Here is a 54,760-nt window from a genome sequence, read left to right as displayed (position 1 = left end):
GTGGTCGTGACCCCGGAGTACAACCACAGCTACCCGGCGCCGCTCAAGACAGCCATCGACTGGTACGTGGACGAGTGGAAGGCCAAGCCGGTCGGCTTCGTCTCCTACGGCGGCGCGTCCGGCGGCCTGCGCGCGGTCGAGCACCTCCGCCCGGTCTTCGCCGAGCTCCAGGCCGTCACGATCCGCGAGACGGTCAGCTTCCACTCGTGCCGGGACAGGTTCGACGACCGGGGCCGTCCCGTCGACGGCGCCGGCTGCTCGGCCGCCGCCGACGGCCTCCTCGACCAGCTCACCTGGTGGGCCCGGGCCCTCCGCGCCGCCCGCGCCCAGTCCCCCCACGCCGCCTGACCATCACCCCGGAACGTCATCCTCGAAGGAGCCTCAGATGTCCTCCCTCACCTCATCGGCCGGTGGCAGGCCGCGGCTGCGCCTCGCCCTGCTCGCCTTCTCCGGCCTGATCACCGCGCTGGACTTCACGATCGTGTACGTGGCGTTGCCCGACATCGCCCGCGACGTGGGGTTGTCCGCGCACTCCACGCAGTGGATCGTGAGCGCGTACGCCGTCTTCTTCGGCGGGTTCCTGCTGCTGGGCGGGCGGTCGGCCGACCTGCTCGGGCGCCGCCGGATGTTCGTCCTCGGCATGATCCTCTTCGGTGGCGCCTCGTTGCTCGGCGGGTTGGCCACCTCGCCCGCCACGCTGATCGCCGCGCGGGTGATCCAGGGGATCGGCGGCGCGGTGTTGTTCCCGGCGACGCTCTCCCTGGTGACCACGGGCTTCGCCGAGGGCAGGGAACGGGTCCGGGCCCTGGCCGTCTGGGCGATGGCCGGGGCGGGCGGGCTGAGCCTGGGCGCGCTGCTCGGCGGCGTCCTGACCTACACGTTCGGCTGGGAGGCGGTCTTCCTGGTGAACGTGCCGCTGGTGATCGTCGCCGCGGCGGCCGCGTTCGTCCTGCTGGACGCCGACGGGCCGCGCGAGCGGGGCCGCGGTTTCGACCTGCCGGGCGCCCTCACCGGCACGGTCGGCGTGACCCTGCTCGTCTTCGCCATCGCCCAGGGGCCCGAGACCGGCTGGGGCGACCCGGTGGTGCTCGGCGCGCTCGTCCTGTCGGCCGTCCTGCTCGCGGTGTTCCTCGGCATCGAGGCCCGCAGCGAGAGCCCGCTGATGCCGCTGCGGCTCTTCCGCAACCGCAGCGTGAGCTCCGCCCTGCTGGTCATCCTCGTCTTCGGCGCCAGCATGCAGAACATCGTCTACTTCCTGACCCTCTATTTCCAGGGCGTGCTGGGCTACTCGGCGCTCCGGGGCGGCCTGGCGTTCCTCGGCCTCTCGGTCGTGATCGGCGTCGGCAACTTCATCGCCGGCCGCCTGATCGTCCGCCATGGCGACCGGCCGACGATGGTCGTCGCGCTGCTGCTCGGCGCGGGCGGCGGCGCCCTGCTGGCCGCCGGGATGGCCGCGGACGGGTCGTACTGGACCGTGCTGGCCGGGCTCGTGGTCTACGGCCTGGGCATGGGCACCATCTTCCCGACGATGTTCGGCGCCGCCGGCACCGGCGTGCCCGCCGAGCAGCAGGGCACGGCGGGCGGGATGGCCAACACGGCCGTCCAGGTCGGGACGAGCGCCGGGCTGGCCGTCCTCGTCGGGGTGGCGAACGCGGGCGCCGGCGACCTCACCGGCGAGGCGCTGCGGGTGGCGACCGCCGACGGCCTGCGGGAGACGGTCCTGATCGCCGCCGGCCTCACCCTTGTCGGTCTCGTGGGCGCTCTGCGCCTCCCCCGGGGTCACGCCGCGGCGGCACAGGACGGGCCCGGCCCCGGGCCTTCCGGCCCCGCCGCCGACCCCGGCCCGGAAGCCGTCGCCGCCAACGGCGCGCCCGTGTGAGGACGCGCGACGCCCGCCCCCACCGCCCGGTCACCGGGCGGTGGGGGCGTGCCTTTCCAACGCGACGATGCTGGGCGACTCGGCGCCCTCGCGAGCGATGTGCGCGACCCAGAACGACCCCTTGCGCAGGCTGGGATCTTCGGGCGCCTTCTCGCCGAGCCGTTTGCACAACCCGCTGACCAGATCGGAGACGATCTCGCCGTGCGTGCACACGATCACCGGCTCGCCGTCGGCGACCAGCCGGAACAGCAGGTCGCAGGCCTGCTCGGCGTCGGTCGAGCCGATCGTGACGGCGTGGTGGGTGACCAGGTCGACGCGTTCCCGCCGCGCGTACGGCAGCAACGTCTCCAGGCACCGGGCGGTCGCCGAGCTGATCGGCCGCGCCGGCCCGAACGATCGCAGCAGCCCCGCCAGCAGGGTCGCCTCGCTCCGGCCGCGCTCGTCCAGCGGGCGGAGCTCGTCGGGGCCCTCCCAGCCGCGCTTCTCCCCCGCCGAGCCGTGCCGCAGGATGATCAGCGGCCAGGTGCGCGCCGGGCCCGCCTCGAACTCCCGCAGCAGGTCGACGTCGTGCGAATAGCTCAGCCGGTCGTAGGCCTCGGTGACGGGCACCCACTCCAGCCGGTCGACCTCGTCGTTGGGCTCGAACGGTATCGCCGCCTCGGCCTCGGCGACCCAGTAGTCGACCCGCTTGGTGCGGCCGTCCTTGGGATAGGAGCTGGTCGGCAGGCGGCGTCCGAGCCGGGGCACGACGCCCGTCTCCTCCTCCACCTCCCGGGCGGCGGCCCGCAGCACGTGCTCGCCCGGCTTGAGCTTGCCCTTCGGGAAGGACCAGTCGTCGTACTTGGGACGGTGGATCAGCGCGACCTCGGGGCCGTCGGGTCCTTCCCGCCACAGAACGGCGCCCGCCGCCCGGATCACGTCGTCACCGCCCGCGGCGGCGACGTCGTCGAGGTCATGACGTCGCATCCACCGTCCTCCAGCGCCGGCTCTTGATCAGGTGGCTCTGGATGTCGAGAAGCTTCTCGCCGGTCGCCGCCGCGCGCCGCGTCCACGTGCCGTCACCGTCCAGCCACCAGGACTGGGTGTCGTCGTCCATCGCCAGGTCGAGCAGCCGGACCAGGTCGGTGACCTGCGTGCGCTCGGCCACCCGGACCAGGGCCTCGACCCGCCGGTCGAGGTTGCGGTGCATCAGGTCGGCGCTGCCGAACCACACCTCGGGCTCACCCTCGCCCTCGAACGCGAACACCCGGGAGTGCTCGAGGAACCGGCCGAGGACGCTGCGCACCCGGATGGTCTCCGAGAGCCCCGGGACGCCCGGCCGCAGCGCGCAGATGCCCCGCACCCAGATGTCGACCGGGACCCCCGCCCGCGAGGCGTGGTAGAGCGCGTCGATGACCACCTCGTCGACCAGCGAGTTGCACTTGATCCGGACCCGCGCGGGCTGCCCGGCCCGGTGGTTGTCGATCTCGCGCTCGATGCGTTGCACCAGGCCGGAGCGCAGGCTGTGCGGCGCGACGAGCAGGCGCTTGTAGGAGTCCTGCCGCGAGTAGCCGGTCAGGTGGTTGAACAGGACGCTGACGTCCTCGCCGATCTCGGGCTTCGCGGTGAGCAGGCCGAAGTCCTCGTAGAGGCGCGCGGTCTTGGGGTGGTAGTTGCCGGTGCCGATGTGGCAGTAGCGGCGCAGCGTGCCGTCGCGTTCCTGCCGGACGACCAGGGCGAGCTTGCAGTGCGTCTTGAGCCCGACGAACCCGTAGACGACGTGGCAGCCGGCCTTCTCCAGCTCGCGCGCCCAGGCGATGTTGGCGCGCTCGTCGAACCTGGCCTTGAGCTCGACGACGACCACGACCTGCTTGCCCGCCTCGGCGGCGTTGATGAGCGCGTTGACGATCGGCGAGTCGCCGCTGGTGCGGTAGAGCGTCTGCTTGATCGCCAGGACGCGCGAGTCGGCCGCGGCGTCCTCGATGAAGCGCTGGACGGTCGTCGTGAACGAGTCGTAGGGGTGGTGGAGCAGGATGTCGCGTTCACGGATGGCCGCGAAGATCCCGGCGTCTTCCGGGATGGCCTCCTTGGACGGCACGAAAGGGGGGTACTTGAGCTCCGGCCGGTCCAGGTCGGCGATGGCGGCGAGCCCGGCCAGGTCGAGGGGGCCGCCGACCTTGTAGATCTGGCCCTCGTCGATGGTGAGCTCCTCGCTGAGCAGCTCGAGGACGGCCTCGGAGATGGACTCCTCGACCTCCAGCCGCACGACCGGCCCGAAGCGGCGGCGCAGCAGCTCGCGTTCGAGCGCCTGGAGCAGCCCCTCGCTGATGTCGTCGTCTATCTCCAGGTCCTGGTTGCGGGTCACCCGGAACGCGTGGTGCTCGACGACCTCCATGCCGACGAACAGCTGCCCCAGGTGCGCCGCGATCACGTCCTCCAGCGGCGTGAACCGGTCGGGCGAGGCCTCGATGAAGCGGGGCAGCACCGGCGGCACCTTGACCCGGGCGAACATCGTGGCGTCGGTCTCGGGATCGCGGACTATCACCGCGAGGTTGAGCGAGAGCCCGGAGATGTAGGGGAAAGGGTGGGCGGAGTCGACCACGAGCGGCGTGAGCACCGGGTAGATGCGGTCGCGGAACAGCCGGCGCAGGCGTTCCTGCTCGGTCTCGGCGAGGTCGACCCAGCGGAGGATCTCGACGCCCTCCTTGGCGAGCGCCGGGCACAGGTCGTCCCGGAAGCACTCGGCGTGCCGGAGCATCAGCTCGTGCGCCACCGTGGCGGTGCGTTCGAGCACCTCGCGGGGCTGACGCCCGCTGGCGGACTGGACGGCGAGGCCGGTGGCCATCCGGCGGGCCAGCCCGGCGACCCGCACCATGAAGAACTCGTCCAGGTTGCTGGCGAAGATCGACAGGAAGCGCACCCGCTCCAGCAGAGGCAGTCCCGGGTCCTCGGCGAGCTCCAGGACACGTTGGTTGAAACGGAGCCAGCTCTCCTCCCGGTCCAAGAACCGGTCGTCGGGCAGCGACTCCGCGTTGAGGGGGAAATGTCCTGGATTGACGCTCATGGTCTCAATGTTCCCTGGCCAAGATGAACAGCAGTCGAACGGACGTGTTTCGGCTATTGGTCAGATACGTCGATCATGCCCACGGTTCCCACTGATCACTCGGCGATCTGAGCGACCGGTGCCCACGCCCCGTACCTCAGGGCACCTCACCCTGACATTCTCCCTTATCAGGCCATAGAACGCACCATGCGCCGGCGATGGCGGCGCCAAGAGTGAAGCGCGCACCGCCGGCGGGTGCGGAAAGCACCAAAAAAGAACGCCCGGGACGGCACTGCCCGTTAGGGGCGCCGGGCAGCGGGTATCGGCCGTGCGTTCGAGAAGAAGGCCGGCGAGGAGGAGGCCGATGAGCGATCTGACGGGAACCCCGACGACCGAGCTCGTCAAGCAGCTGAGCGAGCAGAGCGCCCAGCTGGTTCGCGAGGAACTGCGGCTGGCCCAGCTCGAACTGCGGCAGAAGGGCGGCCGGGCCGCCAAGGGCGCGTCGCTCCTCGGCGGCGCAGGCGTCACCGCGCTCTACGGGCTGGGCGCCCTCATCGCCGGGTTCGTCGCGCTGCTGGCCCTCGCGCTGCCCGCCTGGGCCGCCGCGATGATCGTGGCCGCCGTGTTGTTCCTGGTGGCGGGCGTGCTCGCGCTGCGAGGCAAGAAGCAGCTCGAGCTGGCCACGCCACCGAAGCCCGAGGAGGCGGCGGAGAGCGTCAAGGCCGACGTCCAGGAGATCAAGAACAGGGGTCACCGATGACCGAGCAGGACCAGGAACTCGAGGCTCAGCGCAAACGCGCCGAGGAGGCGCGGACCGAGCTGGGCGAGACGATGGGCGAGCTCGCCGCCCGGGCCGACGTCAAGCACCGGGCCCAGGAGAAGGCGCACGAGAAGGCCGAAGAGATCAAGGAGAAGGCGGGCGAGCTGAAGGAGAAGGCCGGCGAGCTCAAGGGCCGGGCCGTCGAGGTGACGCCCGACCCCGCCCTCAAGGCGGCCGAGCAGGTGCGCAAGCGCCCTGGCCCGGTCGCCGGCGGCGCGGCCGCCCTGGCCGCGGCGATCCTCGTCGGGCGCCAGGTGCTGCGCAGGCGCCGCGCCGCGAAGGCCCCGAAGGGAGTCGGCCGCCTCTTCCGCAAGCGCTGACCCGGCGGCCACCCAAGCCGGGCAGTGACGGCATGGCTGACCGTGGTCGCGGCGGCGCGTACCCTGCGAGGGCATGAGCGCCGGTCTGTTCGTCTACGGGACGTTGCGGTTCCCCGCCGTGCTCGCGGTCCTGCTCGGCCGCGTCCCCGCCCTCGCCCCGGCGACCGCGGCGGGCTGGCGGGTCCGCGCGCTGCCCGGCGTCGTCTACCCGGGCCTGGTCGCCGACCCGGGCGGGGTCGCCGAGGGCCTGCTCGTCACCGGCCTGGACGACGCCGAACGCCGCCTCCTGGACGCCTACGAGGACGACCTGTACGAGCCGACCCTCCTCGCGCTCGACGACGGGCGCGAGGCCTGGGCGTACGTCTGGCGCGACGCCACCGAGCCGTACGACTGGGACGCGGCCCACTTCGCCGAGCACGAACTGGACTCCTACACCGAAGGTTGCCGGTTGTGGCGGAGCGAGATGTCGTTCTTGTGAACGGGGTGACAATTCCGGCGTGAGAAACTCGTCCATAAGCCACTTCTGACACGAGTTCAGTCGGTAAATCCTGGAGGGCCAGGCATCCGGCTCACCCCGCCCCGGGAGGTCCGCATGGGCGAACCGCCCCCCTCAGCCGCGTCCGCCGACTCCGCCCCGTCCCCCGCCCCCGCCAAGAAGCGCAGATCCGTCCGCGCCGTCAGGGGCAACGACGCCGCCGACACCGCCGCGTCCCGCCCGCTCGCCGAGATCCCCGCGGACGTCGTGGAACCCCTGCTCCCCCACCTCGAGATGGTGGCCGAGGAGATGGTCCGCGAGATCAAGGTCCTCGTCCCCGAGTACGCGCGCCCGGTCGAGAGCGCGTACGGCCAGCGCATGCAGTGGGCCGTCACGCAGACCGTCAGGGAGTTCGTCGAGGCGTTCGGCCACGACGAGCTGACCTGGAGCAGCGTCACCGACATCTTCGCCGGCATCGGCGCCTACGAGGCCCGCAAGGGCCACAGCCTCGACAACCTGCAGACCGCGATCAGGGTGAGCGGCCAGGTCGCGTGCCGCCGGTTCATCGAGGAGACCCAGCGGCTCGACTGGTCGCTGCAGACGCTCGGCCAGATCACCGAGTCGCTGTTCGTGTTCCTGGAGAAGATCGCCGGTGCCGCCGCCCGCGGCTTCGCCGAGGCGCAGGAGGTGCTGGCGACCGAACGGGAACGGTTCCGGTGGCGGCTGCGCGACCTGCTCGTCGTCGAACCGCCGGCCAGCCGCGAGGCCATCGTCGAGCTGGCCCGTTCGGCCCGCTGGGAGACGCCGCGCACGCTGGCCGTCATCGCGGTGCGCCCGCCCACCGGGCACACCCCGCCGGTGCTGCCGCCCGCCGTCCTCGCCGACTGGCACGGTCCCGTGCCGTTCCTGATCGTGCCCGACCCGGACGGTCCCGGGCAGGACCGGCTGATCTCGTCGCTGGTCCGCGACTGCTCGGCGGCGGTGGGCCCGACCGTGCCGATCACGCGCGGGGCGTTGTCGCTGCGCTGGGCCACCCACGCGCTGAAGCTCATCGAACGCGGCGTGCTCCCCGCCAAGGAGCCGGCCCGCTGCCTGGACCACCTGCCGACCCTGGTCGCGGCGATGAGTTCGGAGCTCATCGACGTGGCGATCCGCACCCGGCTCGCCCCGCTGATGGAGCTCCCCCGGCACCGGCGCGAACCGCTCGCCCGCACCCTGCTCACCTACATGGAGTGCCACGACAACGCGGTCGCGGCGGCCGAACGGCTGCTGGTGCACGAGCAGACGGTCCGCTACCGGATCAGGCGGCTGGAGGAGATGTTCGGCGACGCCCTGGACGACCCGGACCGCAGGGTGGAGCTCCTGCTCCTGCTGCACACCTGGATCCGCGTCCGGTCACCCGAGGAGACCGCGGCCGACACCGCCGAGTCCGCCTGACCGCGGCGTCACCCGCGACGGCCGCCCGGCCGCCGCGGTCGCCGCGGCCGTTCAGCGGAAGGCGTTCAGCGGAAGGCGTTCAGCGGAAGGCGCGGGCGTGCTCGGCGGCCCACTGCCGGAACGTTCGCGGCTCCTCGCCGGTGACCTCGCGCACGGTCGGCAGGACGTGCGACTCGTCGAGCCTGCCGTCGGCGTAGAAGGAGAAGAACGCGTCGACGTACTCGACCGGCATCGCGCCGATCATCTCCTCGCGGGCCTCGGCGTTCGTCAGGCCCTCGAACCGCAGGTCGCGGCCGAGGACCTCGCCGAGCACCCGGACGCGGTCGGCGGGCCGCAGCACCTCCGGCCCGGTAGGGTTGTAGACGTTGCCCTCGTGCCCGTCGTCCAGCAGCGCCGTGGCCGCCACCGCCGCGATGTCGAACGGGTCGACCATCGCGATCGGCACGTCCGGGAACGCGGCCCGCACCACGTCGCCCGCCCGGATCTGCGGGACCCACTCCAGGGTGTTGGACATGAAGCCGCTGGGCCGCAGGAACGTCCAGGGCACCCCGGACTCGCGCACCGCGCGCTCCGACTCGATCATGTAGCGGGAGACGGCGTTCTTGGTGTCGGCGGCCAGCACCGCACCGCCGGACAGGAGGACGACGCGGCCGGTCCCGGCCCGGTCCATCTCGGCGAGCAGTCCCGGCATGTCCGCGTACCCGCTCATGAGGAAGACTCCCGTGACTCCCTTGAGCGCCGCCGCGACCGACGCCGGGTCGTTCAGGTCGCCGATCACCGGCTCGGCGCCGGCGGGCAGAGCCGCGGCGCGTCCCGGGTCCCGGAGCAGGGCCCGCACCGGCCGTCCCGCCGCCGCCAGCCGCCTGACCAGCTCCCGACCGACGTTGCCCGTCGCACCCGACACCAAGATCACGCGAACGTCCCTCCATTGGAACCAGGATCACCCCGAAGGTTCCACAGACGCCGGGCCCGGTCGACCCTTTTGATCATCTTTCCGATACCGGAGACTCTTCCGGCAGTTAAGGTCCCGTTCAGGGGGCATCGGGACTCAAATGTCAGACCTTCGGGTAATGATCCGTGGTATGAGCAGAGACTCCCAGCAGGGGTTGCGGTGCCCGCACTGCCACACGGCTCTCACGCTCGTCCCGGCGGCAGGCGGCCACGCGACGTCCGTCCCCGCCATGCCGCCGCTCGCGCTCGTCCGTGAGGAGGCCTCGCCGCCTCCCGTCGGCGAGGTGCTGGCGGTCTACGCGGGACGGGTCAAGGACTCCTCCACGGCGTCGCGCGGCGCGGCCAGGGTGCGCGCCAGCCTCGCTCGGGCCCGCCAGTCCGAGACGCAGCGCCGCACCGCCCAGCAGGCGGCCCGGCGCCCCTTCCGCACCACGGCCTGACGCCCGTTCACCGGGTCGACCCGGGCACCTGGCCGACCCGTTCACCGGTCGGGCGCGGTCACCCGTCGACCCGGCGGACCTCGTACGGGCCCAGGTCGATCGAACGGCCGTTGACGGCCGAGGTGCTCCGGGAACGCGCTAAAGCGGCGGGAACCCGTCCGGGACGGTGGTGGCGCGGCCACCGGGCGCGGGCGCCCGGCGGTCCGGGATGGTCACGCGGACGGTGGTGCCGGCGCCCGGCTCGGAGAGCAGGTCCGCCCGCCCTCCGTGGGCGGCGGCGATCGCGGCCACGATCGGCAGCCCGAGACCGGCGCCGCCGGAGCCGCGCTCGGCCCGGTGGAACCGTTCGAACGCGCGGGCCGCGTCCTCCGGGCTCATGCCGGGCCCGCGGTCGGCGACCTCCAGCACCAGCCCGTGCGGCGTGCGCGCCGCCCGCACCGTCACGGGGGTGTCGTCCGGCGTGTGCACGCGGACGTTGGCCAGCAGGTTGGCGAGCACCTGGCGGAGCCGCGCCTCGTCCACCACCGCGACGAGCGTGTCCGGCACGTCCACCTCGTGCGCGCGGTCCGGCGCGACCGCCGAGGCGTCGGCGACCGCGTCGCGGACGAGGGCCGACAGGTCGGTCTCGGCCGGTTCCAGCGTCTGCCCGCGGTCGAGCCGGGCCAGCTCCAGCAGGTCGGAGACGATGCGGCTCATCCGCTGCGCCTCGTCCTCGATGCGGCGCATGACGTCCGGCAGCTGGTCGGGGCCGAGCGCGCCGTGCCGGTAGAGCTCGGCGTACCCCTGGATCGTGGTGAGGGGCGTGCGCAGCTCGTGCGAGGCGTCCGCGGCGAACTCCCGGACCCTCGCCTCGGACCGGCCGCGCGCCCAGAACGCCTGCTCGATGCGTTCGAGCATCACGTTGATCGCCGCGGCCAGCCGGCCGGCCTCGGTGCGCGCGTTCGCGTCGGGCATCCGGGCCCGCAGGTCGCCGCCGGTCGCGATGCCGTGCGCGGTCTCGGCCATCCGGCCGAGCGGCCGGAGCCCGCTCCCGATCAGCTGGCGGCCCGCGACCGCCAGCAGCAGGAGCAGCGCGGCGGCCGTCGCCACCTCGGCGATGACCAGGTTGCGCACCTCCGCGTCGATCTCGTCCATCGGCGTCGCGACGACGATCAGGTTGCCGTTGCGGGCGGGCCGGGCGACGGCGCGCATGTGGCCCAGCGAGAACGGGTCGAGGCCGGCAGCCCGCTCCTGCACCTTCGCGTACCCGAGCCGCCGGATCCGGGCGACGGCGGGCGAGGGGTCGGGCTCCTCGTCGCTCAGGACCCGGACGTCGTCGTCCGGCGTCACCGACATCACGATGAACGGGGCGGGCGCGATGCCCTCGGCCGGGAGGCCCGGCCGGACCAGCCGCGTCGTCGCCCGGTCACGCGCGGACCTGAGCTGGTCGTCCACCCGGTCCATGAGGTAGCGGTGCAGGAAGAAAGAGCTGACGAAGCCGGTGACCGTCAGCCCCGCCAGGGTCACCACGAGCAGCCCGGCCGTGAGCCGGGCGTTGAGCGTCATGGCCGCAGCGCGTAGCCGACGCCGCGCCGGGTGTGGATCAGTGGCGGGCCGAGCGGGTCGAGCTTGCGCCGCAGGTAGCTGATGTAGGTCTCGACGACCTGCCCGTTGCCGTGGTGCTCCCAGCCCCAGACGGCCTCCAGGAGCTGGGCCCGGGTGAGCACCCGGCCCACGTTCTGCATCAGGTGGGCGAGCAGCCGGAACTCGGTGGGCGACAGGTCGACCTCGACCCCGCCGCGCCGGACCGTCCAGCGCACCTCGTCGAGCTCCAGGTCGGCCACCCGCAGCACGCCCTCGCCGGCCGCCGCCCGCCCGCCGGGCGGCTTGGGGGCCGTCCGGCGGAGCACGGCGCGGACACGGGCGACCAGGGCGTCGATGGAGAACGGCTTGGTGACGTAGTCGTCGCCGCCCAGGGTGAGGCCGGTGACGGTGTCGGACGGGGTGTCCCGGGCGGTCAGGAAGATCACCGGGACCTGGTCGCCGCCCGCCCGGAGCCGCCGGCACACCTCGAAGCCGTCGAGGTCGGGCAACATCACGTCCAGCAGGATGAGGTCGGGCGGCCGGGCCTTCGCCTCGCGCAACGCCTCGGCGCCGGTGCCCGCGGTGGCGGGCTCGAAGCCGTGGAAGCGCAGCGCCACCTCGATGAGGTCGCGGATGTTGGCCTCGTCGTCCACGACGAGAACGCGCTCGCTCATCGACTCCTCGCCGGGTCCGTCCGCTTCGTCGACCTCGACGTTACTGCAGCCCGCCGGCCGGATCAGGCGCGCACCCGGACGATCTTGGCCGTACGGGTCGCGCCGTCCTGGCGGCCCCACACCATCACCTGGTCGCCGTTGGCGATCTCGACCTTGGCGCCGCCGGCCTTGGTGCCCTTCTTGCGCACCTTGGTGTCGCCGTCCGTGGTCCACGTCCAGCTCGCCCCGTCGGCGCTGCGCACCGTCACGCTCGTGCCGCTGCGCGCGGTGACCTGGCCGTTCTGCCATGTGACCTGGACGAACCTGCCGTCGCGCCGGACCGTCGCGGTGCCGTGGACCCCATGGCCGCCGCGCATCCCGTGCCGGGCGCGGAACCCGCCGTGCCGTTCCTTCGCCTTGGGCGACGCGCTCGTCGAGGGGGAGGGCGAGGACGCGGGCTTGGCGGCAGCGGGCACGGCCACGTACAACCCCAGGCCCAGCAGGCCCGCCACACCGATCGCCGCGGCGCCGGTCTTCCTGTCGATTCGCATGAGACCCAGCCAAGCGCCCATCGCTGTCGAACGCCCCAAAGTTGCCTGGGAAATCCCTGGGAGAACGGTGAACGATCAGTCCGACCGCCGGTCCGCCTGGAGTGCCGCCCGGAGCGCCGCCGGTCCCGGGTTGGTGATCGGCCCCGCGGGCAGCCCGGCCACCCGGTGCGTGTTGTACGGCGACGCCACGCGCGTGTCCGCCTTGGTGACGCGCGCGCCGGTGCGCCCCTGCGCGTACAGCACGGTGCTGTCGAGCTTGAGCCGCCGGTGCTCGCGCAGCCGCTGGTAGATCTTCCGCGCGATCCCGCGCCGGTCGTCGCGCCGCGCGCTCTCGGCCTCGACGAGGCTGGCCACCACCAGCACGTCGCGCGGCTTCTTCGCCCGGTCGAGCCCGATCCCGGCGGCCACCTCGCCGAACGACTGCACCATCGACGACAGCAGCGACTGGGCGGTCTCGCCGGGCTCCAGCACGTACGGGCCCGGATGCAGGAAACCCTCCGCGTTGCCCTTGGCGTAGGCCGGCAACCGCAACCGGCCGGGCCGCTCGGCGGCGTCCCGGAAGTCGGACAGCGGGATCTTGGTCTCGCGGGACAGGTACTCCAGCGTCTCGCTCAGCCGCAGCCCCGGCGGCACGGTGACCCGCGGCTTGACGCGGTTGCCGGGGTCCAGCAGCAGCCCGACGGCGGCCTCGGCGGGAAGTCCCTGCCGGACGCGGTAGAACCCGGGCTTCAGCGCGCGCGGCCCGAGCGCCGCGAGGAAGGCGTCGGCGCTGGCCACCACGCCCCGCCGCGTCAGCGCCTGGCCGATCCGCGGCGACGACGCGTCCGCCACGATCTGCACGACCGTGCCCCGCCCGCCGGGCCCGCCGTAGTCGGCCGGCGTCATCATGATCTTGACTCCGGTGGCGGCCATGGCCACCCACGCGAGTGCCGCGCCCCCGACCAGCACCTTGCGCGGCGCCCGCCGTGCCAGCCGGGCTCCCAGCCTCCTGGACGGCGCCGCCTCGGTGGCCCAGGTGACCCCGAGCCCGCCCAGCGCGGTCCCGTCGTCCACGGGCCGTGTCGGCGGGGTCTCCGGGACCCGTGCCCGCGACGCCTCGCCCGCGTCCGCGGCCGCCTGATCCCCGCCGAGTTTCCAGGCCATGAGCGCCACCGCCGCCAGCGCGACGGCGAGGCTCCCGCCGAACACGACCGCGTGCCCGCTCTCCGGCCGCATCAGCACGAGCGCCGCCGCCAGCGCCGCCGCGACGGCCGCGAATCCGAGCCTCCGCCAGATCTTCCGCCGCGGTCGCCTCGCCGCGACCGCCTCGCCTTCGGGCTCGGGAAGGGCCGGCTCGCCCTCGAGTTCGATCGTGGGAAGTGCCACGTCCGGCTCGATGGCGGGTCGATCGGACGTGGCGTACAGGCCTGCCATGGCGGACTCTCCAGTGGTGACGGACGTGGCGGTGACGGCGGACGCGACAGGCTCGGAGGACGCGACAGGCTCGGAGGACGCGACAGGCTCGGAGGACGCGACAGGCTCGGAGGACGCGACAGGCTCGGAGGACGTGGCGGACGTGGCGGACACGGGGGACGCGGCTGTGGGCCAGATCGTGCGGGCCAGGTCGCCGAGACGGTCGGCGGGGTCCGCGGTGACGGTCTCGACGCCGGTGAGGCCGCGGGCTTCCAGGGAGCGGAGGAGGGTCTCGTGATCGCCGGTGGTGGCGCCCAGGATCCGGTGATCGCCCTCTCCGGTCGTCCCCTCGACGAGGAGGATCGGCTCGGGGCCGGGTGAGAGGCGGAGGGAGACGTCCGGCACCTGGCCGAGGGGGCGGACGTGGAAGTCTTCGGCGGCGGCGGCCATGACCTCGGCGATGGCGGTGAGGTGGGCTTCGAGCCTGATGTGCGAGCCGAGCCGGCCGACGAGGCCACGGATGTCGGGGACGGTGAGGAGGGACTCGGCGGCGGTGGCGGCCAGCAGCCCGCCGTGCTCCTCACCGGTGTGCAGCCACTCCGGGTCGTAGGCGGCCTTGCGGAGCTTGGGGACGCGGACGTCGACGGTGCCGAGCCCGGTGTTCCAGGCGAACGGGCGGCGGCCGTTGCGGTGGTCCTTGCGGTCCGGGCTGCGGCGGCCGAACGAGGCGCCGCACAGCTCGTCGGCCTCGGCGGACATGATCGCCTCGGCCAGGGCCCGGAGGCGGGAACGCAGAAGCTGGGGCTCGCCCGCGTCGATCTCCCGCGCGAGCCACGACCATCGCGTCCCGTTCACAAGGGATGAGGTACCCGGCGGCCTCCCCAAGATCGGAAAAGGCCGGGTCAAGACCGTGCCGCGTACGCCGCCGGGCGAACGGCCGGCCCCGGGTCAGCCGTCCAGCGCCGCCAGCCCGGTGAGGAGGCGCGCGACGTCGAGCCCGTGGGTCAGGTAGTCGACGAAGAGCGGGTTGTTGAGGGCCCATCGGGACCGCCGGTGGCGGACGAGGAAGATCGCGTCGTCGGTGCGGTGGCCGAGGTTGATCAGGGTCTGGACGACGACCAGGCCGGAACGGTTGTAGCCCGAATGGCAGCGCACCAGGACGCGGCGGCGGTCGTGCACGGCGGCGGTCACGACGTCGGCCAGGGCGCAGACCGTCGCGATCTGTTCGGGCGTCAGCGGCCCGTCGGGCATCTCGGCGCAGTGGTGGTCGACGCCGGGCGCGGGACCGTGCCCGTCCCGCCGGTAGAGGCTCACCACCAGGTCGAACTCGCGCGCGACGACCGCCGCCGTCCGGACGCCCGCGGCGTCGCGGAACAGGTGGCCGCCCATCCACAGGCCGGGGACGACCTCGTTCCAGGGCGCGTCGGCGTCCGGGGCGCCCTTGCCCTTGATCCGCATGCGTTTCGTCCCCTGCGGCGAGTACCAATGAGATCAACTTCGGTCCACCGTATACGGCAAAGCCCCGGACTCAACGGACATTTCACCGTCGAGTCCGGGGCCTCGTCAGATCTGGCGCGTCCGCCAGACCGCCACCGTCGTCAGGAGCGCGAGCGCCGCGCCGACCCACAGGACGCCCTGGAGGGCCACCTGGTCGACCACCAGCCCGCCGAACAGCGCTCCCAGCGCGATGGCCAGGTTGAACATCGAGGTGTTGAGCGCGGTCGCGGCCTCCATCTGCTCCTTCGGCGCGGCCTTGAGGATCCACGTCTGCACCGCCATCGGGGCGCCGCCGAACGCCAGCCCCCAGACGATCAGCACCGCGGCTCCGCTCACCGCGTTCCCCCCGAGGATCGGGAACAGCGCCAGCATCGTGCCCAGCAGGACGCTGATGGCGATGAGCGCCCGGCGCACGTCGCGTCCCGCCGCGGTGCCCGCGACGACGTTGCCGACGATGCCCGCGACGCCGAACGCCAGCAGCAGCGGGCCGATCAGACCCTCGTCGATGCCGGAGACCTCCTGGAGGATCGGGCTGACGAACGTGAACGCGGCCATGTGCCCGCCGACCAGCAGGCCTGTGGCCAGGACGCCGGACCGGATGACCGGGTCGCGGAACTGGCGCGGCAGCGCGCGCAGCCGGACCGGCTCGGTCGCGGGCATCGCGGGCAGCAACGTCACCAGGCCGGCCACCACGATCAGGCCCAGCCCGGCCAGCGCGGCGAACGCGACGCGCCAGTCGGTGAGGCCGCCGATGAGCGTTCCGGCCGGGACGCCGAGGACGTTCGCCGCGGTGGCGCCGCCGAACGCGATCGCGGTGGCCCTCGGGACGTACCGGTCGGGCACCATCCGCACCGCGATCCCGGCGGCCAGCGCCCAGAACCCGCCGATGCTGATCCCGACCAGGAAACGCGAGGCGAGGAGGATCGCGAAGTTGGGGGCCAGCACCGACAGCAGGTTGGCCACGACCATCAGGGAGATCAGCCCGAGCAGCACGATCCGGCGGTCCATCCGGCCGATCGCGACCGGCAGGATCGGCGCGGTGGCCGAGGCGACCAGGCCCGGCACCGTGACCATCAGCCCGGCCATGCCCTCCGAGACCCCCATCGCCGACCCCATCGAGGTCAGCAGGCCGACGGGCAGCTGTTCCGCGGTCACCACCGCGAAGGTGCCGACCGCCACCGCGGCGACGGCCAGCCACCTCCTGAAGGGCACTCGTTCCTCCGCGGTCACCGCGGCGGGGGTGGTCGTCGTCTCGGTCATGATCACTTCTCCTTCCGGCTCTGCTGCGCGCCGGCCTGGCCGGCGACGAGGGCGCCGAGCGCGACGGCCAGCCCGAGGGTCTGCCATCCGGTCAGGGTCTGGCTGAGGAACGCGATCCCGGCGAGGGTGGCCACCAGCGGGTTGACCAGGCCGAGCAGGGAGACCGACGTGGGGGTGAGGTTGCCGATGCCGCGGTTCCAGAGGGCGTAGGCGATGGCGGTCCCGATGACCCCGAGGTAGACGAACCCGGCCACGTTCTCCGCCGTGACGGTGTCCGGCAGCCCCTCGTTCAGGACCATGAACGGGGCGATCATCAGCCCGCCGATGGTGAGCTGCCAGCCGGTCACCGCCAGCAGCGGCGCGTCCGGCCTCCCCCAGCGTTTGGCCAGCACGACCGCGAGCCCCATCAGCGAGGTGGCGACGAGCATCGCCGCGACGCCGAGCGGGTCGATCCGCGCCGCCGACGTGAGCGTCATCAGCGCGACCCCGCCCGTTCCCGCGAGCGCGGAGAGCAGCACCGCGCGCGTGGGCCGCAGGTTGAGGATCGCCAGCGAGAACATCGCGACGATCAGCGGCTGGACCGACCCGAGGGTCGCGGCCACGCCGCCCGGCAGCCGGTAGGCGGCGAAGAACAGCAGCGGGAGGAAGGCGCCGAAGTTGAGCAGGGCCAGCACCGACGACTTCCACCACCAGGACCCGAACGGCAGCCGCCGGGTCACCGCCAGCAGGATCAGTCCGGCCGGGAGCGCCCGCAACGTCGCCGCGAGCAGGGGTCTGCCGGGTGGCAGCAAGGTGGTCGTGACCACGTAGGTGGTGCCCCAGGTGGCGGGCGCGTAGGCGGTGAGGGCGAGGTCGCGGAGGTGCGGGAAGGACGCGGGACGCGCCATGGCGATGCTGGCCATCTGGATCACTCCTCATTGATAATCTCAACGTTGAGATATCACCATGATCGCTGCCTCAACGTCAAGTAGATGAACGTTAAGATTATTTCTGTTGAGAGGAACGCCGATGGACGCCGTCGACGAGATCCGCGCCCAGTGGGCCCGCGAGCGCCCCGACCTGGACACCTGGCCGATGGGCATCATCGGCCGGTTCACCAGGCTGAACCGGCTGATCGAACGGGAGCTCCGGGACTTCTTCGCCCGTTACGGCATGGAGCGCTGGGAGTTCGACATGCTCGCCACCCTCCGCCGCGCCGGTGGCGAGCACGGCCTCACGGCCGGCGACCTCAACAAGGCGGCCATGGTCACCTCCGGCGCCACCACCAACCGCATCGACCGCCTGACCGCCAAGGGCCTGGTCGAACGGGCCCCCGACCCCGAGGACCGCCGCTCCATCCGGGTCCGGCTCACCCCCGAGGGCCGGCGCCTCGTCGACGAGATCGTCGGCCTCCACGTCGCGAACGAGGAACGTTTCCTGGAGATCCTCACCCCGGCGGAGCGCAGCTCCCTGGAGGGCACGCTCCGCCGCCTGCTCGAAGCCCTCGGCGACACGTCGCTGTCCTGACCGGAAATCAATCCGCCCCACCCGATGTTGCACCGGGCATGCGCGTGGAGATCTGGTCCGACCTGGTGTGTCCGTGGTGCTACATCGGCAAGCGCCGCTTCGAGTCGGCGCTCGCCTCGTTCGAGCACCGCGACCAGGTGGAGGTGGTGCACCGGTCGTTCCAGCTCGACCCCACCCAGAGCGGCGTCGAGGACCGCGACGAGATGCTCGCCGCCAAGTTCGGGCTGACCCGCGAGCGCGCCGCCCGGATGAACGAGGAGATGGCGGCGCGGGCCGCCCAGGACGGCCTGGAGTACAACCTGTCGGGCACCGTCGTCGGCAACACCGCCGACGCCCACCGGCTCATCCACCTCGGCGCCGCCGAGGGCGTCCAGGACGCCGTCGTCGAGACGCTCTACAAGGCGCACTTCACCGACCGCCGCTCCCTCTTCGACCACGGCTCCCTCGTCGAGCTCGCCGTGGAGGCCGGCCTCGACGGCGACCGTGCCCGCGAGGTCCTCGAATCCGGAAAGTACGGCGCCGAGGTCGCCGCCGAGCACCGCGAGGCCCAGCGGCTCGGCGCGACGGGCGTGCCGTTCTTCGTGGTCGACCGCCGCTACGGCGTCTCCGGCGCCCAGCCCGCCCAGGCGTTCACCGAGGTCCTCTCCCGGGCGTGGGCCGACTCCAAGCCCCTCGTCGTCACCGACGGCGGCGGCGAGGCCTGCGCGGACGGCACCTGCGCGACCTGACCGTCAGGCCTCCGGGTCCCCGGCCGCGAACTCCGTGATCAGCTCCGCCGGGTTGGCGGCCCCGGTCAGCGCGAACATCGCGTCCGGATCGAACATGTCGTAGAGGATCACCGGCACCGGCCGGCCCAGCGCCGCCACGATCCGCCCGCTCGCGTGCAGGTGCCGCGCCACCTCGACGCACAACGTGTGGAACCACTCGTCGAGGCGCTCGTCCCGCTCGTCGGTGTCCTCGTCCTCGCCGTCGTACCAGAGCCCCTGCTCCTCGGCCTCCCGCCGGTGCAGCTCGGCGCCCGCGGGGTCGTTCTCCGGGTCATGACCGATGATCCTCACGCCCTCGAGCCCGGCCGGCCCGAAGTAGGCGTAGCTCCAGCGCGCCTCCCAGGCGTCGCTCGCCCGTCCCGCGTTCCGCGCGGCGACGCCCTCGTCCGCGTATCCGACGGCCACGTACGGGAACCGCGGATCCTGGTCGACGCTGTCGATCCGGAACGTCACCGCGTACACGCCCTCCGCGGGGAACTCCCCCAGGACCTCACTCGCGGCCCGCTCCACATGCTCCCGAAACGTCATGCCTTCCCTCCGAACGAAGATCACGACCGTACCGCTCACCCACCGGTCTCGGACAAGGCGATGCGGCGCCAGGCCGACTCCCACGCCTCCAGATCGGCGGCATCGCCACCGCACCCCTCGATGTAGGCGAGCACGAGATCCAGGCTGGGCAGGTGCTCGCGATGGGGCACGGCCGCCAGCGTCGAGTGCACGTAGCGCTTCCCGATCACCTTCTCCATCTTGCGGAAGCTGACCCGCCCGTTCCAGACGCGGAACGCCGCCAGCAGCGCCAGCAGTTCGTCCTTGGTGTGCGCGCTCTTCGGGTCGGGCCTGGACCCCGGCATCGGACCGGCATGGTCCTCGACCGGCTCCTCGACGGGGTTCGCGGCCTCCTCCTCCACCACCACGTCCGCGGGTTCGGTCTCCGCGGGCTCCGGAGCCGCGCTGGGCTGGGGCGGGGCGATGTCACGGCGCGAGAACTCGTGGAACAGCTCGTACGCCGTGTCGATGTAGACCTGGGGAACGCCGCAGTCCCGGAGGACGCCGTGGAGGGAGTACCAGCGGAACCCGAACTCGACGTTCCCGCGCAGCAGCTCGGCGGTCTTGTCCTGGTGCAGGTCCCAGCGGCGCCGCGCGAGCTCGGTGATCTCCTCCCGTGACAGCCGCGAGACGTTCAGGAAGACCACCAGCAACAGCAGGCGGAGCTGCCCGACCGGGTCCGCGGGGCGGCTGAGCGTGAGAAAACGTTCCAGATCGGCGGCGCCGACCTCGACGGGCACCGGCTCGTGCTTGCGCGACCAGCGAAACAGGGGCCTGAAGAACGCCGACATAACGAGACCCCCTGTGATCATTCTTGCTAGGGCTGGGGAAGAGCTCGGGCTCGTCCGGGGAAGTCGAACCCAAAGAGGCCCCGCCGACGTGCTGTCAGGGGGCCGAGAACATCATCGCCGACTCGAACCTCACATGCCGGACCTTTCACTGGATAAACCACCTGCCAGACAAAAACGAACACACACCAGCGCAAGACAGAACCCGCCAAAGGGGTCTCTGACCTGCGCATTCGCTATCCCTGCCCGCTCCGGCAGAAGCGCCGCAAGATCGCCATCTGGAACGGTCGAACGCGACGAAGGACGACAGTTCTATCGCCGAACCACCCGAGAGGAATTCCGTTCTGTGTCATATGACATGGACATCCGCACAAGAGAGTGCTCTGGCGTACGGCAGCCGAACGTCCTTTCCCGATAAATAGGGACAATCCGAACACAGCTGCCGGGACCGGCGAGGCGCGAACGTTCCCGGACGCCCGAAGTGTCGCGTTCTGTTGTTCTTCGGTGCCGATCCTGCGCGAGGCGGGTCCGGAAGGAGAGCGTGGAGGCGCACGAAACGCCCCATCAGCTCCGGGCCGACCACCTGGTCGGCGCGCTCACCGACGAGGACGTCATGCACGATCACCCGCAGGTCCCCGAGCCTCCCTCCCTCCCCGGAGCGGCGGCCGGCCATCTCCCCCACCTGCACGACGGGCTGAGCACCGCGCTGTACTGCGGGCTGCTGGCCATCGACATCGTGGAGTTCGGACGCAGGCCCGGCGGCATGCACGCGGACCTGCGCGCGGGCCTCAACACCCTCCTCGTCGGGTCCCTGATGGGCGTCGGCGTCCCGCTGGGAATCTGCCGGAAGGAGGATCGGGGGGACGCGGTCTTCGTCGTCCTCCCTCCGGGCGTGAGCATCGAGCTCCTGCTCGGCCCGTTCCCCCTCTCCCTCCAGACCCAGCTCCGCCTGCACAACAGGCGCGCCGCCCCGGCCGCGCACCTGCGGATCCGTGCCGCCGTCACCGCCGGATTCGTCTGGGCCGACGCCGACGGGGTCATGGGCCGCCCGGCCACCGAGCTCTTCAGGCTGCTCGACGCCCCCCAGTACAAGGCCGTCCTGGCCGACCAGAACGCCGACCTAGGGCTCATCACGGCCGAACGGCTCTACACCGAGCTGGTCACCGAAGGCCCCGGGCTCATCGACCCGGACTCGTACCTGCCCATCACGCTCGACGTGAAGGAGTACCACGGCTCCGCGCGCCTCTGGCTGCCGCCGGTGACGCGCACGCTTCCGGCACCGCCGCGCCTCAGCGCGCCTCCTGCTTCGGCGATCCGCACGTCGCACCGGCGGTACCTGGGACACGGCCCCGGCTGATAGTCAGGGACGCACCAAACTCGGCCAGTGTCGGCTGATGCGATTCTCTGGTCCTGGGTCAGTGGCGGACGCAAAAATGCCTTATGCCACACACCACCCGGCCGCCGGTCGTGGACATCACCGCGGCGATCCCGGGCCTCGCCGCGTACGCGCGCACCGCCATCCGGCTCCACCCGCGGCGCGGCACGCCCAAGATGGCCGACAGCCATATCGGCGGGCCCCTCCTCTGGCCGTCGGCCGACCCCTGGCCCCGGTGCCTCCAGGGTCATGACGTGGCAATGACGCCGGTCGCCCAGCTCTTCGTCTCGGATCTGCTGGGTTACCCGTTCCCGGCGGACTACGACCTCGTGCAGTTCCTGTGGTGCCCGGCGCACGAGGCCCACTTCCAGGCGGAGATGCACACGCGGTGGCGGCGTACGGCGGACGTGACCGACGTCCTCTTCGATCCGCCCAAGTGCCACCGGGCCGAAGACGAGATGGTGCCGTTCCCGTGCGTCCTCGATCCCGAGCCCGTCACCGAGTACCCCTGGGAGGAGGATCTCCCGCGGAAGATACGGAACGCGATCCGGGCGTGGGAGAAGGGCTACCCCGCCTACCAGTACGGCCTGTCGATCGCGTCCGGCTGCAAGGTGGGCGGCGGCATGTCCTGGGAGGTCACGGACATGAACGTCCCGCCCACCTGCCCGGAGTGCGGGGCGCGCTCGCACCCGTTCCTCCAGCTGGACAGCACGGAGTGGGGCGGCGAGTCCGACCACGAGGGCGGCGACCCGCGCTGGCGCCCGATCGAGGACGCGGCGCTGCTCTACCGGTTCGAGAAGGAGGCGCGGGAGCCCACCGGGCTCGGCATCGGCCGGCACAGCCACGGCTCGTTCCATCTATGCTCCGCGGACCCCGATCACGCCATGTCCTTCCACGTCCAGTGACCGCCGCGGGCTACCGGCCCATCGCGCGCTGACGTGAGCGCGCCGGTTCCGGCGGACGCCGCCCGGCGGGCTCGGCCTCGAAGCGGGGGACGAGGGCGAAGGCGATGACCAGCAGTGCCAGGCCGGCGACGAGGTGGGCGCGGGACGACATCGTCGGGAAACCGGTCAGCGGCGCGCCCGCCAGCAGCACGTAGATCTTGGCGACGACGGTGGCGACGAAGAGCACGACGACCATGCGGCAACGTTGCAGGGCGATCTGCAGCTGGAGGACGCCGATGCCGACGGCCGTGACGAACAGGTACGGGTGGACCGTGGACGTCAGGAGCTGCCGGTCCAGGCCGTGCCGGGCCATGAGGGTCAGCGACAGCTCGCCGAAACCGATGAGGATGCCCGCGCACATGCCGTAGGCGATCCCGTTCAGGCGCCTGGCGTGCGCTCCGGCGGGGCGCTGGTCGCCGAGCGCGAACAGCGCCACCGGGATGACGAACGACGCGACCGCCAGGACGAGGAGGCCGTTGGACGGTGGCGGTTGCCACCCTCCGCCGGTCGCGCGGGCGACGGCCATGCCGGCGCCGAGCATGAGGGCGAACGCCAGCCACTCGCGGGCGGTGACGTGCTCGCGGAAGCCCTGCCCCGCCACGACGAGAAGGACGATCAGGCCCGCCAGCAGGGCGGGCACGACCGTCGCGCGGCCGCTCCGGTCGAACGCGCCGAACTGGAAGATCACTCCGGCCAGCATCACCGTGGCACCGCACCACCAGCGGAGGCTGGTGAGGATGGCGACGGCCAGGTGGAACGGCCGGGTGCCGTCGAGCGGCGGCATCCTCGCGGCGGCGGTCTTGAAGGCGGCGAACCCGAGGAAGTAGAGGCCGCTGGCCGCGAAGGCCAGGACATGGGCCGGCCAATAGATCATCTGACACCTCGGCCGTCGTTCGTGCGGCACATCGCTGGGGTGGGACCGCATCTCGCGCTCGGAACGGACTGTAGACGCTTATTGGCTATAAGCCAATAGCTATTGGCAGGACGCCAATAAGGCCTCTAGGGTGTCCCCTGCCGCACGGCGCGACCAAGGAGGTGGGTGGTGGCCCTCGTTCAGGTGCCGACCCGTGTGCACGGGGTGCTCGGCGAGGTCGGCGATCTGTTCGTCATCGCCCTGGAGGCGGTACGCCGCACCTGGGACGTCAGGACCTGGTGGTGGGAGTTCGTCGAGCAGGCGTGGTTCCTGGCCCGGGTGACCAGCATCCCGGTGATCCTGGTGGCGCTGCCGCTCGGCGCGACGGTCGCCTTGCAGGTGGGCCAGCTCGCGGCGCAGCTCGGCGCGCAGTCCGCCACCGGCGGGGCCGTGGTCGTCGGGCTCGTCCGCGAGGTGGCGCCCATCGCGGCGGCCCTGATCATCGCCGGCGCCGGAGGTTCGGCGATGACCGCCGACATGGGCGCCCGGCGCATCCGGGACGAGCTGTCGGCCATGGAGTCGATGGCGGTCAACCCGGTGCACCGGCTGGTCACGCCGCGCTTGTGGGCGGCCAGCCTGATCTCGACCCTGCTGGCCTCGCTGGTCATCATCGCCGGGGCGATCGGCGGCTTCGTGTTCAACGTGCTGCTCCAGGACGTCACCCCGGGCGCCTACTTCGACGGGGCGGTCTCGCTGCTGCGCAACTCCGACCTGGTGGTGACGTTGCTGAAGGCCTGGCTGTTCGGCGTCATCTCGGCGATCGTGGCCTGCCACATGGGCATGACCTGCGCGGCGAGCCCGGTGGGCGTCGGCCGCGCGGTCAACCGGGCGATCGTCGTGTCGTTCATGCTGGTGTTCGCCCTCAACTACGTGATCACGACGGTGTACTTCGTCGCGTTCCCGCCGAGGGTCTGATGGCCGGCCTGCTTCCGGCACAACGCCTCGGGCCGCGCGCGGCCCGGGCGGGGACGTCCGCGCTGCGGCGGTCGGGCGACCTCGCGCAGTGGCCGGTGTTCGTCTACCGCATCGTCGTCTGCACGGTCCGGGACCTGCTCCTGCGCCGCAAGTACACCAAGACGATCGCGCAGCACGTCAGCGACATCGTCGTGGGGGTCGGGGCCACCGTGGTCGGCGGCGGCATGATCTTCGTGATCTTCACGATGGCGTTCTTCGTCGGGACCGAGATCGGGCTCCAGGGCTACACGGGGCTCCAGTCGATCGGCGCCCAGTCGTTCATGGGCCTGGTGGGGTCGTTCGCCAACGTCCGCGAGATCACGCCGGTCATCGCCGCCGTCGCGCTGGCCGCGCAGTGCGGGTCCGCCTTCACCGCCGAGCTCGGCGCGATGCGCATCTCCGAGGAGATCGACGCGCTGGAGGTCATGGGCATCGGGTCGTTCGCCTACCTGGTGTGCACCCGGGTGGTCGCCGCCCTGATCGCGCTGGTCCCGCTCTACCTGATCGCGCTCTTCGCCAGCTTCTTCGCCACCCGGTGGATCAGCACCAGCTTCTTCGACCTGGCACCGGGCGTCTACGACTACTACTTCCGCCTGTACCTGCCGACCATCGACCTGGTCTACAGCTGCGTCAAGGTCGCGGTGTTCGCGTTCGCGGTGATCACCATTCACTGCTTCTACGGCTACTACGCCTCCGGCGGCCCCGCCGGGGTCGGCCACGCCGCCGGACGCGCGATCCGGCTGTCGATCATCGTGATCGTCACCTTGAACCTGCTGCTGTCGTACGTCTTCTGGGGCCAGGGCGCCACCGTGAGGTTGACCGGATGATCAACGAAGAGATCCCCCTGTGGCGCCGGCTGCTGATCACCGCGGCGACGGTGTCGGCGGCGGCCGTCCTGGCGTACGTCGTGACGGCCCGCCCGTTCGAGGGCGAGGGCGGCCTGCTGACCGCGGAGTTCGGCCGGGCCGGGCAGGGACTGGGCACCGGCACGCAGGTGAAGGTCCACGGGGTGACGGTCGGGTCCGTCAGCCGCGTGACGCTGACCGGCGCCGGACGGGCCCTGCTCGAGCTGCGGCTCGACGAGGGGACGCGCGTCCCCGACACCGTCACCGCCTCCATCGAGCCGGCGTCGGCGTTCGGCCCCAAGTACGTCGAGCTGAAACCGGGCGCCCACGCCGCGTCCGGCCCCTACCTCGCCTCGGGGGCGCGCATCACCCGCACCTCCGATCCACGCGATCTCTCCGACCTGCTCGTCACGGCCGACTCACGGCTCGGCGCGGTCGACCCCAAGGAGGTGTTCACCATCGTGCACACGCTCGCCGAGGGGCTCGACGGGCAGGGCGTCCGGCTGCGGGCCACCATCGACCAGAGCGGGGTGCTGCTGAACGTCGCGTACGACAACCGCGCCAACGCCCGCCGGTTCCTGGCCGACGGCGCCGACCTGACCGGCGCGGTGGCCGGCTCGGGCGACGAGGTGGTCTCGATCACCGGCGACCTCAACGCCCTGATCGGGACGGCCGCCGGCGGGCGCGGCAGGCTCGCCGGATTCGCCAACGGGCTGTCGGACGTGTCGATGCTGATCGGCCACGGCTTCGACAAGCGCGGCGGGCAGCTGGCCCAGGCGTTCCGGTCGTCCGAGCGCACCGCCGCCATCATCTACGCCCAGCTCGGGCTGACCGGCGACGCCGTGCGCACCGCCAACAAGCTGCTGCCCCTGTACGGCGCCGTCACCTCGCTGCCCGGGCCTGGGGGCAAGAACTACATGCGCGCCCAGGGCTTCCTGCCCACCGATCCGTGCGCGCTCGTCCTCGGCCTGTGCGGCTCCTACCCGACGACCTCGGGAGGGCGGTGACATGCCGGGGCGCGGCATATCCGGCACGCGGACCGGGACACCCCGGATGTCCGCCCGGGGACGTGCCCGGGCCGGGCTGCTCGTCCGGCTGGCGGCGTTCGTGACGGTGACCGGGCTGCTGACGATGCTCATCGGCCTGCAGATCGCGCGGGTGAACGTCGGGGGCGGATGGCGGCTGACCGCCACGTTCGACGACGTCAGCGGGCTCGTCGAGGGCGACCAGGTCAAGATCGCCGGAGCGCCGGCGGGCCGGGTCGACGAGGTGAAGGTCGTCGACGGCCGCGCACGGGTGCGGCTCACCGTCAGCGAGTCGGTCACCCTGCCCGCCGACAGCGAGGCGGCCGTGCGCTGGCGGGACGCCATGGGCCGCCGGGTGGTTTACCTGATCCCCGGCACGAGCGCCGCGAAGATGCGGCCCGGCGCGCACATCAGCAGGACCCGCTCGGTCGTCGACGGCGGCGCGCTGCTGGACCAGCTGGTGCCGCTCAGCCGGAGCCTGGACCCCCGGCAGGTCAACGCGGTCCTGGTGTCGCTGGCGCAGGCGCTGGACGGCAACGCCGGCGACATCGACCGGCTCGTCGGCGACATCGACCGGCTGTCGTCCACCATCGCGGCGCGGCGCGTGACGTTGCGGCGGATGCTGGACGACTACGCCACGATCACCGGCGTCATCGCCCGCCGCGACCGGCAGATCCGCACGGCGGTGGACGACCTGGTCAGCCTCAGCGACGCGTTCGCCGGCAACCGCCGGCTCATCGACCAGACGCTCGTGCAGCTCGCCGCACTGGCCGGCACCTCCGACAAGGTCCTGGCCGCCAACAGCCGCGAGCTCGGGCAGGTCGTGGAGCGACTGGCGGCCTTCTCGGCCGGTGTCGACCGCAACCGGGGCACGGTGCTGGACGTGCTCGGCTCGGCGTCGCCCAAGCTGCGGCGCATCTTCGCCGCCGTCGACAACGGCCGCTACCTGGAGAGCGCCGTGCCCTGCCTCACGCTCGCCGCGCCGCCGTGCCCGTACCCGACCCGGCTGCCCGGGCCGCGGGAGAACGCCGCCGGCGTCAACTCGCCCGAAGCCCTGCGGAAACTCATGGTGGGGGAGAACTGATGGCCCTGAAGTCGTTCCGTGACCGCGACCGGGTCGTCGTCGGCCTCGTCTCGGCCGGCACCCTCGCCGCGCTGGTGTTGTCGGTGTACCTGATCGGCACCCGGGGCCTGCTCCAGGACCGCTACACCGTCACCGGCGTCTTCGCCGAGACCGGCGGGCTCCGCTCGGGCGACGAGGTCCGGATGGCCGGGGTCCGCGTCGGCGAGGTCGTCTCGGTGCGTCCCGACCACGGGCGCGGCGAGGTGGTGGTCACCTGGAAGGTCGACTCCGAGGTCGCGCTGGGCCAGAACACCCGCGCGGAGATCAAGGTGTCGAACGTCCTGGGCGGGCGGCACCTGCGGCTCTCCGGCGCCGTCACCAGGCCTCACCTGGCCGACCTCCCCGACGACCGCCGGCGACTGCCACCGGACCGGACGAAGGTGCCCACCACCGTCAACGACGCGCTCGGCACCACCACCCGCACGGTCTCCCGGCTCGACACCCGCTCCATCAACAAGATCATCGCCGAGCTGGAGGGAGTCGGCGAGAAGGACCGCGGCCGGCTCGGCCGGTCGTTGTCCAACCTCGCCGCGCTCGCCGAGACCATCGACGACGCCGACCCGCAGATCCGCGAGCTGCTGGACGGCGGCGACAAGGTGCTGACCCTGGCCCGCGGCAAGGACCGCGAGCTGTCCCGGCTGCTGACCAACATCCAGATCATGCTCGACGAGCTGCAGAAACGGCGCGACGAGCTGGCGGACTTCCTCGGCGGGAGCGACCGGACGGTCGCGAGCATCAGCGGGCTCATCGACCGGCAGCAGGCCAAGCTCCTGTCGGTCGTCGCCGACCTGCGCGGCACGCTGAGCGCGCTGCGGCCGGTCACCGGCGAGTTCAACACCCTGCTGGCCTGGGCCGGCCCCACCCTGTCGGGCCTGGCGGGCACCGGCGGATACGGGCCCTGGCTCGAGGTCGTCGCCACCGGCCTGGGCCCGCTGTCCCCCAAGGACCTGGCCGAACTGGCCCGCAACGCCCCGCGAACCGCCCGGACGCCGGTGCAGCAAGGAGCGCGACCGTGAGAACCCCGCCGACGATCGCCGCCGGCCTCGCTCTGGTGATGGGGCTCGGCGGCTGCACGGTCGTCCGCCCCGAGGACACGTACCGGATGACGGTGTACTTCGCCAAGGCGCCGTCGTTGTACCGGGAGTCGCGGGTCAAGGTCATGGGCGCGGACGCCGGGTCGATCACCGCCGTCAAGGACGAGGGCACCCGCGTCCGCGTCGACCTGGCCGTCCGGCGCGCGATCCCGGTCCCGGCGAACGCGCGCGCCGCGATCACCTCGGCCGACACGCTCGGCGAACGGTACGTCCAGCTGCACCCCGTGTGGAAGCCCGGCATGCCGAAGGCGGCCCCCGGCGCGATCATCCCGCAGGAACGCACCGAACTGCCCGTCGAGATCGACGAGGCCCTCGACACGTTCGCCAAGCTCAACCGGTCCGTCGACGTCGACGCGCTCGGCCCCGGCCTGCACCGCGCCGCCGGGTCGCTCCGCGGCAACGGCGACGAGATCAACCGGGCGCTGCACGACACCTCGACGCTCACTCGGACCCTCGCCGCCCAGGACAAGAAGATCGTGTCGCTGGCGCACGGCCTCCGCTCGCTGGCGGCCGACCTCAACGGCCGCGACCGGCAGCTGTCCACGCTGCTGCGGTCGTTCTCCACCACCAGCGGCACGCTGGCCGACGAGCGCACCAGGCTCCGCGACTTCATCGCGGGCCTGGCCGAGGCGATCCGCAAGAGCGACGTGCTCATCACCGCCTACCGGGAGACGCTGCCGAGCACCGTCGCCGACCTGTCCAACATCGTGCTGAGCCTCAAGGGCAACGCCTCGGCGCTCAACCAGGCCATCGACTCCCTCGGCCGGTTCGCCGACGTCGCCGTCCAGGCCTGGGACCGCGGCAACCACGTCGCGACGATCCGGATCGCCGTCCAGGGCTCCCTGCGCGCCTGGCTGCAGCCGCTCTTCACCGCGATGGGCTGGGGCTCCGTGCCCTGCCTCCCGGACAACACCGCGCTCGGCGACTGCGGGCCGCCGTCCGGCGCACCCGGCAAGCCCAAGAGGAAGGCGCCCTGATGAAGCCGACGACCGTCGCCTGCACGATGGCGGCCCTCCTCACCGTGAGCGGGTGCTCGCTCCAGACCGTCGGCGCCCCCGGCGGCGGCACGACGCTGAAGGCCACGTTCGACGACGTCCACAGCCTCGTCGTCGGCCACAGCGTCCAGGTCGCCGACATCCGGGTGGGCACGGTGACCGGCATCCGCCTGGCCGGTTACCGGGCGAGCGTGACGATGTCGCTCCAGAAGGGCCGGCGGATCCCGTCCGGCACCACCGCCACGATCGCCCGGTCGTCGCTGCTCGGCGAGAACTACGTCCGGCTCGACCCGCCGCGCGGCCGCGGCCTCGACACCGGCCCGTTCCTCGCCGCCGGGGCCACCATCGACCGCACCGGCACCCAGCCCGACCTCGAGCAGATCAGCGAGAAGGTGGGGCCGCTGCTGGCCGCGCTCGGCGGGCAGGACCTGGCCACCATCACCGGCGAGTCCGCGACCGCCGTGGGCGGCAAGGGGCGCAGGCTCAACACGCTCATCGCGCGGACCGCCGACGTCGCCGACGAGTACGCGGCGGCCAGCGACGACCTCGGCCGCGCCCTGGACTCGCTGGGCCGGCTCGGTGTCTCGCTGCGCGCCGGCAGCGCCCAGATCGACCGGCTGCCCGGCAACGTCGCGCTGGCCACCGGACGGCTCCAGCAGGACCGCGCCGAGCTCAAGCGCTCCATCCAGGCGCTGCTGCGGCTGGCACGTTCGGTCAACGCCAAGGTGCACCAGCGGCACGCCGCCCGCCTCGCGGCGCTGCTCCAGCGGGCCGACGGCCTGCTGGCCGCGGCGCTGCGCGGCAGGGACGACCTGAAGGTGCTGGCCTCGTCCGTCCTGACGTTCCTGCGGGGCCCGTCGGTCTCCCACAGCGGGCAGGCGCTGCTGTTCATGTGGATCAAGGGCTTCCTGCCGCAACCCGGAGCCGCCACCACCACGACGGCGAACGGCACGGCGGCCGACGGGCCGGGGCGGGCGCCGCGGTCGGCTGCGCCCGGACCTGGACTGGATCCCCGGACCCTGGACGGACTGCTGAGGCCCCGGCCATGAGACAACCGCGCATCGTCGTCAACCTCGTCTTCTTCGCGCTGCTGGGCATCGTGCTCGCGGTGTGGGCGGTCCGCAGCATCGTCAGGGTCGAGGCGCTGGAACGGCCGTTCCCGGTGACCGCGGACTTCGCGTCCTCGCCCGGCCTGTACGGCGGCCTGGAGGTCACCCATCTCGGCGTGCGGGTCGGCCAGGTGAGCTCGGTCCGGCTGAGCGGCGACCACGTCGCCGTGAGCCTCGACATGGACCGCGACGTACGCGTACCGGCCGACGTGGGCGCCCGCGTGCTGCGCAAGTCCGCGATCGGCGAGCCGTACATCGACCTGACCGCCGCCACCACCCGCGGCGGAGCGGGCCGGACGCTCCGCGCCGGCGACCACATCCCGCTGTCCCGGACGGCGGGGACCACCGACTACAAGCGGCTGTTCGAGGGGCTGAGCCGGACGCTGGAGGCCGTCGACCCCCGCGACGGCGCGACCGTGGTGCACGAGCTGGCCACCGGGCTGGAGGGCCGCGGCCCCGCGCTGAACGACATGATCGCCGACACCGGCCGGCTCACCCGCACGCTGGCCGCCGACGCCGAGAACCTCGACGCGCTCGCCGAGCAGCTCACCCGGCTCACCGCCACCCTCACCGACCACCGCCACCAGATCGCGTCCGGCATCAACGACCTGGCGGTCTTCAGCGCCTCGCTCCGGCGGTCGAGGAACGACCTCGACTCCCTCCTCGACCACGGCCCCGGCGCGCTGAGCGATCTCGACCGGCTCCTCCAGACGGCCCGTCCCGGCCTGGACTGCCTGCTGTCGGCCGCCGCGACCCCCACGGCGCCGCTGCTGACCCCCGCCAACCGAGCCAAGATCACCCACGTTCTGCGGCTCGTCCCCACCCTTCAGGCCCTGGTCGCCGACATCACCGCCCGCGACGCCAGTGGCAGCTACCTGCGCGTCACGCCGGTCATCTCCATCGCCGGCCCGGCCCGGGCGCCGATCGAGTACACCAGCCCGGTGCCCAAGCCCGTCAGCCCTTCCCTGACCCTGTGCGACGCCCGGGGCCCCGTGAAGACCGCCGCATCGGCGCCCGCGAAGCCGAACGCGGGCACCGCGACGCCGCGACCGGGGACGTCGGCCCACGGCGAGACCCGGCCGCTCGGCCAGGCGGCCGGGAACGACTCCGCCTCGCCCACGCCGGAGGCGGAACGTCCGTTCGCGCCGTCCCGGTGGCTGCCGCTGCTGCCTCCGGTGCTCGCCGGGTTCGTCGTGGTCGCCGTCTGCCTCAACACCCTGCGCGTCCTTCGCCGGCGCCTCTCCCGATGAACCTGGAGGACTCATGACCAAGAGCGCCACCACCCCGGCCGAAGTGAGCGAGAACGCCGAGGACACCACCACCGAGGGCGCGGCACCCGAGCACCCGAACGCGGCGGACACCGAGCCCCGAGAGACCGGGCCCGAGTCCGCCGAGGCGGCGCCCGCGGCGGCGGAGGAGCCCGACGAAGTCGACGAGCCCGACGAGCCGGGCGGGACGCGGCGATCGTGGCTGCGCGTTCCGCAGAAGTCCCTGCTGACCAGGGCGACCGTGGTGGTCGTCCTCATCGGCTCGATCGTGACCGCGGGCCTCCAGTGGCGCGAGGCCGACCGGGCCGACCGGCAGGAGGCCGAGCACAAGCGGATCAAGGCCAGCGCGTCCGAGTTCGGGCAGGCCCTGCTCAGCTACGACCACACCAAGCTCCAGGCGGCCCGGGACCGGGTGCTCGCGCTGGCCTCCGACGACTTCGCCAAGACCTACGACGAGGCGTTCACCGGCGGGCTGGAGGGCGTCATCACCAAGCTCAAGGCCGACGCGACCGCGACCGTCCGCGCCGTCTACCTGGGCGAGGTCACCGAGGGCACGGCCAAGGCCGTGGTGGTCATGGACTCCGAGGTGCGCAGCTCCGCCGGTACCCGCCGCGTCATCGGCTCGTTCCTGGACATGCGCCTGGAGCGCCGGGGCGACCGGTGGCAGGTCTCCAACGTCACCTCGGTCGGTTCGGCGAACGAGAGCATGGTCGACCCGCAGGGCAGGCAGCAGCCCTCGCCTTCGGCGGAGCCCTCGTCCGGCCCCAAGCCCTGAGCTCACCACACCCCTCGACTCCCACCGCACGAACGGTCGCCAGGAGGGCCGCCATGGATCAGCACCGCGCACCGGACGAACCCGACGAGGGCCTGCGGCGCAGGCGGTTCCTCGGTTACCTGGTCGCCGCCCCGACGCTGGCGGTGGCCGTGCAGTGGACCGGCGACCACCCGGCGACGGCGACGGAGACCGCCGGATCGGCATCGGCGGTCGTCCCGTCCCCTCTCCAGCCCGAAGAGATCTTCGACGTCGGCGACCTGGTCAAGCTGGCCTCGGCGCCGACGTCCGGGCTCATCACCGTTCAGGTGCACGAGGACGGGACGGCGTCGTTCGCCCTTCCCCGCGCGGAGGTGGGCCAGGGCATCACCACCACCGTCGCGATGCTGATCGCGGAGGAGCTGGACCTCCCGCTGGACAGGGTCACCGTCACGCTCTCCGACGCCCGGCCGGAGTTGCTGTTCAACCAGTTCACGGGCGGCTCGACGTCCGTCCGGACGCTCTACACGCCGGTGCGCACCGCCGCCGCGATCGCGCGGCAGCGGCTCGTCGCCACCGCCGCGCGCAGCTGGAACGTGGACGCCGCCAAGGTGACGACCCAGGCGGGAATGGTGCGGCACGGCGGCAGGCAGGCGACCTACGGGTCGCTGGCGAAGGCCGCCGCGGCCACCCGCGTCACCCAGGTCTCGGCGTCGCTGAAGGACCCGTCCGAGTTCACCCTCATCGGCAGGCCGGCGAACCGTGTGGACGCGCTCGCCGCCGTGACGGGCCGCAAACGGTTCGGCATGGACCTGAACGTGCCGGACGCCCTCCCCACGATGGTGCGCCGCCCGCCGACCATCGACGGCACGGTGGCCTCGGTCCGCAACGCCGCCGCCGTGAAGGCGATGCCCGGCATCACCGACGTCGCCGTGCTGAAGCACGGGGTGGCGGTCCGCGGCCGGACGTTCGGCCAGTGCGTCGACGCGATCCGCGCCCTGGACGTGTCCTGGCGGCCGGGCCCGGTGGCCGGCGAGTCCGACGGCACCGTGCTGGCGAAGCTCCGCAGGGCGGTGCCGTCGCTGGGCCTGCCGCCGCTGTTCAGCAAGTCGATCGACGCCGAGTTCACCTTCATGTTCGCCAGCAACTCCCCGCTGGAGCCGGACGTCGCGATCGCGGACGTGCGGGCCGACCGCGCCGAGATCTGGTCCAGCCTGAAGGTCCCCGGGGACGCGCAGAACGCGATCGCCGGACTGCTGTCCCTTCCGGTGACCGCCGTGAAGGTGCACGTCGTGGAGGGCGGCGGTTCGTTCGGGCGGCGGCTGCACCCCGACGCGGCGGTGGAGGCCGCGGAGATCTCCAGGAAGATGGGCAAGCCGGTCAAGCTCTCGTGGTCGCGGACCGACAGCGTCCGGCAGGGCCGCGCGCACCCGATGTGCGTCTCCCGCGTCCGCGCGAGCTACCGGGGCGGGGACGTCCTGGAGTACGAGCAGCGGCACGTGAGCACCGAGACGAGCTTCAGCCACGGCTTCGGCGACCTGGTCACGGCGAACGCCGCCAAGGTGCCGGTCGTGGTGAACGGCGCCATCTCCCAGGTGTTCTTCCTGCTGAGCCAGTCGTCCCCGTACAACTTCGGCTCGACCACGCAGACGCTGAACGAGATCCCGCTGAAGTTCAGGACCGGGAGCATGCGCAACGTCTACTCGCCCAACATGGTGTGCGCGCGGGAACTCGTGGTGGACAGGCTCGCCGCCGCGATGGGCAAGGACCCGGTGGCGTTCCGCCGCGAGTTCCTGAAGAACGCCCGGCTGCGGGCCGTCCTGGACAAGGCGGTCGCCGAGGGCGGCTGGGGCGGGACGCTGCCGGACGGCGTCGCCCAGGGCATCGCCCTGCACGCCGAATACCGGGCCGCCTGCGCCGTCCTCCTCCAGCTCGACTGCCGCCCCGAGACGGTCGGCCGGCCCATCGAGCACGGCGTTGCCGGGCCCCGCGTCACCAGCGCGCTGGTCGTCGTGGACGCGGGCCTGCCGGTCAACCCGCGCGGGCTGGAGGCCCAGATGATCGGCGGCCTCAACGACGGCATCGCCATGGCGCTCACCGCGAGCCTGCACATCAAGGACGGCATCCCGCTCGAAGGGAGCTGGGACAACTACTTCTACACGCGCCAGTGGAACACGCCGCTGGAGACCCGCGTCATCGTCATGCCGCCCACCACCGACGAGCCCGGCGGCGCCGGCGAGCTCGCCGTCGCCCCCGCCCTGGCGGCCGTGGCCTGCGCGTACGGCCGCGCGACCGGGACGATGCCGACCCGCTTCCCCATCAACCACGGGACGCTGGGCTTCGACCCGTTCCCGCTCCAGCCGTCCACCCCGCAGTCGCCCACCAACGGCCTGGACCGCGCCTTCTGACAGGAGCCCTGACGTGCCCACCCACACCTTCACGCTCAACGGCAGGCAGATCACCGTGGACGCCGAGGACGACGTCCGCCTCCTCTGGGTGCTGCGCGACCTGCTCGGCGTCACCGGCCCCAAGTACGGCTGCGGCATCGGCGTCTGCCAGGCCTGCACCAGCCACGTCAACGGGAAGGCCGTCAACATCTGCTCGGTGCCCGTCTCGAAGATCGGCCCGGACGACGAGGTCGTCACCATCGAGGGCCTTCCCGGCACCGTCGGCCGCGACCTGCACCCCATGCAGGAGGCGTGGCTGGAGCACGACGTCGCCCAGTGCGGCTACTGCCAGCCCGGCCAGATCATGTCCGCCGTCGCCAAGGTGCGCCAGGCCCGCGCCGAAGGCCGCGACATCACCGACGCCGACCTCGACGAGCTCCGCAACATCTGCCGCTGCGGGACCTACGCCCGCATCCGCGAGGCCATCAAGTCCGCCGCCCGGAGGATGTGAGGCCCACGCGGCGAACGACGCGTCACGAGTCGGCGCGGGCCGGGAGCAGCACCTCGCCGATCCGCGCGTGCTTGGACCGCTTCCTCACCAGGATCCGGACGTTGCCGTCGCCCTCGAACATCGACCAGCTCGGGAGCGCGCCGTCACCGGGGCGCTCGGCCAGCTCGATGTCGGTGACGTAGTGGATCATCCGGGCCTCGCCCCGCACGACGATCCGCTCCTGCCCGATGCCGCGCACCTGCGACCAGGGCAGGTGAACGGACCGGCCGGGGAACCACCACTTCGGCTCCTGCACCAGCGTGATCCCGGCATCGTCCACCGTGATCCCCTGGTCGGTGGAGTAGCGCGGCATCATCCGGACCAGGCCCCAGCTCATCAGCCCGAAGATCACGGCCAGCGCCGCCGTCCCGATCGCCCCGCCGACCTCGCCGGTCACCAGCAGCACGATCGTGATCACGGTCAGGCCCAGCGCGAAGTAGACGCTGAACCCCGTGGCGATCGCCCAGCCGCGGGCGCCCTGCCAGCGCATGTCCACCTGGTAGGGCGCCGAGACGGGCGTGCCGCCTCCCGCCGGACGCTCGGATCCGGACGGCGAGCCGGGTACGTCGGTCATGGAGTCACTCATCCTCACGCGGTTCGCCGGAAGATCCGATGGCACGGTCCCAGACGATCAAACATGACAATGAGCGGATTGTGGGCGATCTTTCGTCATGTGTCCGAAAGGCGACGGCGCTCCTTGACCCGGCCGGCGACCGCCCGGTCCGGATCGCGGGTGGTGCCCCGGCCGTCCACGCGGGCCGGCACCACGTTCCCCTGGCCGCGCTCGTTCCCTAGGAACGTCCCGCGCAGAGCGCCGTCTCGACGGCGGCCTTCATGTCGGCGCTCTGCGCGTCCGTGCCGCGCGGGCCGAGGTTGACCATGACCGTCGCCTGCCCGCCGCGCACCGTCGCGCCGGCCGCGGTCTCGAACCCGAGGACGTCGCCGGTGTGCCCCCAGTAGAGCCCGCCGCAGGGCAGCGGCCTGCTCTCCAGGCCGAGGCCGTACGCCCGCCCGTCCGCGTTGCCGGTCGGGCGGGTCTTCATCATCTGCCGGAGCTGGGCCGGGCGCAGCAGCCGGCCGCGCACGAGCGCGCCCATGAACCGGTTGACGTCGGTGCCGCTGGAGATCATCTCGCCGCCCGCGCCCGCGACCGAGGGGTTGATCGCGGTGATGTCCATGAGCGGCGCGCCCTCGCCCGGCCGGACGTACCCGCGCGGGTTCGGCCCCGGGATCACCGGGGACTCGCCCGGCACGTACGTCTGGCGCAGGTGGAGCGGCTTGATGATGCGCCGGCGGATCTCGTCCCCGTACGTGCGGCCGGTCACCCTCTCGATGATCATGCCCGCCAGCAGGTAGCCCGTGCTGGAGTAGCGCCACCCCTTGCCGGGCTTGAACGTCGGCGGGTGGGCGAGCGCGAGGTCCAGCAGGTCGCGCGGGTCGTGATGGGCGAGCGGGTTCTCGAAGATCTCCCGCAGGTCGAGGTAGGCGAGGACGTCGGGCAGGCCGCTGGTGTGCTGGAGCAGCTGCCGGACGGTGATCTTCCGCCCGTCGTTGCCGTTCCCGCGGACGACCCCGGGCAGGTACCGCTCCACCGGCGCGTCGAGGACGATACGGCCCTCCCCTACCAGCTGGAGCATGACCGTCGCCACGAACGTCTTGGTCATGCTGCCGATCCGGAACCTGCTGTCGCCGCGCACCGGCTCCCGGCTCTCCACGTCCGCGACTCCGTCGGTCAGCACCGTGCTGTTCCCGCGCCGGTTCCGCATTTCGATGAGCGCCCCGGGCCCGCCGTCGACCGTCGTCAGCCGCCGCAGAAGCTCCCGCAGCCGCGCGTCGTCACCGGCGGAGGCCGTCGCTCTCGCGTCCCGCCGCGGCACGTTGTCGCCCACCACCACGACACCCGCCGCCACCGCCAGAGCGAGCGCACCGCCCACCGCACGCTTGTGCTTGATCACCTGTAACCCCCTTGATCGTGAGGCTCATCACGCTAGGGATCAGGTCCTCGAACGCGCCTCACCCGGCGGAGCCACCCTTCATCTCGCCCTCAAGGCGCAGCCGCGATGAGCCTTCCTCGGGCGACGGCGGTCGGCGCGACCTCGCTCATCGCGTCAACGCCCGCACCGGCGCCGACCGTGACGGCGAAGCCGACGGCGACCGTCACCAAAACCGTCGAGAGGCACGTCTACCGCGCCCCCGAGGAGCCGGACACCGCCCCCGGGTCGTTCGTGGACGACCGCGAGAGCGCCGGAATCCGCGCTCCGTCCTCCTGGGCCACCGACACCGCCCTGAAGGTCTGCGAAGCCTGGCCGGCCGGGCGGTCGACCAGCAGCACCGACGCGATCCTCCCCGACGGGGGGATCTACGACGATCATCTACGGGACTTCAGCGACATCATCGAGTCGTGGTTCTGTCCCGGCGCGCAACCGTGACGTGCTAGTTGTCGCTGAGGAACTCCCGGTAGGAGATGCCGCCGTCGTCGTTCTTGTCGGCGGTGGCGATGTAGGCGTCGATCTCCGCGATGGAACGCGGGTCACCGGCGGCGGCGAACGCGGCGATGAGCTCGTCCCGGGACAGGTAGCCGGAGCCGTCGACGTCGAGCGAACGGAACTCGGCCATGTGGTCGGTGTTGGGGTTCTCATGCTTACCCATAGATTTGCTCCCTTCGCCTGTTTCCGGTCAGCGTAGCGGGGCCGCCGGCGCCCCGCCCGATCTTCACTCCAACGAACCGGCCACCGCGGACCGGTCGCCGGGCCCTGCGTCCAGCCGATCTGACCTGGGCTCTCACCGAAATCTCGCTGCCCCCGTTTAGGAACCCTCAGAAGGGCAGGGGGGAGACATGAAAATGCTTCGGGCTTCGGTCGCGCTTCACAACGGGATCGCCGTCGTCAGCCTCTCGGGCCAGATCGACCGGATGGCGAGCGCAGAGCTCGATTCGTTCCTCCGGGAAGTCCACACCCCGCACATCGTCGTGGACATGGCCGGGATCACGTACCTGGACGGCAGCGGCCTGGCGGTGCTGTGCGACATCGCGGACGAGGTGGCCGCGCTGGGGGGAAGCCTCTCCCTGGCCCGCCTCTACGGCCCGAGCGCCCAGGCACTGAGAGACCTCGACGAGGAGTGCCCCTTCGCCGTCTTCGGCACGATCACCCGCGCGGTCAAGACCAGCGCACGCCACCGCGCCGGGCAGGGAAAGGCCACGCGCCCGGACGTGGCCGTCCCAGCGTGAGCGGACGGCGGGAACGCCCACCTTCCCCTCATACGCGCCGTCACTTCAGGTAGACGTCGAAATCGCGGTTCCGGTCGCCGGCCTCGTGTCAGCGCAGGAGGGGTTGGCTGGTCAGGACGTCCGCGCGTTCGACGGGGGTGGAGAGTTTGGCGAGGTGGGCGGAGGCCAGGTGGGCCGCCTGCTCGCGGATCTCGGGGATGGCGGTGGTCTCGTAGCGCAGGCCGCGCAGCGTGGGACCGAGGGTGAACAGGTCGTGGCGCGTCCGGCCCGACTCGTCGACGGCGCAGCCGCAGCTGTCGGCGGTCAGGCCCAGGCGCAGCGGGTCGGTGGCGACCAGTCCGGAGTCGAGGAGGCCGCGCAGGAGCGGCTCGCTGCGCGGGTCGGCGGCGGGGCCGGTGCTGTTGATGATCCAGGCGATGTCCAGCTCGCGGGTGGGCCCGTCCGTGGCGAGGGTGACCTTCAGGTGGTCCCGGGTGGGATCGACGGCGTCGATCAGGCCGCGGAGTACGCGCAGACGGCCGGTGGCGCGCAGGTCGTCGATGCGCGTGGCGGTGGCGGGCGGGATGCGGTGGCGGCGGACCTCCCACTGCCGCGCGTAGGAGGAGAGGAATCGCTGACGTTCGGCCAGCCGGAGGCGTCCCCAGAGATCGGGAACGTGGGGACGCAGGCCGTCGACGACGCCGCGCCACTCGCCGTCGCTGGAGGCGAGGGCGGCGGTGAACAGGTGCAGCAGGTCGGTCACGGTGAGTTCACCGGGCGGCGGGGAGATGACGGCGGCGGGCGGAGCGGGTGAACGGTGGGCGCGCGGCAGCAGGCCGTGCCGGGACGCGGCGTACACGATCGTGCCCGGGTCGCGGGAGGCGATCGTCGTGGCGACGTCGACCATGGTCAGGCCGGTGCCGACGATCAGCACCGGGCCGCCGCTCACTCCGTCCAGCGCGCCCGGCCGCCACGGGTCGGCGATGTAGCGCGGGTCGTCCGGGGCCCATGGCCAGGCCGTGGGGGCCCGGTTGCCGGTGGCGAGCACCACGGCGTCGGCCTCCAGGCTCGCGCCGTCCGTGCCGTGCACGTGCCAGGCCCGGTCGCGTCCCGGTTCCACGCCGGTGACGGTCGCGGTGATCTGCGTGAGCTTGCCGGGGTGGCGGGCCGAGGCCTCCGCGAGCAGGTCCTGGAGGTAACACCCGTACAGGGTGCGGGGCAGGAAGTCGGCGCCGCTCGCGTCCAGGCCCCGAGCGCGAGCCCAGCGCACCAGATGGTCGGGGTCGTCGGCGAACGCGCTCATGCGGGCCGCGGGCGCGTTGAGCAGGTGCCGGGGGTCCTCGGTCGCGTACGCCTGGCCGAGCCCGTGCCGCCCGTCCCGGTCGAACACGACCACGCGCGGCGGCACCCTGTCACCGCGCAGGAGGAGATGCGCGGCCGTCAACGCGGCGCTCGCACCACCGCCGACGATCGCGACCACCGACTCGGAACGGCGCTGAGCTGCTCGTCCATCCATGACATGAGGCTAACCCATATTTCCCATAAGAATAATAGGCAATTGTGTCGGGTGTTTCCCGACCATGAAGTACCACTCGGGCACAGCGGACGGCCGCGGAGGCGCGCACCACGAGTACCCGCGCCGGCGCTCGGGCCGGGGAGACTTACCGTGTACGGGTAGAGTGCGCCGGGAGGAAGATCGATGACCCCACAGACCGACGCCGACACCGACACCGACACCGACACCGACACCGACACCGACACCGACGAGCTGACCGAGCGGCCCCGCATCCCGCTGAGCCGGAGGCGGGTCCTGCGCGCGGCCGTGGGGCTCGCCGACCGCGAGGGCCTCGACGCGCTCACCATGCGCCGGCTCGCACAGGAGGTCGGCGTCGAGGCGATGTCGCTCTACCACCACGTCGCCAACAAGGAGGCGGTCTTCGACGGCGTCGTCGAGGTGATCCTGGGAGAGATCATGACGGCGGTGGACGGGATCGAGGCCCCGTCCCCGGAAGAGGACTGGCAGGCGGCGCTGCGCACGCGGATCCTCACCGCCCGGAAGGTCTTCCTGCGTCACCGCTGGGCCCCGCACGTGCTCGAGAGCCGTTCCACCACGAGCCCGGCCGTCATCGCCTACATCGACCACGTCGTCGGCGTTCTCCGGGCGGGCGGGTTCTCCTTCGACCTGGCCCACCGCGCGCTGCACGTCCTGGGCAGCCGCGCGCTGGGGTTCGCACAGGAGTTGTTCCAGCCCGACGGCGCCCAGAGCGCGGACGCCGAGGCCGCCGTGATGATGGAGCAGATGGCCGACCGGTTCCCGCACCTCGTCGGGATGCTGGCGGACGCCGTCCACGACGACCCGGACAACACCCTGGGCTTCTGTGACGACCAGTTCGAGTTCGAGTTCGCGCTCGACCTGATCCTCGAAGGGCTGGAACGCCGCCGCGCCGCCGGCGCGTGACCCCGCCCGCCCCCACCTGAACGCGCGCTCCCGATCACTCTTCGCCACCACCCGATCCCTCTTGCGCTACGTCTCTTGACTCTCTTACGCCGTAAGTTAGCCTTACGACGTACGAGAACCTTACGACGTACGACGACTGTGGAAGGAAGACCGCCATGAAGGCCTGGAGCTGGGACCGCTACGGACCGCCCGACGTGCTGACCCTCAAGGACGTCGACGCCCCCGACATCGCCCGGGACGAGGTGCTCGTGCGGACGCGGGCGGCGTCCGTCAACCCGTACGACTGGCGCCACATGCGGGCCGATCCCCAGCTGGTGCGGCTCAGCATCGGCCTGCGGCGACCGAAGCCCGGGTTGGTCCTGGGCGCCGACCTGGCCGGCGTCGTCGAGCGGGTGGGCGAGGACGTGACCGCGCTGCGTCCCGGCGACGAGGTCTTCGGGGAGGTCCGCCTGGGCTCGTTCGCCGAGCTGGTCGCCGTCCCGCAGGACAGGCTGGCGATCAAGCCCGCTCGCCTCAGCTTCGAACAGGCCGCCTCGGTGTCGATGGCCGCGCACACCGCGCTCCAGGGGTTGCGGGACGAGGGCCGGATCTCCGCTGGGCAGAAAGTCCTCGTGAACGGGGGCTCCGGCGGCATCGGCACGTTCGCCGTCCAGCTGGCCAGGTGGTTCGGCGCCGAGGTCACGGCCGTGTGCAGCACGCGCAACCTGGAGCTGGTCCGTTCCCTGGGCGCGGACGACGCCGTGGACTACACGCGCGAGGACTTCACCGAACGCCAAGGGCACTACGACCTGCTCCTGGACATCGTCGGCGACCGGTCCCTGGCGGCGCTCCGACGCCCCCTGACATCCGGTGGAACGCTCGTGATCGTGGGCGGGATCGCCGCGGCCCGCGGCGGATTGCTCGGCCCCGCGACACAGGTGCTCCGCGGAACCCTGGCCGCCCCCTTCGTCCGCCGCCAGCGCATCACCATCGTCAGCTGGAAGCCCAACTCCAATGACCTGCGCTTCCTGGCCGATCTCATGGAGAAGGAAGAGGTCACTCCGGTCATCGACCGGACCTATCCGTTCTCCGAACTCCCCGAGGCCCTGCGCTACATCGAACGCGGCCACGCCCAAGGCAAGGTCGCCATCACCCTCTGACCTCCCCTCGGAACGCGATGCCCGTGCGGGAGGGCGGACGGGCCAAGGCCGGACCGCGTCCGCGGGCCCGGCCTTGCAGTGCCTGGAGGGGTGTCGACAGGGTGAGGTCAGTGGGGTCAGGAGGTCATGGTCCGCTTGTAGAGGCGCGTGGCCAGCGGCACGAAGACGACCAGCAGGACGGCGATCCAGATGAGGGACGCCGCGATCGCGTTCTGCATGGGCCAGGCCGACGACATCTTCATCGCGGAGCTGGTGTTGCCGAACAGGTCCCGGGCGGCCTGGGTGAACGTCGAGACCGGGTTCCAGTCGGCGAAGACCCGCAGCGGGGTGGGGAGGCGCGAGGAGTCGATGAACGCGTTGGACACGAACACCAGCGGGAACGACAACATGGTCACGACGTTGTTGAAGCTCGCCGGCGTCCGCAGTGCCAGCGCGACCGCCGCGGTCACCCACGAGAACGCGTAGGCGAACAGCAGCAGGAGCGCGAATCCCGCGATCGCCTCCAGCGGGGACGTGTGCACCCGCCATCCGACGATCAGGCCCATCGATCCCATGACGACCAGGCTCGCCACGTTCATCAGCAGGTCGCTGGCGGTCTGCCCGATCAGCACCGCCGACGGCGCCATCGGCAGCGAGCGGAACCGGTCGTAGATGCCCTTCTCCAGGTCGGTCGTCAGGCTGTAGCCGGTGATCTGCGCGCCGGTGATGACGGCTTGGACGAAGATGCCCGGCAGCAGGAAGTCCTTGTACGACATGCCCGGGACGTCGATGACGCTGCCGAACACGTACGCGAACATCAGCACGAGCACGATGGGCAGCATCACCACCCCGCCGATCATGTCCGGGGCACGCTTGATCTTCTTGATGTTGCGGCGGGCGATGGTGAGCCCGTCGGCGAGCGGCATGGCGACGGCGTTCATCGGGCGGCCTCCTCGGCGGTCGCGGCAGCGGGGTCGGAGTCGGGGTCAGAACCGGGGTCGGCGGACGCGCCGGGCAGGGCGTTCCCGGTCAGGGTGAGGTAGACGTCGTCGAGGGTCGGGCGGCGTACGCCCGCGTCGCGGACGGTCACGCGCTGGTCGGCGAGCCGGCCGAGCGCCTCGCGCAGCGCGGTCGGCCCGTCGGTGACCGGGACCGTGACGCGCAGCGCGTCCGGCTCGGTGCGCAGCGCGCCGGTCGCCATCCACGCGAGCGTCTCCCGGGCGGTGTCCAGGTCCGCGGCCGCGCCGAGGGTGAACTCCAGGCGGCTGCCGCCGACGCGGTCCTTCAACTGGTCCGCGGTGCCCTGGGCGATGGCGCGGCCGTGGTCGACGACCATGATCTGGTCGGCGAGCCGGTCGGCCTCCTCCATGTACTGGGTGGTGAGCAGCAGGGTGGTGCCGCCGGAGACCAGTTCGGAGATCACGTCCCACAGGCGGTTGCGGGCCCGCGGGTCCAGGCCGGTGGTCGGCTCGTCCAGGAACAGCACCGGCGGGTCGGCGACCAGCGCGCCGGCCAGGTCGATGCGGCGGCGCATGCCACCGGAGTAGCCCTGCACCGGGCGGTCGCCCGCCTCGGTGAGCTCGAAACGTTCCAGCAGTTCCCTGGCCCGTTCCCGGCTTCGCTTGGCGCCCAGGTGGTAGAGGCGCCCGATCATCTCCAGGTTCTCGGCGCCGGTGAGGTGCTCGTCGACGGCCGCGTACTGCCCCGACAGCCCGATCAGGGAGCGCAGCCGGCGGGCGTCCTTGACGACGTCGCAGCCGGCGACCTCGGCCCGTCCCGCGTCCGGGCTCAGCAGCGTGGTCAGCACCCGCACCGTCGTCGTCTTGCCGGCACCGTTCGGACCGAGCAGGGCGAGCACGGTGCCCTGCGGCACCGCCAGGCTCAGCCCGTCCAGGGCCGTCACCGGCCCGTACTTCTTCACCAGGCCTTCGGCCACGATCGCGTTCGTCATTCGAGGAGTCCTCTCGCGGAGATCGGGGGGTGAGGGAGGTCAGGAACGGTGGATCTCGATGTCGCCGAACTTGGTGTGCGCGTGGACCGCGACGCTCTCGCCGGTGTCACCCGGCTCCTCGGACGGCGTGAGCGAGTTGCGCACCGCGCCGAACTTGGTGTGGACGTCCAGCCACGCGGCGGTCCCGTCGGCGATGCCGACGTGCACCTTGCCGTGGCCGGTCTCCAGCCGGACCGTGCCACGGGCGACCTCGCCGATCCGGAGCCGGCCGTACGCGGACTTGACCGTCAGGTCGGCGCGGGCGGTGCCGACGGTGACGTCACCCGTGGACGTCTTGACCGTCGCGGACGCCTCCAGGGCGCCGACCGTGATCATGCCGTTGGTGGCGCTGAGCTCGGCCTCCCCCGCGATCCGTTCGACCCGGATCTCGCCGTTGGAGGAGCGCGCGTCCAGCCGTTCGGTGCGCTCCAGGTGGATGTCGCCGTGGGAGCTGTGCACGACGGTCTCCCCCAGGTCACCGGTGGCCTCGACGTCGGCCGCCCCCTTGACGCGCAGCCGCGACCCGGTGGGCAGTTCGACGGTGACGTCGATCGACCCCTTGCCGCCGAACAGGGACGACAGGCCCGTGCCCCGCGCGTCCTTCACCAGCAGCCGTCCACCGGAGAAGTCGACCTCGGTGCGTTCCGCGGCCTGAACGGAGGCGTCGGACGCCGGGTCGGTCGGCCGTACGGCGACGACGACGTCGGTACGTTCGCCGGCGTGCACCTCGACGTGGCCGTACGTGACCTCGATGGTGGCGTCGATGGGGCTTGTGGTCTCGAAAGCAGGCATGGCGGAGCCCTCCTCATGGGTCCGGTGGTGCTCCCGGCCGCCGGCCGGGCGATGAAGTGGAAGAAGGAACGGTCGGCTGGAAGGGAAAGGGTCAGCGAACCCAGCCGGTGAAGCTGCGCCCCTTACCGGTTGTCGGGCGGGCACGCTCGCCCGCCGGGCCGGGAGGCTCGCACGCCGCGGCGATCACCCGCACCAGCCAGGCGTTCACGGAGATGCCCTGGCGTTCGGCGGCCTGCTCCACCCGCGGCTTGAGATGCTCGGGCAGCCGCAACGTCATGCGCGCCGTGGCCCCGTCCTCGCCGGACGGAACGACCGGCGGCGGTGGCTCGGCGTTCGGAACGGCCTCGGGCTCGGCGGGCCCGTCGTCGGCCGGCGTCACCACGAACGCCGGGCTGGAACCGCGCAGCCGCACCTCCACCGACCCGGGCGCGAGGTCACGAGTGATCTCGTCGGCCGCCGCCGACAACGCCTCCAGCAACATCAGCCGAGCGCCCGACTCCAGCGGCCCGGTCAGGCGCTCGGCGAGGGCGCGCGCGTCATCCCCACCGGCCTCGGCCGCGACGACCAGCTCGCGACGCAACGCGTCAACGTACGGCATCAAATCCATGCCCCCACTATGACGTCAAAGTGACGTCACGTCAACCGTCTCACGACGCCACGCCCGCCATCTCTTGACGTCACCCGCAGAAAACCCGCCCTTCAGCACCTGCAAGGCGTGCTCACCGCAGCCGGACGACGTCGCCGTGACGTCACGTCCTCTCCACGCGATGCCGCGTTCAGACCTACCTACGATGAGGCCCAGGGCGGCCGACCGAGCGGCCGGTGAGCGCACGATCGAAGGCCAGATTCCGCCGCCGGCGTTGAGTGGATCAGGCCACGGCCTGACGGTGGTCATGGCGAAGGGGCCAAGGAGGGAACCGATAGGTACCCTGACTTAATATCCGCACCGATCTGGACCGGAGGCGCCACGAGCCATGCCCGCGCTGACCCTCCCGTTGCCGTCCGGTGACACATGGACTCGGGCAGACTATGAGGCGCTGCCCGAAGACCTCCCGGTGCGTGTGAGCCTCATCCACGGAGAACTGGTCGTGAACCCTCGCCCCCGCCCGATCCACCAGCGCATCGCGCGGCGACTGGCGACCCGCCTCGAGGGCGCGGCGCCCGATGCCTGGCAGGTCGACACCGACGTCGACGTCCTCCTGGATGACGATGAGGTGGAGGCGGTCGAGATCGCTCCCGACATCGTCGTGTATTCCAGTGCCCACGATCCCTATGAGCGTCCCATCCTCGCCGAGATGGTCTCCCTCATCGTCGAGGTGGTGTCCCCGTCCACCAAACGCAAGGATCGCCGGGTGCAGCCTGCCCTGTACGCGGACGCGCAGATCCGGCACTACTGGCGGGTGAAGACCGATCAGACCGCACCCGCGTTCGCGATCTACACCTATGAACTGGACGACGCCACCGGCGAATACATAGCGACCGGCGTCCACCACGACCGGATCACCACGACCTTGCCCTTCCATCTCGACATTGAACTCAAGGCCGTCCGCGAGTAGCCGCGGTCCTTCCGCGCAAGGCGAGGCGCCCTGTCCCGGGACTGGTGACGCGTCCAGAGGGAACTGACACCGAATCCCCATGCTCCGTCTGAGCTCCAGCTTTCTGTAATGGTGGTGCGATGGCGACCACCGCGACCGACTACCAGTGGATCAACGACTACTCAGAGCTGGCCGAGGCGTACTGTGCGGTCCTGATTCGAGGGGTCACACCCCAGGACTTCCTGCGAGGAATGCGGGCTGAACACCGCGGGAGTGCGTCCGGGTATGCCGATCTCGAGCGGCATACCCGGGACGTCTGGGAGGAACATTCTGACAATGCGTACCTGATAGGGGCCACCACGGTCCTCGGCGACCAGGGCGAGTGGGTGCTCGGGCTGGAAAGCAACGGCTTCCTGGGCACCCTGCCTCACCTGGTGGCGCCCCTGTCGAACGGCACCCGGCTGGTCGCCCACTTCTGCAACGTCAACGCGCACGACCTGTTCCTCTGGTACGAGGACGGTTCGCGCCGGACGGCGTTCGAGCCGCTCTTCCCGGGCCACAGGGACGGTTCCGCCCCGGACGAACTCGTCAACGTGATGGCGGAGGTTGGTTTCGACCTGCAACAGGACGAGGACGAACAGGACTTCTCCCTGACGACCGAGGCCGCATTCGCCTTGGCCGAACGGTTGTCGGGGGTACGCCTCACGCCGGAAGTCCTTGACAAGGCCACTTTCACCACGGGGCTCGTGCCCTTCAGCGCGACAAGGGATTCATGAGCCATCTGGACCTGCGAAGCTCGGCGGATGTACCCCTACGTCGACAGCGGTGAAACCCCTATCCCCGCCCTGGACGCCTTTGCCGTGGACGACCTGGACGAGTCCGAGGATTCCACGGTCGTCGATGTCGCCATCGTTCCCGAGCCTCGCATGATCCAGCTCGCCGCCTGGGACGACGGTCTCGGTCTCGACGTCGCCTTGCTCCTGACCCTTCCGAACGCGCGACAACTCTGTGATCGGCTCGCTCGAACGATCCAGCTCGCCGAGGCAGGGGCGGGAGACGCCGACGGCGTGACCCCGTGACCGACGTTCTCTGCGCATCAGGCCGCCGATGTGCATGGCCGAGAAGGTCCGGAACGTGTACGCGCCTCCGCACGTCCAAGATCCGGACGATCACGGAACCCGAACCGGGCGGTGGTGGACGATGAGCTTCGACCTGTGCGTGTGGCGCGAGGAACACCCCGTCACAGCCGAGCAGGCCCTTCTCAAATACAGGTGGCTGATGGGCGCGGAGGAGTGGTCCGGCCCCGAACCGGAGATGTTTCCGGACGAACGTGTCGGCACGTTCCATGCGGAGATCTTGAACGTGTATCCCCCACTGAATGACGTCGCCGAGGGGGAATCCCCCTGGAGCATGGACCCCTTCGAGATGCCCGACAACTACGTGTCCCTGTGCATGGGCTTCTCCGAGGCCCAGAACGCCAGTCCCACGATCATCGAGCTGGCCATGCGACATGGCCTGGTGTGCTTCGACCCCCAGGTCTCCCGCGTCCACAACCCGCCCGAGATCGTCGACAGCGACGGACCGCACCTGGTCTTCTTCGACGGCGGAATCGTCAACGAGCCCCGTCCGGAGGACCTCCCCCGGCTCCTGCACCAGATCACCGACAGGAACTGGTTCGCCCACCTGGACATCCGGCCCGGCTGGTACGTGCAGGCCGGCCTGGGTGAGAAGGCCGGCGGGGCGCCGGACGGGATGTACGGCGTGGAATACCGGGAAGGATCGGCCGACCGCCATTTCCGGTACGTGACCGGCGACATCGACGAAGTGGTGAGCGCCTTCCAGGGCTTCGCCGAAGGCCGCGAAGATTGGAAGACCACCTTCACCGAGTACGACCCGTCCTAATACCGCAACCCCCAAATCGCAATCCCGACACCGGCCCCCGCCAGTGACTGTTCGCCGATGAGACCTACCCGTGTCGTGGCCGGCGACGTCTACACACTTCGCTCCCGGAGCGTGACCGAGATGGTCCGTCACCATGGCGGACGGCACCATTGAGCGCAGCGGGCTGATTCACAGCCTCTCGAGATACATGCTGCGGCGATTCAGGCCTCGCCGGGAGGAACGCACGGAGTACTTGCCCTACCGCTGAGAACGTCGCTCAACGTGTCTGAGTCGCTTCCCCGACTGGTCGTTCGGACGAGTGCGCTTGGTGCGCCTGGTCCAGGGCGTGCGAGGTCGAGGTGCCTGGTTGAGGGTGCACCACTGAAGAGGTGGGGTCTGGGGCGGAGCCCCGACTTGGGGGTGTGGGGGCGGGAGCCCCTATGGGGACGTCCGAGCGGAGCGGGGGCGCGTGCAGGCGCGTGTGCTTTCGCTCTCGGGAGGCCCTTCCGATTCTCAGGGTGGGGCTTTGTAGAGGGTGGCGATCGCGGCGGCGCGCTTGTGCAGGGAGTCGCGCAGCCATTGCGGGGCCAGGGCCTCCGCGTTCGTGCTGAGCTGCCACAGCGCCCATTCGGCATGTCTCGGATCTTGGAAGGTCACCTCCAGCCGCAGCCGTCCGTCCGGCTCGGTCTCTTCGGCGAGGACGGCCAGTGCGGTGCCCACCAGGTCCTCCCGCCGCGCCGGGTTCATCCGTACCACCACGCTGACCTGGTCGCCGCCGGTCCGGAACCGCGTGCTGCGTTCCTGCCAGGCCCGGTCCAGGTCGACCCGGTCCGGGCGCTGCGCGGGCTCGGCGAGTTCTTCGGCGGCCAGGATCCGGGACAGCCGGTAGGTACGGTCCGCGCCGGACCTCGTGGCCAGCAGGTAGCCCTGGTCACGTACGGTGACCAGGCCGATCGGGTCCACCGTGCGCCACTTCGGGGCCTGGTCCACGGCCGCGTAGTGGATGCGCAGCTTGTGTCCGGCGAACACCGCGCGCCGGACCTCGGCGACCACGGCGTCGGGCACCTCCTCGGCGACCAGCCGGCGTGAGAGGAGGTCGGCCTCCGGGTCGATGAGCAGCCGCTCGGCCGCGCCGGCCGCGGTGTCCCGATAGCTTTCGGGCAGCGCGTCGACCACCTTGAGCATCGCCGAGGCGAGCGCCGAGCCGAGGCCGAACGCCTGCGCGCCGCGCCGCGAACCGGCGATCAGCAGGGCCAGGGCCTCGTCGTGGTTCAGCCCGGTGAGCTCGGTCCGGAAGCCGGGCAGCAACGCGAACCCGCCGTGCCGCCCGCGTTCGGCGTAGACCGGGACGCCGGCCGCGGACAGCGCCTCGATGTCGCGCAGCACGGTACGCGTGGACACCTCCAGCTCGCGGGCCAGCGCGGTCGCGGACAGCCGGCCGTGCTGCCGCAGCAGCAGCACCAGCGAGACCAACCGGTCGGCGCGCATGCCGAAACTCTAAAGGAATACACGACAAAGGATGTCGTGATTCGTTGGCAGGCTCGTCGACGTGGCCATCGAGCCGATGGACGTACGTGATGCCGACGAATCGAATGGAGCGGATATGACGATGGAACGAACGGCGGTCAACCCGTGGGCGTGGTCGGTGGAGATGGGATACAACCAGGGTGAGATCGTGTCGGGGCACACCCGGACCCTCTACTGCGCCGGGCAGACCGCGATGAGCGGCGACGGCAAGCCCGAGCATCCCGGTGACATGGCGGCGCAGCTCGCCCTGAGCCTCGACAATCTGGAGGCCGTGCTCGGCGAGGCCGGCATGTCCCTCGCGAGCCTCGTCCGCCTCAACGTCTACACCACCGACGTCGACCGGCTCTTCGAGCACTACGGCGTGCTGGCGTCGCGGTTGGGCGCCGCCGCGGTGGCACCGTCCACCACGATGCTCGGGGTGGCGCGGCTGGCGCTCCCCGACCTGATGGTCGAGCTCGAGGGCACCGCCGTCGCGTGACGCGACCTCGCCGCCTCCGGCAGATCTGCCGGAGGCGGCACGAGCAGCAGGCAGGCAGACACGAACAGCAGGAAGGTGGGTGATTTCAGTGCTCACGATGGTGACGATCGGCGTCTACGGCTTCGACGGCGAGTCCTTCCTGCGACGACTGCGGGACGCGGACGTTCGGCTGCTGCTCGACGTACGCCAGCGCCGCGGCGTCCGCGGATCCGAGTACGCCTGGGCGAACGCACGCCGGTTGCAGGAGGCCCTCGCCCATGCGCAGATCGCCTACGCGCACCACCCGGAGCTCGCTCCGACCACCGAGTTGCGCCGGCTCCAGTACGCCGAAGATGATCGCCGCGGGGTCGGCAAGCGCTCGCGCCGCGAACTCTCCGCCGAGTACGCCCGCCGCTACACCACCGAGATCCTCGACCGCGCCGACCTCACGCAGATCGTGTCGGAGCTGCCGAGCGGCGGGACCGCGGCCCTGCTCTGCGTCGAACGCGACCCCGAGGCCTGCCACCGCTCGTTGATCGCCCAGCGCCTGACCGACCACCACCACGTCAAGATCGAGCACCTCCGCCCGCAGTGACCCACGACCACCCCCAGCGAGGGCGTGCGGCATAGCCGCCGTTAGCGGGATCAGATGGGGGCGAGGCGGGAGATACGATCACGGCATGGCTTTGACGGTGGACGACGTCGACCGGTTCGAGTCGTCGAGGCCCCGCCTGGAGGCCATCGCGTACCGTCTCCTCGGCTCCGCGGACGAGGCGGAGGACGTCGTGCAGGAGACGTTCCTGCGCTGGCAGGCCGCCGACGTCGACCGCGTCGAGGTCCCCGAGGCCTGGCTGACGAAGGTGCTCACCAACCTGTGCCTCAACCAGCTCACCTCCGCGCGCGCACGCCGCGAGACGTACGTGGGCCGCTGGCTTCCCGAGCCGCTGCTCGCCGGGGACCCGATGCTCGGCCCGGCCGACACCGCCGAGCAGCGCGAATCGGTCTCGTACGCGGTCCTCACCCTCATGGAACGCCTGTCCCCCCAACGAACGGGCCGTGTACGTGCTGCGGGAGGCGTTCGACTACCCGCACCGGGAGATCGCCGAGATCCTCGACATCACCGAGGCCGGCAGCCAGCAGATCTATCACCGTGCCAAGAGGCACGTCGCGCACGGCAGGACCCGTACCGAGATCGACGAGGCCGCCGCCCGGCGGATCGTCGAGGAGTTCCTCGCGGCCGCCACCAGTGGCCGGACCGATGAGCTCGTACGCCTGCTCACCAAGGACGCGATCTCCGTCGGCGACGGCGGAGGGAAGGTCCCGGCACGCACCAAGGCGTTCGAGGGAGCCGTCGCGGTCGCGGAGTTCGTGTGGGGCATGTTCAAACCGGCCGAGGCCAAGAACGCCATCGTCGGCGGCTCGCCCGAGATCTACGGCTGGAGCGCCAACGGCGAACCCGCCGTCGTGGCCGTCGTGGAAGGCCGGGTCGTCGCGATCATGTGCCTGGAGGTCACCGCCGAGGGCATCACCGCCTGCCGGACCCAGGCCAATCCCGACAAGCTCGAACGCGCGACCGAGCGGTGGGCGGCGGCCGACCGCGGGGAACCCCTGATCATAATGTGACGTGGATCACATCAGGCTCCTGTCAGGAAACCTCGGGCCATCCGGTTCAAGTGGCGAACCCGAACCCGAACCCAAACCGGACAGGAGCCTGACATGCCGCACCGCATCATCGTTCTCGGAGCCGGATACACCGGAGCCGGCGCCGCCGGCCGCCTCGCCAGGCGGCTGCGCCGCGACGACGTCGCCATCACCCTCGTCAACGCCGAGCCCGACTTCGTGGAACGGGTCCGCAACCACCAGCTGGCGAGCGGCCAGGACCTCAAGCACCGGCCGCTCGGCGACATCTTCGCCGGCACCGGCGTCGAGCTGAGGCTCGCGAAGGTCACCGGCGTCGACGCCGACCGCAAGACCGTCGCCATCACCGGCCCGAACGGCACCGAAGACCTCGAATACGACACCCTCGTGTACGCCCTCGGCAGCGGCTGGAACGACCAGGGCGTACCCGGAACCGCCGAGCACGCCGAACAGATCGCCGGCCGTACCGGAGCACTCCGGCTACGCGAGCGCCTGGCGAGCCTGAACGCCGGACAGACCGTGGTGGTGGTCGGCGGCGGCCTCACCGGCGTGGAGTCCTCCACCGAGATCGCCGAGGCCCGCCCGGACCTCGACGTCGCCCTGGCCGTCCGCGGCGACCTCGGCGACTGGCTCTCCCCCAAGGGCCGCGAGCACGTCCGGAAGGTCTTCGGCAGGCTCGGCATCACCGCCCACGAGCACACCGCCGTCACCGGAGTGGGCGCCGACCACGTCGCCACCGCCGACGGCAAGGCCATCCCCGCCGCGGTCACCGTATGGACCGCCGGTTTCGCGGTCCACCCGATCGCGAAGGCGACCACCCTGAACGTCTCCGGCACCGGCCAGATCGTGGTCGACCGGACCATGCGCTCGGTCTCCCACCCCGACGTGTACGCCATCGGCGACGCGGCCCTGGCGATGGGCGCCGACGGCAGGCCGCTGCGCATGTCGTGCGCCTCGGGAATCCCCACCGCCTGGCTGGCCGCCGACACCATCGCGGCGCGCCTGACCGGCAGGAAGGTCCCCGACAAGACGATCGGCTACTTCAACCAGTGCGTCTCGCTGGGCCGGAAGGAGGGCCTGATCCAGTACGTCACGGCCGACGACCGCGCCAGGAAGGCGGTCCTGACCGGCCGACTGGCCGCCCGCTACAAGGAACTGGTCTGCCGGAGCGCCGCATGGAGCGTCGCCAACCCGACCCTCGGCATGCCGACCCGCCGCCACCGCGTCACCCACGACCGGCCCCTCATGCCCGCGACCGCCTGAGCATCGTCGCGGACGACTCCTCCACCCCGCAGACCACCGCCCGCTCCCCACCGAACGCTTGGTGTCCGGCGCGATGGTCACTCACGGCCAATTCACGTTCGTCCTGGTGAACGCACCCCCTTTCGGGCTCGTCCACCAAACCCGAAGCAAAGGAACCCACACCGTGATCATGCTTACCGGAGCCCGCGGCGTCGTCGGACGCCAGGTGATGAACCTGCTCCTCAAGGAAGGCGCGGCGGCCTCCGCGGTCACCCGCGATCCCGGCGGAACGGGGCTCCCCGACGGCGTACGAGCCGTCACCGGAGACCTGTTCCACCCCCACTGGATCGAGCCGGCGCTGCGAGAGGTCGAGGCCCTCCAGATCAGCCCGCGCGCCACCGGCCCCGGCCTGGGCGAACTGCTGAAGCACGCCGCCGGACGAGGCGTCCGGCGCGTTGTGCTGCTGTCGGCCACCACCGTGGAGCATCCGGCGGGGGAAGCCCGCTTCGCCGCCCAGTTCAAGCACGCCGAGGACCTCGTCACCGGCTCCGGCCTCGACTGGACGGTCCTGCGCCTGGCCGACTTCGCCGCGAACGCACTGGCCTGGGCGCCCCAGATCAAGGCCGGTGACGTGGTGCGCGGCGCGTACGGCCACGCCGCCACCTCTCCCATCCACGAAACCGACATCGCAGCGGTCGCGGTCAACGCCCTCCAGGGGAACCTTCCCGCCGGGGCGATCCACACGCTGACCGGGCCGCGGTCGCTGGACCAGTTCGAGAAGGTACGGCTCGTCGGCGAGGCCATCGGCCGGGAACTGACCTTCCAGGAGCTCCCGCCCGAGCACGTACGCCAGGGCATGCTCGCGCAGGGGCTGCCCGAAGAGGTCCCCGCCCGCCTGCTCGGTTCCCTGGCCGACTACGCCGACCGCCCCGGCCCCACCACCGGCACCGTGGAGGACCTGCTGGGCCGCCCCGCCCTCACCTTCGCCGACTGGGCAACCGACAACACCCCCGCCTTCATCCCCTGACCTCCCAGCCAGGTCAGCGCGCACCCCAGCCCGCCAAACCCTGCGAATACTGCGCCAAAGAGACGACGACGCCGAGACCCTGCGCGTCATCGACATCCTGTGGATGGGGTGGCGGCAGGGCGCGGCGTTCACCTCGGCCCTTGAGCGCAGGCACGCTCTGCCGTGGGGACCGTACAGAGCCCCTCATGGCTGATGGGCGAACGCGGTTTCCCGCGTTCACCCATCAGCGGTGTGCCGGCCCTCAGGGACCTGCGTCTCTCAGCCGCGTTGCCACACTCCGACTTGGCGGCTGCCAGCGAGCAGCGTCCGGCCGTCGGGGCTGAAGGTGACGGAGGAGACCGCACCCGTGTGGCCGGACAGGCGGGTCAGGGAGGTCCGGCGGTCGACGTTCCACAACCACACGGAACTGTCGGCACCGCCACTGGCCAACGTCCTGCCATCGGGACTGAACGTCACCGAATACACCGCACCCCCATGACCACGCAGAGGACCACCCACCTCCTTGCCCGTGACCGTGTCCCACAACCGCACCGTGTCGTCCCGACCACCCGTCGCCAAAGTCCGCCCATCAGAGCTGAAGGTGACGGAGTACACCGCACCCGTGTGGCCGGACAGGCGGGTCAGGGAGGTCCGGCGGTCGACGTTCCACAACCACACGGAACTGTCGGCACCGCCACTGGCCAACGTCCT

General features: G+C 71.7%; 57 protein-coding genes and 2 pseudogenes (1 of these 59 only partly in view). 36 read left to right on the top strand and 23 right to left on the bottom strand.

Annotated elements, in window-relative coordinates:
- Together ABZ810_RS01075 and ABZ810_RS01070 are read left to right on the top strand one after the other, a co-directional pair.
- Positions 1–348, top strand: partial view of an NAD(P)H-dependent oxidoreductase gene (locus tag ABZ810_RS01075; protein ID WP_358397594.1) — the 3' portion only. It extends 243 nt beyond the left edge of the window; 348 of the gene's 591 nt are visible here — the last part of the coding sequence; its start codon lies beyond the left edge, outside the window; the stop codon is at positions 346–348.
- A 37-nt stretch (positions 349–385) separates the two neighbouring features.
- Positions 386–1,879, top strand: coding sequence for an MFS transporter (locus ABZ810_RS01070; protein ID WP_358397592.1), 1,494 nt, complete (start codon positions 386–388; stop codon positions 1,877–1,879).
- 30 nt (positions 1,880–1,909) lie between these two features.
- Here ABZ810_RS01070 and ABZ810_RS01065 read toward each other — a convergent pair whose 3' ends face one another.
- Complete coding sequence (locus ABZ810_RS01065) at positions 1,910–2,845, bottom strand: NUDIX domain-containing protein (protein ID WP_358397590.1); 936 nt, start codon at positions 2,843–2,845, stop codon at positions 1,910–1,912.
- Positions 2,832–4,922, bottom strand: coding sequence for an RNA degradosome polyphosphate kinase (locus tag ABZ810_RS01060; RefSeq protein WP_358397588.1), 2,091 nt, complete (start codon positions 4,920–4,922; stop codon positions 2,832–2,834). The genes ABZ810_RS01065 and ABZ810_RS01060 overlap by 14 nt, the downstream gene beginning before the upstream one ends.
- 343 nt (positions 4,923–5,265) lie before the next feature.
- Here ABZ810_RS01060 and ABZ810_RS01055 point away from each other — a divergent pair, with 343 nt between their 5' ends.
- From ABZ810_RS01055 to ABZ810_RS01040, 4 genes are all read left to right on the top strand, one after another.
- Positions 5,266–5,661 (top strand): phage holin family protein, encoded by a 396-nt coding sequence (locus ABZ810_RS01055; protein WP_358397586.1) that lies wholly within the window; start codon positions 5,266–5,268, stop codon positions 5,659–5,661.
- Positions 5,658–6,041 (top strand): DUF3618 domain-containing protein, encoded by a 384-nt coding sequence (locus ABZ810_RS01050; protein ID WP_358397584.1) that lies wholly within the window; start codon positions 5,658–5,660, stop codon positions 6,039–6,041. Before ABZ810_RS01055 ends, ABZ810_RS01050 begins: the two co-directional genes overlap by 4 nt.
- Before the next feature lie 73 nt (positions 6,042–6,114).
- Positions 6,115–6,519 (top strand): gamma-glutamylcyclotransferase family protein, encoded by a 405-nt coding sequence (locus tag ABZ810_RS01045; protein WP_358397581.1) that lies wholly within the window; start codon positions 6,115–6,117, stop codon positions 6,517–6,519.
- Between the two features lie 114 nt (positions 6,520–6,633).
- The gene (locus ABZ810_RS01040; RefSeq protein ID WP_358397580.1) at positions 6,634–7,953 is read left to right on the top strand and encodes a helix-turn-helix domain-containing protein; all 1,320 of its coding nucleotides are present in this window, start codon (positions 6,634–6,636) and stop codon (positions 7,951–7,953) included.
- A 79-nt stretch (positions 7,954–8,032) separates the two neighbouring features.
- Here the strand turns inward: ABZ810_RS01040 and ABZ810_RS01035 are convergent, their stop codons facing one another.
- The gene (locus ABZ810_RS01035) at positions 8,033–8,866 is read right to left on the bottom strand and encodes an NAD(P)H-binding protein (RefSeq protein ID WP_358397577.1); all 834 of its coding nucleotides are present in this window, start codon (positions 8,864–8,866) and stop codon (positions 8,033–8,035) included.
- 169 nt (positions 8,867–9,035) lie between these two features.
- On the opposite strand from ABZ810_RS01035, the gene ABZ810_RS01030 reads away from it, so the two are divergent.
- Positions 9,036–9,344: a hypothetical protein gene (locus tag ABZ810_RS01030; RefSeq protein ID WP_358397575.1), complete on the top strand. Its 309-nt coding sequence runs from the start codon at positions 9,036–9,038 to the stop codon at positions 9,342–9,344.
- 138 nt (positions 9,345–9,482) lie between these two features.
- Here the strand turns inward: ABZ810_RS01030 and ABZ810_RS01025 are convergent, their stop codons facing one another.
- The 7 genes from ABZ810_RS01025 to ABZ810_RS00995 all read right to left on the bottom strand — a co-directional run bounded on the left by ABZ810_RS01025 (position 9,483) and on the right by ABZ810_RS00995 (position 17,162).
- Positions 9,483–10,889 carry a HAMP domain-containing sensor histidine kinase gene (locus tag ABZ810_RS01025; RefSeq protein ID WP_358397572.1) on the bottom strand — a complete coding sequence of 469 codons (1,407 nt, stop codon included), beginning with the start codon at positions 10,887–10,889 and terminating at the stop codon, positions 9,483–9,485.
- A complete protein-coding gene (locus ABZ810_RS01020) occupies positions 10,886–11,581 on the bottom strand; it encodes a response regulator transcription factor (RefSeq protein ID WP_358397569.1) in 696 nt (231 codons plus the stop codon). Before ABZ810_RS01020 ends, ABZ810_RS01025 begins: the two co-directional genes overlap by 4 nt.
- Positions 11,582–11,643: 62 nt before the next feature.
- The gene (locus tag ABZ810_RS01015; RefSeq protein ID WP_358397567.1) at positions 11,644–12,111 is read right to left on the bottom strand and encodes a DUF5666 domain-containing protein; all 468 of its coding nucleotides are present in this window, start codon (positions 12,109–12,111) and stop codon (positions 11,644–11,646) included.
- Positions 12,112–12,186: 75 nt separating this feature from the next.
- Positions 12,187–14,358 carry an endolytic transglycosylase MltG gene (locus ABZ810_RS01010; RefSeq protein ID WP_358397565.1) on the bottom strand — a complete coding sequence of 724 codons (2,172 nt, stop codon included), beginning with the start codon at positions 14,356–14,358 and terminating at the stop codon, positions 12,187–12,189.
- A gap of 93 nt (positions 14,359–14,451) precedes the next feature.
- Positions 14,452–14,961 carry a hypothetical protein gene (locus ABZ810_RS01005; RefSeq protein WP_358397563.1) on the bottom strand — a complete coding sequence of 170 codons (510 nt, stop codon included), beginning with the start codon at positions 14,959–14,961 and terminating at the stop codon, positions 14,452–14,454.
- Between the two features lie 105 nt (positions 14,962–15,066).
- Positions 15,067–16,260, bottom strand: coding sequence for an MFS transporter (locus ABZ810_RS01000; RefSeq protein WP_358397562.1), 1,194 nt, complete (start codon positions 16,258–16,260; stop codon positions 15,067–15,069).
- Positions 16,261–16,262: 2 nt separating this feature from the next.
- On the bottom strand, positions 16,263–17,162 hold the full coding sequence (locus ABZ810_RS00995; RefSeq protein ID WP_358397561.1) for an EamA family transporter: 900 nt from the start codon (positions 17,160–17,162) through the stop codon (positions 16,263–16,265).
- 106 nt (positions 17,163–17,268) lie between these two features.
- Between ABZ810_RS00995 and ABZ810_RS00990 the strand changes: the two genes are divergently transcribed.
- A complete protein-coding gene (locus ABZ810_RS00990; RefSeq protein WP_358397559.1) occupies positions 17,269–17,766 on the top strand; it encodes a MarR family transcriptional regulator in 498 nt (165 codons plus the stop codon).
- 38 nt (positions 17,767–17,804) lie between these two features.
- Complete coding sequence (locus ABZ810_RS00985) at positions 17,805–18,494, top strand: DsbA family oxidoreductase (RefSeq protein WP_358397557.1); 690 nt, start codon at positions 17,805–17,807, stop codon at positions 18,492–18,494.
- 3 nt (positions 18,495–18,497) lie between these two features.
- Here the strand turns inward: ABZ810_RS00985 and ABZ810_RS00980 are convergent, their stop codons facing one another.
- Together ABZ810_RS00980 and ABZ810_RS00975 are read right to left on the bottom strand one after the other, a co-directional pair.
- Complete coding sequence (locus tag ABZ810_RS00980; protein ID WP_358397554.1) at positions 18,498–19,061, bottom strand: hypothetical protein; 564 nt, start codon at positions 19,059–19,061, stop codon at positions 18,498–18,500.
- A 35-nt stretch (positions 19,062–19,096) separates the two neighbouring features.
- On the bottom strand, positions 19,097–19,870 hold the full coding sequence (locus ABZ810_RS00975) for a hypothetical protein (RefSeq protein WP_358397552.1): 774 nt from the start codon (positions 19,868–19,870) through the stop codon (positions 19,097–19,099).
- A 538-nt stretch (positions 19,871–20,408) separates the two neighbouring features.
- Between ABZ810_RS00975 and ABZ810_RS00970 the strand changes: the two genes are divergently transcribed.
- Both ABZ810_RS00970 and ABZ810_RS00965 read left to right on the top strand, forming a co-directional pair.
- A complete protein-coding gene (locus ABZ810_RS00970; RefSeq protein ID WP_358397550.1) occupies positions 20,409–21,224 on the top strand; it encodes a hypothetical protein in 816 nt (271 codons plus the stop codon).
- An 83-nt stretch (positions 21,225–21,307) separates the two neighbouring features.
- The gene (locus tag ABZ810_RS00965; RefSeq protein ID WP_358397548.1) at positions 21,308–22,147 is read left to right on the top strand and encodes a hypothetical protein; all 840 of its coding nucleotides are present in this window, start codon (positions 21,308–21,310) and stop codon (positions 22,145–22,147) included.
- 10 nt (positions 22,148–22,157) lie between these two features.
- Here ABZ810_RS00965 and ABZ810_RS00960 read toward each other — a convergent pair whose 3' ends face one another.
- A complete protein-coding gene (locus ABZ810_RS00960; protein ID WP_358397546.1) occupies positions 22,158–23,060 on the bottom strand; it encodes a hypothetical protein in 903 nt (300 codons plus the stop codon).
- 168 nt (positions 23,061–23,228) lie between these two features.
- On the opposite strand from ABZ810_RS00960, the gene ABZ810_RS00955 reads away from it, so the two are divergent.
- Genes ABZ810_RS00955 through ABZ810_RS00905 form a run of 11 tightly spaced genes read left to right on the top strand, consistent with a single transcriptional unit; the run spans position 23,229 to position 35,161 of the window.
- Positions 23,229–24,014, top strand: a complete 786-nt coding sequence (locus tag ABZ810_RS00955) for an ABC transporter permease (RefSeq protein ID WP_358397543.1) — start codon at positions 23,229–23,231, stop codon at positions 24,012–24,014.
- Positions 24,014–24,880 carry an ABC transporter permease gene (locus ABZ810_RS00950; protein ID WP_358397540.1) on the top strand — a complete coding sequence of 289 codons (867 nt, stop codon included), beginning with the start codon at positions 24,014–24,016 and terminating at the stop codon, positions 24,878–24,880. Before ABZ810_RS00955 ends, ABZ810_RS00950 begins: the two co-directional genes overlap by 1 nt.
- Positions 24,877–25,905, top strand: coding sequence for an MCE family protein (locus tag ABZ810_RS00945; protein ID WP_358397537.1), 1,029 nt, complete (start codon positions 24,877–24,879; stop codon positions 25,903–25,905). Before ABZ810_RS00950 ends, ABZ810_RS00945 begins: the two co-directional genes overlap by 4 nt.
- 46 nt (positions 25,906–25,951) lie before the next feature.
- Complete coding sequence (locus ABZ810_RS00940; protein WP_358397535.1) at positions 25,952–27,007, top strand: MCE family protein; 1,056 nt, start codon at positions 25,952–25,954, stop codon at positions 27,005–27,007.
- Positions 27,007–28,062 carry an MlaD family protein gene (locus ABZ810_RS00935; protein WP_358397532.1) on the top strand — a complete coding sequence of 352 codons (1,056 nt, stop codon included), beginning with the start codon at positions 27,007–27,009 and terminating at the stop codon, positions 28,060–28,062. The genes ABZ810_RS00940 and ABZ810_RS00935 overlap by 1 nt, the downstream gene beginning before the upstream one ends.
- Positions 28,059–29,117, top strand: a complete 1,059-nt coding sequence (locus ABZ810_RS00930; RefSeq protein ID WP_358397530.1) for an MCE family protein — start codon at positions 28,059–28,061, stop codon at positions 29,115–29,117. The genes ABZ810_RS00935 and ABZ810_RS00930 overlap by 4 nt, the downstream gene beginning before the upstream one ends.
- Positions 29,117–30,184, top strand: a complete 1,068-nt coding sequence (locus tag ABZ810_RS00925) for an MlaD family protein (RefSeq protein WP_358397527.1) — start codon at positions 29,117–29,119, stop codon at positions 30,182–30,184. The genes ABZ810_RS00930 and ABZ810_RS00925 overlap by 1 nt, the downstream gene beginning before the upstream one ends.
- Complete coding sequence (locus ABZ810_RS00920) at positions 30,181–31,494, top strand: MCE family protein (RefSeq protein ID WP_358397524.1); 1,314 nt, start codon at positions 30,181–30,183, stop codon at positions 31,492–31,494. The genes ABZ810_RS00925 and ABZ810_RS00920 overlap by 4 nt, the downstream gene beginning before the upstream one ends.
- Before the next feature lie 13 nt (positions 31,495–31,507).
- Positions 31,508–32,287, top strand: coding sequence for a hypothetical protein (locus ABZ810_RS00915; protein WP_358397522.1), 780 nt, complete (start codon positions 31,508–31,510; stop codon positions 32,285–32,287).
- A 53-nt stretch (positions 32,288–32,340) separates the two neighbouring features.
- Positions 32,341–34,671 carry a molybdopterin cofactor-binding domain-containing protein gene (locus tag ABZ810_RS00910; RefSeq protein ID WP_358397521.1) on the top strand — a complete coding sequence of 777 codons (2,331 nt, stop codon included), beginning with the start codon at positions 32,341–32,343 and terminating at the stop codon, positions 34,669–34,671.
- Positions 34,672–34,684: 13 nt separating this feature from the next.
- Positions 34,685–35,161 (top strand): (2Fe-2S)-binding protein, encoded by a 477-nt coding sequence (locus ABZ810_RS00905; RefSeq protein WP_358397519.1) that lies wholly within the window; start codon positions 34,685–34,687, stop codon positions 35,159–35,161.
- A gap of 22 nt (positions 35,162–35,183) precedes the next feature.
- On the opposite strand, the gene ABZ810_RS00900 is transcribed toward ABZ810_RS00905, so the two are convergent.
- Entirely contained in the window at positions 35,184–35,774 is a 591-nt protein-coding gene (locus ABZ810_RS00900; protein WP_358397517.1) for a hypothetical protein, read from the bottom strand.
- A 217-nt stretch (positions 35,775–35,991) separates the two neighbouring features.
- Positions 35,992–37,155, bottom strand: coding sequence for a serine hydrolase domain-containing protein (locus ABZ810_RS00895; protein ID WP_358397514.1), 1,164 nt, complete (start codon positions 37,153–37,155; stop codon positions 35,992–35,994).
- A 105-nt stretch (positions 37,156–37,260) separates the two neighbouring features.
- Here ABZ810_RS00895 and ABZ810_RS00890 point away from each other — a divergent pair, with 105 nt between their 5' ends.
- Positions 37,261–37,629 carry a hypothetical protein gene (locus ABZ810_RS00890; protein ID WP_358397512.1) on the top strand — a complete coding sequence of 123 codons (369 nt, stop codon included), beginning with the start codon at positions 37,261–37,263 and terminating at the stop codon, positions 37,627–37,629.
- A 4-nt stretch (positions 37,630–37,633) separates the two neighbouring features.
- On the opposite strand, the gene ABZ810_RS00885 is transcribed toward ABZ810_RS00890, so the two are convergent.
- Positions 37,634–37,849 (bottom strand): EF-hand domain-containing protein, encoded by a 216-nt coding sequence (locus ABZ810_RS00885; protein ID WP_358397510.1) that lies wholly within the window; start codon positions 37,847–37,849, stop codon positions 37,634–37,636.
- Between the two features lie 187 nt (positions 37,850–38,036).
- Between ABZ810_RS00885 and ABZ810_RS00880 the strand changes: the two genes are divergently transcribed.
- Complete coding sequence (locus tag ABZ810_RS00880; RefSeq protein WP_358397507.1) at positions 38,037–38,426, top strand: STAS domain-containing protein; 390 nt, start codon at positions 38,037–38,039, stop codon at positions 38,424–38,426.
- A gap of 88 nt (positions 38,427–38,514) precedes the next feature.
- Here ABZ810_RS00880 and ABZ810_RS00875 read toward each other — a convergent pair whose 3' ends face one another.
- Positions 38,515–39,921: an FAD/NAD(P)-binding protein gene (locus ABZ810_RS00875; RefSeq protein ID WP_358397505.1), complete on the bottom strand. Its 1,407-nt coding sequence runs from the start codon at positions 39,919–39,921 to the stop codon at positions 38,515–38,517.
- A 183-nt stretch (positions 39,922–40,104) separates the two neighbouring features.
- Between ABZ810_RS00875 and ABZ810_RS00870 the strand changes: the two genes are divergently transcribed.
- Together ABZ810_RS00870 and ABZ810_RS00865 are read left to right on the top strand one after the other, a co-directional pair.
- On the top strand, positions 40,105–40,863 hold the full coding sequence (locus tag ABZ810_RS00870) for a TetR/AcrR family transcriptional regulator C-terminal domain-containing protein (protein ID WP_358397502.1): 759 nt from the start codon (positions 40,105–40,107) through the stop codon (positions 40,861–40,863).
- A gap of 155 nt (positions 40,864–41,018) precedes the next feature.
- Positions 41,019–42,002, top strand: coding sequence for an NAD(P)-dependent alcohol dehydrogenase (locus ABZ810_RS00865; protein WP_358397500.1), 984 nt, complete (start codon positions 41,019–41,021; stop codon positions 42,000–42,002).
- A gap of 116 nt (positions 42,003–42,118) precedes the next feature.
- Here the strand turns inward: ABZ810_RS00865 and ABZ810_RS00860 are convergent, their stop codons facing one another.
- The 4 genes from ABZ810_RS00860 to ABZ810_RS00845 all read right to left on the bottom strand — a co-directional run bounded on the left by ABZ810_RS00860 (position 42,119) and on the right by ABZ810_RS00845 (position 45,370).
- On the bottom strand, positions 42,119–42,922 hold the full coding sequence (locus tag ABZ810_RS00860) for an ABC transporter permease (RefSeq protein ID WP_358397498.1): 804 nt from the start codon (positions 42,920–42,922) through the stop codon (positions 42,119–42,121).
- A complete protein-coding gene (locus ABZ810_RS00855) occupies positions 42,919–43,932 on the bottom strand; it encodes an ATP-binding cassette domain-containing protein (RefSeq protein WP_358397496.1) in 1,014 nt (337 codons plus the stop codon). Before ABZ810_RS00855 ends, ABZ810_RS00860 begins: the two co-directional genes overlap by 4 nt.
- Before the next feature lie 39 nt (positions 43,933–43,971).
- The gene (locus tag ABZ810_RS00850; protein WP_358397494.1) at positions 43,972–44,763 is read right to left on the bottom strand and encodes a DUF4097 family beta strand repeat-containing protein; all 792 of its coding nucleotides are present in this window, start codon (positions 44,761–44,763) and stop codon (positions 43,972–43,974) included.
- A 91-nt stretch (positions 44,764–44,854) separates the two neighbouring features.
- Positions 44,855–45,370, bottom strand: a complete 516-nt coding sequence (locus tag ABZ810_RS00845; protein ID WP_358397491.1) for a toxin-antitoxin system HicB family antitoxin — start codon at positions 45,368–45,370, stop codon at positions 44,855–44,857.
- Positions 45,371–45,737: 367 nt separating this feature from the next.
- Between ABZ810_RS00845 and ABZ810_RS00840 the strand changes: the two genes are divergently transcribed.
- From ABZ810_RS00840 to ABZ810_RS00825, 4 genes are all read left to right on the top strand, one after another.
- Positions 45,738–46,319 carry a Uma2 family endonuclease gene (locus ABZ810_RS00840; protein WP_358397489.1) on the top strand — a complete coding sequence of 194 codons (582 nt, stop codon included), beginning with the start codon at positions 45,738–45,740 and terminating at the stop codon, positions 46,317–46,319.
- Positions 46,320–46,438: 119 nt separating this feature from the next.
- The gene (locus ABZ810_RS00835) at positions 46,439–47,074 is read left to right on the top strand and encodes a DUF6461 domain-containing protein (protein ID WP_358397487.1); all 636 of its coding nucleotides are present in this window, start codon (positions 46,439–46,441) and stop codon (positions 47,072–47,074) included.
- 27 nt (positions 47,075–47,101) lie between these two features.
- Positions 47,102–47,377 carry a hypothetical protein gene (locus ABZ810_RS00830; RefSeq protein WP_358397485.1) on the top strand — a complete coding sequence of 92 codons (276 nt, stop codon included), beginning with the start codon at positions 47,102–47,104 and terminating at the stop codon, positions 47,375–47,377.
- A gap of 121 nt (positions 47,378–47,498) precedes the next feature.
- On the top strand, positions 47,499–48,200 hold the full coding sequence (locus ABZ810_RS00825; RefSeq protein WP_358397483.1) for a hypothetical protein: 702 nt from the start codon (positions 47,499–47,501) through the stop codon (positions 48,198–48,200).
- Between the two features lie 492 nt (positions 48,201–48,692).
- On the opposite strand, the gene ABZ810_RS00820 is transcribed toward ABZ810_RS00825, so the two are convergent.
- Positions 48,693–49,667, bottom strand: a complete 975-nt coding sequence (locus ABZ810_RS00820; protein WP_358397480.1) for a WYL domain-containing protein — start codon at positions 49,665–49,667, stop codon at positions 48,693–48,695.
- Between the two features lie 121 nt (positions 49,668–49,788).
- On the opposite strand from ABZ810_RS00820, the gene ABZ810_RS00815 reads away from it, so the two are divergent.
- From ABZ810_RS00815 to ABZ810_RS00790, 6 genes and pseudogenes are all read left to right on the top strand, one after another.
- Positions 49,789–50,184, top strand: coding sequence for a RidA family protein (locus ABZ810_RS00815; protein WP_358398921.1), 396 nt, complete (start codon positions 49,789–49,791; stop codon positions 50,182–50,184).
- Positions 50,185–50,263: 79 nt separating this feature from the next.
- A complete protein-coding gene (locus tag ABZ810_RS00810) occupies positions 50,264–50,758 on the top strand; it encodes a DUF488 domain-containing protein (RefSeq protein WP_358397478.1) in 495 nt (164 codons plus the stop codon).
- Between the two features lie 85 nt (positions 50,759–50,843).
- A pseudogene (locus tag ABZ810_RS00805) lies at positions 50,844–51,005 on the top strand (sigma factor); the annotation flags it as partial.
- A gap of 214 nt (positions 51,006–51,219) precedes the next feature.
- On the top strand, positions 51,220–51,786 hold the full coding sequence (locus ABZ810_RS00800; protein WP_358397476.1) for a sigma factor-like helix-turn-helix DNA-binding protein: 567 nt from the start codon (positions 51,220–51,222) through the stop codon (positions 51,784–51,786).
- Positions 51,787–51,879: 93 nt separating this feature from the next.
- A complete protein-coding gene (locus ABZ810_RS00795) occupies positions 51,880–53,064 on the top strand; it encodes an FAD-dependent oxidoreductase (protein WP_358397474.1) in 1,185 nt (394 codons plus the stop codon).
- 169 nt (positions 53,065–53,233) lie between these two features.
- Positions 53,234–54,070, top strand: a complete 837-nt coding sequence (locus ABZ810_RS00790; protein ID WP_358398918.1) for an NAD(P)H-binding protein — start codon at positions 53,234–53,236, stop codon at positions 54,068–54,070.
- Positions 54,071–54,328: 258 nt separating this feature from the next.
- Here ABZ810_RS00790 and ABZ810_RS00785 read toward each other — a convergent pair.
- Positions 54,329–54,760 (bottom strand): annotated as a pseudogene (locus tag ABZ810_RS00785) (hypothetical protein); the annotation flags it as partial.

It is taken from the genome of Spirillospora sp. NPDC047279, from assembly GCF_040643285.1.
Classification (GTDB): Bacteria; Actinomycetota; Actinomycetes; order Streptosporangiales; family Streptosporangiaceae; genus Spirillospora.
The sequence above is the reverse complement of the archived record's forward strand: the minus strand, read 5'-3'. Positions and strand labels throughout refer to the sequence as shown.

Coding starts and splice junctions, on each gene's coding strand:
- ABZ810_RS01070 (WP_358397592.1), top strand. CDS start 386: ATGTCCTCCCTCACCTCATCGGCCGGTGGCAGGCCGCGGCTGCGCCTC.
- ABZ810_RS01065 (WP_358397590.1), bottom strand. CDS start 2,845: ATGCGACGTCATGACCTCGACGACGTCGCCGCCGCGGGCGGTGACGAC.
- ABZ810_RS01060 (WP_358397588.1), bottom strand. CDS start 4,922: ATGAGCGTCAATCCAGGACATTTCCCCCTCAACGCGGAGTCGCTGCCC.
- ABZ810_RS01055 (WP_358397586.1), top strand. CDS start 5,266: ATGAGCGATCTGACGGGAACCCCGACGACCGAGCTCGTCAAGCAGCTG.
- ABZ810_RS01050 (WP_358397584.1), top strand. CDS start 5,658: ATGACCGAGCAGGACCAGGAACTCGAGGCTCAGCGCAAACGCGCCGAG.
- ABZ810_RS01045 (WP_358397581.1), top strand. CDS start 6,115: ATGAGCGCCGGTCTGTTCGTCTACGGGACGTTGCGGTTCCCCGCCGTG.
- ABZ810_RS01040 (WP_358397580.1), top strand. CDS start 6,634: ATGGGCGAACCGCCCCCCTCAGCCGCGTCCGCCGACTCCGCCCCGTCC.
- ABZ810_RS01030 (WP_358397575.1), top strand. CDS start 9,036: ATGAGCAGAGACTCCCAGCAGGGGTTGCGGTGCCCGCACTGCCACACG.
- ABZ810_RS01025 (WP_358397572.1), bottom strand. CDS start 10,889: ATGACGCTCAACGCCCGGCTCACGGCCGGGCTGCTCGTGGTGACCCTG.
- ABZ810_RS01020 (WP_358397569.1), bottom strand. CDS start 11,581: ATGAGCGAGCGCGTTCTCGTCGTGGACGACGAGGCCAACATCCGCGAC.
- ABZ810_RS01015 (WP_358397567.1), bottom strand. CDS start 12,111: ATGCGAATCGACAGGAAGACCGGCGCCGCGGCGATCGGTGTGGCGGGC.
- ABZ810_RS01005 (WP_358397563.1), bottom strand. CDS start 14,961: ATGCGGATCAAGGGCAAGGGCGCCCCGGACGCCGACGCGCCCTGGAAC.
- ABZ810_RS01000 (WP_358397562.1), bottom strand. CDS start 16,260: ATGACCGAGACGACGACCACCCCCGCCGCGGTGACCGCGGAGGAACGA.
- ABZ810_RS00995 (WP_358397561.1), bottom strand. CDS start 17,162: ATGGCCAGCATCGCCATGGCGCGTCCCGCGTCCTTCCCGCACCTCCGC.
- ABZ810_RS00990 (WP_358397559.1), top strand. CDS start 17,269: ATGGACGCCGTCGACGAGATCCGCGCCCAGTGGGCCCGCGAGCGCCCC.
- ABZ810_RS00985 (WP_358397557.1), top strand. CDS start 17,805: ATGCGCGTGGAGATCTGGTCCGACCTGGTGTGTCCGTGGTGCTACATC.
- ABZ810_RS00980 (WP_358397554.1), bottom strand. CDS start 19,061: ATGACGTTTCGGGAGCATGTGGAGCGGGCCGCGAGTGAGGTCCTGGGG.
- ABZ810_RS00975 (WP_358397552.1), bottom strand. CDS start 19,870: ATGTCGGCGTTCTTCAGGCCCCTGTTTCGCTGGTCGCGCAAGCACGAG.
- ABZ810_RS00965 (WP_358397548.1), top strand. CDS start 21,308: ATGCCACACACCACCCGGCCGCCGGTCGTGGACATCACCGCGGCGATC.
- ABZ810_RS00960 (WP_358397546.1), bottom strand. CDS start 23,060: ATGATCTATTGGCCGGCCCATGTCCTGGCCTTCGCGGCCAGCGGCCTC.
- ABZ810_RS00950 (WP_358397540.1), top strand. CDS start 24,014: ATGGCCGGCCTGCTTCCGGCACAACGCCTCGGGCCGCGCGCGGCCCGG.
- ABZ810_RS00945 (WP_358397537.1), top strand. CDS start 24,877: ATGATCAACGAAGAGATCCCCCTGTGGCGCCGGCTGCTGATCACCGCG.
- ABZ810_RS00940 (WP_358397535.1), top strand. CDS start 25,952: ATGTCCGCCCGGGGACGTGCCCGGGCCGGGCTGCTCGTCCGGCTGGCG.
- ABZ810_RS00935 (WP_358397532.1), top strand. CDS start 27,007: ATGGCCCTGAAGTCGTTCCGTGACCGCGACCGGGTCGTCGTCGGCCTC.
- ABZ810_RS00925 (WP_358397527.1), top strand. CDS start 29,117: ATGAAGCCGACGACCGTCGCCTGCACGATGGCGGCCCTCCTCACCGTG.
- ABZ810_RS00920 (WP_358397524.1), top strand. CDS start 30,181: ATGAGACAACCGCGCATCGTCGTCAACCTCGTCTTCTTCGCGCTGCTG.
- ABZ810_RS00915 (WP_358397522.1), top strand. CDS start 31,508: ATGACCAAGAGCGCCACCACCCCGGCCGAAGTGAGCGAGAACGCCGAG.
- ABZ810_RS00910 (WP_358397521.1), top strand. CDS start 32,341: ATGGATCAGCACCGCGCACCGGACGAACCCGACGAGGGCCTGCGGCGC.
- ABZ810_RS00900 (WP_358397517.1), bottom strand. CDS start 35,774: ATGACCGACGTACCCGGCTCGCCGTCCGGATCCGAGCGTCCGGCGGGA.
- ABZ810_RS00890 (WP_358397512.1), top strand. CDS start 37,261: ATGAGCCTTCCTCGGGCGACGGCGGTCGGCGCGACCTCGCTCATCGCG.
- ABZ810_RS00885 (WP_358397510.1), bottom strand. CDS start 37,849: ATGGGTAAGCATGAGAACCCCAACACCGACCACATGGCCGAGTTCCGT.
- ABZ810_RS00880 (WP_358397507.1), top strand. CDS start 38,037: ATGAAAATGCTTCGGGCTTCGGTCGCGCTTCACAACGGGATCGCCGTC.
- ABZ810_RS00875 (WP_358397505.1), bottom strand. CDS start 39,921: ATGGATGGACGAGCAGCTCAGCGCCGTTCCGAGTCGGTGGTCGCGATC.
- ABZ810_RS00870 (WP_358397502.1), top strand. CDS start 40,105: ATGACCCCACAGACCGACGCCGACACCGACACCGACACCGACACCGAC.
- ABZ810_RS00865 (WP_358397500.1), top strand. CDS start 41,019: ATGAAGGCCTGGAGCTGGGACCGCTACGGACCGCCCGACGTGCTGACC.
- ABZ810_RS00860 (WP_358397498.1), bottom strand. CDS start 42,922: ATGAACGCCGTCGCCATGCCGCTCGCCGACGGGCTCACCATCGCCCGC.
- ABZ810_RS00855 (WP_358397496.1), bottom strand. CDS start 43,932: ATGACGAACGCGATCGTGGCCGAAGGCCTGGTGAAGAAGTACGGGCCG.
- ABZ810_RS00850 (WP_358397494.1), bottom strand. CDS start 44,763: ATGCCTGCTTTCGAGACCACAAGCCCCATCGACGCCACCATCGAGGTC.
- ABZ810_RS00845 (WP_358397491.1), bottom strand. CDS start 45,370: ATGGATTTGATGCCGTACGTTGACGCGTTGCGTCGCGAGCTGGTCGTC.
- ABZ810_RS00840 (WP_358397489.1), top strand. CDS start 45,738: ATGCCCGCGCTGACCCTCCCGTTGCCGTCCGGTGACACATGGACTCGG.
- ABZ810_RS00835 (WP_358397487.1), top strand. CDS start 46,439: ATGGCGACCACCGCGACCGACTACCAGTGGATCAACGACTACTCAGAG.
- ABZ810_RS00830 (WP_358397485.1), top strand. CDS start 47,102: ATGTACCCCTACGTCGACAGCGGTGAAACCCCTATCCCCGCCCTGGAC.
- ABZ810_RS00825 (WP_358397483.1), top strand. CDS start 47,499: ATGAGCTTCGACCTGTGCGTGTGGCGCGAGGAACACCCCGTCACAGCC.
- ABZ810_RS00820 (WP_358397480.1), bottom strand. CDS start 49,667: ATGCGCGCCGACCGGTTGGTCTCGCTGGTGCTGCTGCTGCGGCAGCAC.
- ABZ810_RS00815 (WP_358398921.1), top strand. CDS start 49,789: ATGGAACGAACGGCGGTCAACCCGTGGGCGTGGTCGGTGGAGATGGGA.
- ABZ810_RS00795 (WP_358397474.1), top strand. CDS start 51,880: ATGCCGCACCGCATCATCGTTCTCGGAGCCGGATACACCGGAGCCGGC.
- ABZ810_RS00790 (WP_358398918.1), top strand. CDS start 53,234: ATGCTTACCGGAGCCCGCGGCGTCGTCGGACGCCAGGTGATGAACCTG.